The 56,133-nt window shown below is 62.1% G+C and carries 55 protein-coding genes, 2 tRNA genes and 1 other RNA gene (2 of these 58 running past the window's edge); 31 read left to right on the plus strand and 27 right to left on the minus strand.

Annotated elements, in window-relative coordinates; all coding sequences use genetic code 11:
- From GLS_RS07680 to GLS_RS07690, 3 genes are all read right to left on the minus strand, one after another.
- On the minus strand, positions 1–219 hold the 5' portion of the coding sequence (locus GLS_RS07680) for a hypothetical protein (RefSeq protein ID WP_041111781.1). 189 nt of this gene lie to the left of the window's left edge; the window shows 219 of its 408 coding nt (coding positions 1–219); it begins with the start codon at positions 217–219; its stop codon lies off the left edge, out of view.
- Entirely contained in the window at positions 216–1,355 is a 1,140-nt protein-coding gene (locus tag GLS_RS07685; protein WP_405002416.1) for an extracellular solute-binding protein, read from the minus strand. The genes GLS_RS07680 and GLS_RS07685 overlap by 4 nt, the downstream gene beginning before the upstream one ends.
- Before the next feature lie 97 nt (positions 1,356–1,452).
- A complete protein-coding gene (locus GLS_RS07690; RefSeq protein ID WP_041111782.1) occupies positions 1,453–2,613 on the minus strand; it encodes an ABC transporter ATP-binding protein in 1,161 nt (386 codons plus the stop codon).
- Positions 2,614–2,699: 86 nt separating this feature from the next.
- Here GLS_RS07690 and GLS_RS07695 point away from each other — a divergent pair, with 86 nt between their 5' ends.
- From GLS_RS07695 to GLS_RS07735, 11 genes are all read left to right on the plus strand, one after another.
- Positions 2,700–2,978 carry a hypothetical protein gene (locus tag GLS_RS07695; protein ID WP_024717271.1) on the plus strand — a complete coding sequence of 93 codons (279 nt, stop codon included), beginning with the start codon at positions 2,700–2,702 and terminating at the stop codon, positions 2,976–2,978.
- A gap of 77 nt (positions 2,979–3,055) precedes the next feature.
- Entirely contained in the window at positions 3,056–3,490 is a 435-nt protein-coding gene (locus GLS_RS07700; protein WP_041111783.1) for a hypothetical protein, read from the plus strand.
- Between the two features lie 191 nt (positions 3,491–3,681).
- Entirely contained in the window at positions 3,682–3,876 is a 195-nt protein-coding gene (locus tag GLS_RS07705; RefSeq protein ID WP_041111784.1) for a DUF1656 domain-containing protein, read from the plus strand.
- A gap of 12 nt (positions 3,877–3,888) precedes the next feature.
- Positions 3,889–4,800 carry a biotin/lipoyl-binding protein gene (locus GLS_RS07710; RefSeq protein ID WP_011253626.1) on the plus strand — a complete coding sequence of 304 codons (912 nt, stop codon included), beginning with the start codon at positions 3,889–3,891 and terminating at the stop codon, positions 4,798–4,800.
- Between the two features lie 68 nt (positions 4,801–4,868).
- Entirely contained in the window at positions 4,869–6,359 is a 1,491-nt protein-coding gene (locus GLS_RS07715) for an efflux transporter outer membrane subunit (protein WP_052327528.1), read from the plus strand.
- A 36-nt stretch (positions 6,360–6,395) separates the two neighbouring features.
- Positions 6,396–7,343 (plus strand): alpha/beta hydrolase, encoded by a 948-nt coding sequence (locus GLS_RS07720; RefSeq protein ID WP_041111785.1) that lies wholly within the window; start codon positions 6,396–6,398, stop codon positions 7,341–7,343.
- A 47-nt stretch (positions 7,344–7,390) separates the two neighbouring features.
- A complete protein-coding gene (locus GLS_RS13420) occupies positions 7,391–7,549 on the plus strand; it encodes a hypothetical protein (RefSeq protein ID WP_165919964.1) in 159 nt (52 codons plus the stop codon).
- Entirely contained in the window at positions 7,546–8,466 is a 921-nt protein-coding gene (locus tag GLS_RS07725; protein ID WP_041111786.1) for a DnaJ C-terminal domain-containing protein, read from the plus strand. Before GLS_RS13420 ends, GLS_RS07725 begins: the two co-directional genes overlap by 4 nt.
- Before the next feature lie 4 nt (positions 8,467–8,470).
- Positions 8,471–8,620 (plus strand): hypothetical protein, encoded by a 150-nt coding sequence (locus GLS_RS13425; RefSeq protein ID WP_167315814.1) that lies wholly within the window; start codon positions 8,471–8,473, stop codon positions 8,618–8,620.
- Between the two features lie 36 nt (positions 8,621–8,656).
- Positions 8,657–10,156 carry a peptide MFS transporter gene (locus tag GLS_RS07730; protein WP_041111787.1) on the plus strand — a complete coding sequence of 500 codons (1,500 nt, stop codon included), beginning with the start codon at positions 8,657–8,659 and terminating at the stop codon, positions 10,154–10,156.
- Positions 10,157–10,373: 217 nt separating this feature from the next.
- The gene (locus GLS_RS07735; RefSeq protein ID WP_041111788.1) at positions 10,374–11,936 is read left to right on the plus strand and encodes a carbohydrate porin; all 1,563 of its coding nucleotides are present in this window, start codon (positions 10,374–10,376) and stop codon (positions 11,934–11,936) included.
- An 87-nt stretch (positions 11,937–12,023) separates the two neighbouring features.
- Here GLS_RS07735 and GLS_RS07740 read toward each other — a convergent pair whose 3' ends face one another.
- Together GLS_RS07740 and GLS_RS07745 are read right to left on the minus strand one after the other, a co-directional pair.
- Complete coding sequence (locus GLS_RS07740; RefSeq protein ID WP_041111789.1) at positions 12,024–14,273, minus strand: TonB-dependent receptor; 2,250 nt, start codon at positions 14,271–14,273, stop codon at positions 12,024–12,026.
- Between the two features lie 148 nt (positions 14,274–14,421).
- A complete protein-coding gene (locus tag GLS_RS07745; protein WP_041111790.1) occupies positions 14,422–15,981 on the minus strand; it encodes a carbohydrate porin in 1,560 nt (519 codons plus the stop codon).
- 297 nt (positions 15,982–16,278) lie between these two features.
- On the opposite strand from GLS_RS07745, the gene GLS_RS07750 reads away from it, so the two are divergent.
- Positions 16,279–16,905 (plus strand): POTRA domain-containing protein, encoded by a 627-nt coding sequence (locus tag GLS_RS07750; RefSeq protein ID WP_041111791.1) that lies wholly within the window; start codon positions 16,279–16,281, stop codon positions 16,903–16,905.
- Positions 16,906–16,937: 32 nt separating this feature from the next.
- Here the strand turns inward: GLS_RS07750 and GLS_RS07755 are convergent, their stop codons facing one another.
- The 3 genes from GLS_RS07755 to GLS_RS07765 are packed head-to-tail and all read right to left on the minus strand — an operon-like array spanning position 16,938 to position 19,493.
- Positions 16,938–17,525: a DUF1643 domain-containing protein gene (locus GLS_RS07755; RefSeq protein WP_041111792.1), complete on the minus strand. Its 588-nt coding sequence runs from the start codon at positions 17,523–17,525 to the stop codon at positions 16,938–16,940.
- Positions 17,522–18,070, minus strand: a complete 549-nt coding sequence (locus GLS_RS07760) for a peroxiredoxin (protein ID WP_041111793.1) — start codon at positions 18,068–18,070, stop codon at positions 17,522–17,524. Before GLS_RS07760 ends, GLS_RS07755 begins: the two co-directional genes overlap by 4 nt.
- 52 nt (positions 18,071–18,122) lie before the next feature.
- Positions 18,123–19,493: a lytic transglycosylase domain-containing protein gene (locus GLS_RS07765; protein ID WP_052327529.1), complete on the minus strand. Its 1,371-nt coding sequence runs from the start codon at positions 19,491–19,493 to the stop codon at positions 18,123–18,125.
- A gap of 207 nt (positions 19,494–19,700) precedes the next feature.
- Between GLS_RS07765 and GLS_RS07770 the strand changes: the two genes are divergently transcribed.
- The 3 genes from GLS_RS07770 (at position 19,701) to GLS_RS07780 (ending at position 21,684) form a co-directional block, all read left to right on the plus strand.
- On the plus strand, positions 19,701–20,570 hold the full coding sequence (locus GLS_RS07770; protein WP_041111794.1) for an ABC transporter permease: 870 nt from the start codon (positions 19,701–19,703) through the stop codon (positions 20,568–20,570).
- Between the two features lie 4 nt (positions 20,571–20,574).
- Positions 20,575–21,372 carry an ABC transporter ATP-binding protein gene (locus tag GLS_RS07775; RefSeq protein WP_041111795.1) on the plus strand — a complete coding sequence of 266 codons (798 nt, stop codon included), beginning with the start codon at positions 20,575–20,577 and terminating at the stop codon, positions 21,370–21,372.
- 93 nt (positions 21,373–21,465) lie between these two features.
- Complete coding sequence (locus GLS_RS07780; protein WP_011252962.1) at positions 21,466–21,684, plus strand: hypothetical protein; 219 nt, start codon at positions 21,466–21,468, stop codon at positions 21,682–21,684.
- A 34-nt stretch (positions 21,685–21,718) separates the two neighbouring features.
- Here GLS_RS07780 and GLS_RS07785 read toward each other — a convergent pair whose 3' ends face one another.
- From GLS_RS07785 to ssrA, 3 genes are all read right to left on the minus strand, one after another.
- On the minus strand, positions 21,719–22,111 hold the full coding sequence (locus GLS_RS07785) for a VOC family protein (protein WP_041111796.1): 393 nt from the start codon (positions 22,109–22,111) through the stop codon (positions 21,719–21,721).
- 92 nt (positions 22,112–22,203) lie between these two features.
- Entirely contained in the window at positions 22,204–22,779 is a 576-nt protein-coding gene (locus GLS_RS07790; protein WP_041111797.1) for an SspB family protein, read from the minus strand.
- Positions 22,780–22,878: 99 nt separating this feature from the next.
- Positions 22,879–23,203: a transfer-messenger RNA gene (gene ssrA, locus GLS_RS13145) on the minus strand.
- Positions 23,204–23,296: 93 nt separating this feature from the next.
- Between ssrA and thyX the strand changes: the two genes are divergently transcribed.
- Positions 23,297–24,208: an FAD-dependent thymidylate synthase gene (gene thyX, locus GLS_RS07795; protein ID WP_041111798.1), complete on the plus strand. Its 912-nt coding sequence runs from the start codon at positions 23,297–23,299 to the stop codon at positions 24,206–24,208.
- A gap of 639 nt (positions 24,209–24,847) precedes the next feature.
- On the opposite strand, the gene GLS_RS07800 is transcribed toward thyX, so the two are convergent.
- From GLS_RS07800 to GLS_RS07805, 3 genes are all read right to left on the minus strand, one after another.
- A tRNA-Thr gene (locus GLS_RS07800) sits at positions 24,848–24,922 on the minus strand.
- A 79-nt stretch (positions 24,923–25,001) separates the two neighbouring features.
- Positions 25,002–25,157: a hypothetical protein gene (locus tag GLS_RS13430; protein WP_169795779.1), complete on the minus strand. Its 156-nt coding sequence runs from the start codon at positions 25,155–25,157 to the stop codon at positions 25,002–25,004.
- On the minus strand, positions 25,154–26,353 hold the full coding sequence (locus GLS_RS07805) for an Mrp/NBP35 family ATP-binding protein (RefSeq protein ID WP_052327530.1): 1,200 nt from the start codon (positions 26,351–26,353) through the stop codon (positions 25,154–25,156). Before GLS_RS07805 ends, GLS_RS13430 begins: the two co-directional genes overlap by 4 nt.
- Before the next feature lie 124 nt (positions 26,354–26,477).
- On the opposite strand from GLS_RS07805, the gene GLS_RS07810 reads away from it, so the two are divergent.
- From GLS_RS07810 to GLS_RS07820, 3 genes are all read left to right on the plus strand, one after another.
- Positions 26,478–28,058 (plus strand): Do family serine endopeptidase, encoded by a 1,581-nt coding sequence (locus GLS_RS07810; protein WP_041111799.1) that lies wholly within the window; start codon positions 26,478–26,480, stop codon positions 28,056–28,058.
- Between the two features lie 27 nt (positions 28,059–28,085).
- Positions 28,086–29,153 (plus strand): FUSC family protein, encoded by a 1,068-nt coding sequence (locus GLS_RS07815; RefSeq protein ID WP_041111800.1) that lies wholly within the window; start codon positions 28,086–28,088, stop codon positions 29,151–29,153.
- 149 nt (positions 29,154–29,302) lie between these two features.
- Positions 29,303–30,760 carry a mannitol dehydrogenase family protein gene (locus tag GLS_RS07820; protein ID WP_041112780.1) on the plus strand — a complete coding sequence of 486 codons (1,458 nt, stop codon included), beginning with the start codon at positions 29,303–29,305 and terminating at the stop codon, positions 30,758–30,760.
- Between the two features lie 74 nt (positions 30,761–30,834).
- Here the strand turns inward: GLS_RS07820 and GLS_RS13150 are convergent, their stop codons facing one another.
- Positions 30,835–30,987, minus strand: coding sequence for a DUF3309 family protein (locus tag GLS_RS13150; RefSeq protein WP_080504750.1), 153 nt, complete (start codon positions 30,985–30,987; stop codon positions 30,835–30,837).
- Between the two features lie 74 nt (positions 30,988–31,061).
- A complete protein-coding gene (locus GLS_RS07825) occupies positions 31,062–31,892 on the minus strand; it encodes a TerB family tellurite resistance protein (protein ID WP_041111801.1) in 831 nt (276 codons plus the stop codon).
- 233 nt (positions 31,893–32,125) lie between these two features.
- Here GLS_RS07825 and GLS_RS07830 point away from each other — a divergent pair, with 233 nt between their 5' ends.
- Positions 32,126–32,410: a hypothetical protein gene (locus GLS_RS07830; RefSeq protein WP_405002437.1), complete on the plus strand. Its 285-nt coding sequence runs from the start codon at positions 32,126–32,128 to the stop codon at positions 32,408–32,410.
- Here GLS_RS07830 and GLS_RS07835 read toward each other — a convergent pair.
- Positions 32,407–32,637 carry a ribbon-helix-helix domain-containing protein gene (locus GLS_RS07835; RefSeq protein WP_041111802.1) on the minus strand — a complete coding sequence of 77 codons (231 nt, stop codon included), beginning with the start codon at positions 32,635–32,637 and terminating at the stop codon, positions 32,407–32,409. The genes GLS_RS07830 and GLS_RS07835 overlap by 4 nt on opposite strands.
- Positions 32,634–33,692, minus strand: coding sequence for a tRNA epoxyqueuosine(34) reductase QueG (gene queG, locus GLS_RS07840; RefSeq protein ID WP_041112782.1), 1,059 nt, complete (start codon positions 33,690–33,692; stop codon positions 32,634–32,636). Before queG ends, GLS_RS07835 begins: the two co-directional genes overlap by 4 nt.
- A gap of 157 nt (positions 33,693–33,849) precedes the next feature.
- On the opposite strand from queG, the gene GLS_RS07845 reads away from it, so the two are divergent.
- Positions 33,850–35,391, plus strand: a complete 1,542-nt coding sequence (locus GLS_RS07845) for an adenosine deaminase family protein (protein WP_041111803.1) — start codon at positions 33,850–33,852, stop codon at positions 35,389–35,391.
- Positions 35,388–36,464 carry a purine nucleoside permease gene (locus GLS_RS07850; RefSeq protein WP_041111804.1) on the plus strand — a complete coding sequence of 359 codons (1,077 nt, stop codon included), beginning with the start codon at positions 35,388–35,390 and terminating at the stop codon, positions 36,462–36,464. Before GLS_RS07845 ends, GLS_RS07850 begins: the two co-directional genes overlap by 4 nt.
- A 12-nt stretch (positions 36,465–36,476) precedes the next feature.
- Here GLS_RS07850 and GLS_RS07855 read toward each other — a convergent pair whose 3' ends face one another.
- The 6 genes from GLS_RS07855 to mazG all read right to left on the minus strand — a co-directional run bounded on the left by GLS_RS07855 (position 36,477) and on the right by mazG (position 43,552).
- A complete protein-coding gene (locus GLS_RS07855) occupies positions 36,477–37,256 on the minus strand; it encodes an MgtC/SapB family protein (protein ID WP_041111805.1) in 780 nt (259 codons plus the stop codon).
- Between the two features lie 210 nt (positions 37,257–37,466).
- Positions 37,467–38,612: a tRNA guanosine(34) transglycosylase Tgt gene (tgt, locus tag GLS_RS07860; RefSeq protein WP_041112783.1), complete on the minus strand. Its 1,146-nt coding sequence runs from the start codon at positions 38,610–38,612 to the stop codon at positions 37,467–37,469.
- Between the two features lie 29 nt (positions 38,613–38,641).
- Positions 38,642–39,685 carry a tRNA preQ1(34) S-adenosylmethionine ribosyltransferase-isomerase QueA gene (gene queA, locus GLS_RS07865; RefSeq protein ID WP_041111806.1) on the minus strand — a complete coding sequence of 348 codons (1,044 nt, stop codon included), beginning with the start codon at positions 39,683–39,685 and terminating at the stop codon, positions 38,642–38,644.
- Between the two features lie 90 nt (positions 39,686–39,775).
- Positions 39,776–42,196: a glucose/quinate/shikimate family membrane-bound PQQ-dependent dehydrogenase gene (locus GLS_RS07870; RefSeq protein ID WP_041111807.1), complete on the minus strand. Its 2,421-nt coding sequence runs from the start codon at positions 42,194–42,196 to the stop codon at positions 39,776–39,778.
- A 129-nt stretch (positions 42,197–42,325) separates the two neighbouring features.
- Positions 42,326–42,589, minus strand: coding sequence for a hypothetical protein (locus GLS_RS07875; RefSeq protein WP_052327533.1), 264 nt, complete (start codon positions 42,587–42,589; stop codon positions 42,326–42,328).
- A 180-nt stretch (positions 42,590–42,769) separates the two neighbouring features.
- Positions 42,770–43,552 carry a nucleoside triphosphate pyrophosphohydrolase gene (gene mazG, locus GLS_RS07880; protein ID WP_041111808.1) on the minus strand — a complete coding sequence of 261 codons (783 nt, stop codon included), beginning with the start codon at positions 43,550–43,552 and terminating at the stop codon, positions 42,770–42,772.
- A gap of 174 nt (positions 43,553–43,726) precedes the next feature.
- Between mazG and argC the strand changes: the two genes are divergently transcribed.
- From argC to GLS_RS07915, 7 genes are all read left to right on the plus strand, one after another.
- Positions 43,727–44,626 carry an N-acetyl-gamma-glutamyl-phosphate reductase gene (argC, locus tag GLS_RS07885; RefSeq protein ID WP_041111809.1) on the plus strand — a complete coding sequence of 300 codons (900 nt, stop codon included), beginning with the start codon at positions 43,727–43,729 and terminating at the stop codon, positions 44,624–44,626.
- Positions 44,627–44,700: 74 nt separating this feature from the next.
- A tRNA-Leu gene (locus GLS_RS07890) sits at positions 44,701–44,784 on the plus strand.
- Between the two features lie 54 nt (positions 44,785–44,838).
- Positions 44,839–45,996, plus strand: a complete 1,158-nt coding sequence (locus tag GLS_RS07895; protein WP_041111810.1) for a phosphoserine transaminase — start codon at positions 44,839–44,841, stop codon at positions 45,994–45,996.
- Positions 45,993–47,132, plus strand: a complete 1,140-nt coding sequence (locus GLS_RS07900; protein WP_041111811.1) for an ATP phosphoribosyltransferase regulatory subunit — start codon at positions 45,993–45,995, stop codon at positions 47,130–47,132. The genes GLS_RS07895 and GLS_RS07900 overlap by 4 nt, the downstream gene beginning before the upstream one ends.
- Positions 47,133–47,186: 54 nt before the next feature.
- The gene (locus GLS_RS07905; protein WP_041111812.1) at positions 47,187–48,476 is read left to right on the plus strand and encodes an adenylosuccinate synthase; all 1,290 of its coding nucleotides are present in this window, start codon (positions 47,187–47,189) and stop codon (positions 48,474–48,476) included.
- An 88-nt stretch (positions 48,477–48,564) separates the two neighbouring features.
- The gene (locus GLS_RS07910; RefSeq protein ID WP_041111813.1) at positions 48,565–50,535 is read left to right on the plus strand and encodes a serine/threonine-protein kinase; all 1,971 of its coding nucleotides are present in this window, start codon (positions 48,565–48,567) and stop codon (positions 50,533–50,535) included.
- A 9-nt stretch (positions 50,536–50,544) separates the two neighbouring features.
- The gene (locus GLS_RS07915; protein WP_041111814.1) at positions 50,545–51,015 is read left to right on the plus strand and encodes a hypothetical protein; all 471 of its coding nucleotides are present in this window, start codon (positions 50,545–50,547) and stop codon (positions 51,013–51,015) included.
- Positions 51,016–51,040: 25 nt separating this feature from the next.
- On the opposite strand, the gene ftsY is transcribed toward GLS_RS07915, so the two are convergent.
- The 3 genes from ftsY to dapF are packed head-to-tail and all read right to left on the minus strand — an operon-like array spanning position 51,041 to position 54,033.
- Positions 51,041–52,000, minus strand: a complete 960-nt coding sequence (ftsY, locus tag GLS_RS07920) for a signal recognition particle-docking protein FtsY (RefSeq protein WP_041111815.1) — start codon at positions 51,998–52,000, stop codon at positions 51,041–51,043.
- A 60-nt stretch (positions 52,001–52,060) separates the two neighbouring features.
- A complete protein-coding gene (locus GLS_RS07925; RefSeq protein ID WP_041111816.1) occupies positions 52,061–53,263 on the minus strand; it encodes a MiaB/RimO family radical SAM methylthiotransferase in 1,203 nt (400 codons plus the stop codon).
- Positions 53,260–54,033: a diaminopimelate epimerase gene (dapF, locus tag GLS_RS07930; protein WP_041112785.1), complete on the minus strand. Its 774-nt coding sequence runs from the start codon at positions 54,031–54,033 to the stop codon at positions 53,260–53,262. The genes GLS_RS07925 and dapF overlap by 4 nt, the downstream gene beginning before the upstream one ends.
- An 84-nt stretch (positions 54,034–54,117) precedes the next feature.
- On the opposite strand from dapF, the gene GLS_RS07935 reads away from it, so the two are divergent.
- Together GLS_RS07935 and GLS_RS07940 are read left to right on the plus strand one after the other, a co-directional pair.
- Positions 54,118–54,768, plus strand: coding sequence for a class I SAM-dependent methyltransferase (locus GLS_RS07935; protein ID WP_193363801.1), 651 nt, complete (start codon positions 54,118–54,120; stop codon positions 54,766–54,768).
- A 162-nt stretch (positions 54,769–54,930) separates the two neighbouring features.
- Positions 54,931–56,133, plus strand: the 5' portion of a protein-coding gene (locus tag GLS_RS07940; RefSeq protein ID WP_011252991.1) for a DEAD/DEAH box helicase. Its footprint extends 609 nt past the window's final position; 1,203 of the gene's 1,812 nt are visible here — the first part of the coding sequence; it begins with the start codon at positions 54,931–54,933; its stop codon lies beyond the right edge, outside the window.

Consider the following 56,133-nt stretch of genomic DNA (forward strand, 5'->3'; position numbering starts at 1 on the left):
GACTGCCGGCGCAATGAGCATGCCTTCCAGCCAGCCCAGACCGGAATGAATGCTGGCCAGCGCAAGGGCCAGTCCGGGGCCGGGCAGAAGCAGCAGCAATCCAAGACGCCGCACGACCGGGGCGGGCAGCGCACGCATGAGTAGCGCGATCACGGCGCAGGCTCCGAGAAGTCCTGTCAGGATTGCGGGCAGGTTGAGTCGTAATGCGAGTGACATCATGGTGTTTGGGGGGCGAAACGTGCTTCGAACTGCTGTTCGAGCGCTTCACCATGCTGGGACCAGAACGTGTCGCTGACAGTCAGGAACGTCGGCGTGTTTCCCGGCGGAACCGGTCCGGGCATGTCTTCCAGATGGGGAGCGTGCATTCTGAGCTGGGCGAGTGTCCGGTGGGCACTGTCCGCGGGAATATTGGCGGGAATGGCCCAGAAGAGCGGCGTCCGCAGCACGTTCTGGGTGCCGGCAACGAAAAGCGAGCTTGCGGCTCCGGCCTGAACCCGGGAACTGACACTGGTCACTTCCGTACTCGGTGCGCTCAGCATGAGGGCGCTGCTCTGTTCCATGATGCGCGCGGCATCGGCAGCCGTTGTCCACCACACGATATAGGGGCGAAGCAGGTCCAGCTTGCGGAAGGCGCGATCCACACCGGCCTGCGTGGAAAGGGTAGGATAGATGTCCTGTGGTGCGACACCATCGGCCAGCAGGGCGATTTCCAGTGTTGTTCTGGCGCCGAAATGCAGGCCCCGCCGTCCCGGATGGCGTGCCACGTCCCAGAAATCCGGCCAGCCCGGAGCTGTTGCCAGCCGTGAGCGGTCCCAGGTCAGGGCAAGGTCGCTGACACCACCGGGGATGCCGCAGGTGGGGCTGTCGTCCAGTGTGTGGACCCATCCGCCCGCGCAGGCCTGCGCCAGCTGCGTGCCCGTGACGAGAACGGCCATCCATGCGGGTTTCGCGGCATGGGAGCCGGTCTGGAGTGTTGTCGTCTGGCCATCCCATTCCACCAGACGCAGGGTGCTGTCACTGGAGGTGAGGGCGTGCGCTGCGATCGTGCCTTCCGGAACGCCGAAACCGGGTTCAGGGGCAACGGGCGCAGCCGCGTGATGACGGACAGTTCTGCGACGGTGCCGGGCGCGTTCATGCCCATGTGCAGAGGCGGAGCCTGGCATGAAGACGGAGGTGATGCCGTGTCCGACAGACGTGAAAAACGACCCGATGCCGGTGGCATCATGTGACGAACGCGCGGACGCCGCCTGAGCCACAGGCTCCAGGGACGACAGAAGCAGCAGGGCGCAGAGACACAGCTGGCCGGGGCCACTCCTGCGGGGGACCCGACCGGATGTCCGGAAGACATGTCGCAAGGGGAAGGCGGACCGGGTCAGAACGGAAAGATCCTTGGAAGACTGGGTTTGCTGAAAAGGGAACGGTTTACGGGTGTCCGGACAGGACGGGCGCACTTTAATACATCCCGGCGCCGGGCGGAAAGGCTGTCGCATGGGCGGCGGGCCAGGCGAGCTGCACGGCAGTGCCCGGGGCAGGGATCTTCTGGGCCTGGAGCGGCGGGCGGCGCAGCTCGATTTCCGTTCCTTCGGCGCAGCGGACCCGCATGCGGATATGATCCCCGAGATGGGTGCTGTCGGTCAGAACACCGCGGACGGGCGTCTCCCCCTCTTCGTCCATGCCCAGGCCCTGGGCTCCGAAAAACGGCGAAATCCGGTCGGGACGGACACAGACAAGACATTCCTGTCCTTCAGCCAGATTTTCGGCGGCCATCGCGTCCACGATGCCGCCACAGGCCAGATGAACGCGGGCCACGTCGTCGCCAATATCCAGCACCTGACCCGGCAGGATGTTGGTCTCGCCAAAGAGGGCCGCGACCTCAACGCAGTCCGGACGGTCATAAAGACGGGCGGCGTCTGCACATTGCAGGAGCCGGGTGTCATGAAAGACGGCGATCTCGCCGCCCGAACGCAGGGCATCCTCGCGGCGCGAGACGCTCTGGATCACGCTCAGATTCAGGGCGCGGGAGAGAGTGCCCAGCAGGATCGGGATGCGGCGTGCGGCGTGGGGATCGAGCGTATGAAGCGGATCATCCAGCAGCAGTACGTCCGGAGACGTGACAAGGGCGCGGGCCAGCCTAACACGCAGGGACTGTTCCGGGCTCAGCTCCGCAGGGCGCAGGCCGGCGATGCCGTCCAGTCCCAGAAGGGAGATCATCCGTCCGGCGGCCGCACGGGCTTCGGTTCGGCCCTGTCGGCTGGCGCGCAGACTGAAGGCGATGTTGTCTCGAAGGTCCAGATGCGGAAAAAGCGGGTCCCGGGGACTGACGATGCGCATCCGGCGCTCTGCGGGCGGACGGGACGTCACGTTCTCGCCGCTGACCGTGATGGTGCCGCCCAGAGAGGGCAGGAACCCGGCCAGAACATCCAGCAGGCGCGACAGGGCCGCGGGCTGGTTTCCGAATAGGGTCAGGGTCGCGCCGGGCTGGAGCGACAGGTCGACGGGCGGCGCATCAATGGCCGCGCGCAGGCCGGAAACCTCCAGCACGGGCTTCGGGCGGGAGGGGCGGGTGCTCCTCTGCTTGGGAGCCATGCGGGAAACGCCGGACAGGCCTGACATGCAACCTCTGGGAGAATGGATCGTTATAGGCGAAACAAAATCAGGCCAGAACAGATCTGACCGGATATTCAAGAAGGGGTTTGAACATGAGCCGTAAAAGCGTCAAGGATAACATTGAAGTGGCAACCGAGACCACACAGGCTCAGATCGACAGTCTGCGGGACCAGCTGCAGGAACTGCTGAACAACCGCATCAACCCCGCTCTGCTTGATGCGGCTGACCGCACGGACCATGCCGTTGCAAATGCCCGCAAAATCACGGATCATGAAATTGAAAATGTTTCGACGCGTGTGCGGGCGCGTCCGATTGCAGCCGTCCTGATTTCGGCCGTGGTCGGTTTCTTCGCCGGCCGTTTCTCCAAGTAACAGCCCGGTTCTTTCCAGGCGGGGGACGGACGGCATCTCGTCCGGCCCCGTCCTGAAGAAGAGGCAAGCGACTTTCCATGAAGCCTATCGAACTCGGACAGGATGTCCTTTCAGCCCAGGGGCAGATCCTTTCCCGCTCTGCAATGCGAATCGGCCGCAGGGTGGCCTATGGCATCGTCGCGGCAGTCTTTCTGTTCTTTACAGCGATCTCATTTCACGGGTTCCTGTGGGCATTCTTCATTGATGTCGCAGGCCTGAGTTATGTGAAGTCCGCGCTCTGCGTGATCGGCGTGGATCTTCTGTTCGTCGTGATCTTCGGACTTCTGGCCGCCCGTTCCATCCCGGATCCGGTGGAAATCGAGGCCCGTATCCGCCGTGACCGCAAGTTCATCGAGTTCAAGCAGTCTCTGGCCATGGCGGCGCTGACGGGGCTGGTCTTCGGACCGGCCGGCCGTTTCACCATCGCCCGTCTGTTCGCCATTGTGCGGAATTTGTTCGGTCTCAGAAAATAAGACATTTTGTGGCTGATATTGATCAAAGCCATATAGTCAGTCTCCGCGTAATGGCGTAAGCACTTCGCCAGTCCACCGACTGCTGCTTCACTGAGTGGGAGTCGATGTGGCTGAGCGAGGAGCGTTGTGGACGAATTGGCGTACAGTCTGGCGGGTGGCAGTCTGGTGGTTGACGGTGGGGTCGGTCCCTGATGCTGGCTGAAGTTGACCTGTTTGGCGTTTTCGTTGCACCGCTTTCCATTTATGCCGTAGCGGCGGTCTTTGTGACGTTACTGCTTCGAAGCATCCTGTGGCGCACCGGTGCGCTGGGGTGGTTCTGGCACGTCGCCCTCTTTGAAATAGCGCTCTATGTCTGTGTTCTCTGTCTACTCATCCTTTACGTATAGGAGGGGTCGGCAATGAACTGGACCCGCAGCGTGATCCGTGTCCTGCTGACCCTCATCGTCCTGGCCCTGGCCATCGGACTGGGGCGCACGATGTGGGACATCTACGTCCTCGCCCCCTGGACCCGTGACGGCCGCGTGCGCGTTTACGTCGTGGACGCCGCCCCTGAAGTCTCGGGCACGGTGGTTGCCGTGCCGGTCGTGGACAACCAGTTCGTCCACAAGGGCGATCCGCTCTTCGTGCTCGATCCGGTGCGCTTCCGCCTCGACATTGACGCCGCCCGCGCCCGGGTGGCCGGGGCCGAGGAAGACCTCAAGCTCCGCACCTCCGACGCCAAGCGCCGCATGGGCCTGGGCGGCATCGTCTCGGCGGAAGAGCAGGAAGACTTCAACTCCAATGTTGAAACCCAGCGCGCCAAGGTCAACGCGGCCAAGGCCGAGCTGAACACCGCCCTGCTGAACCTGCAGCGCTCGACGGTCTATTCCCCGGTGGACGGCTACATCACCAACCTCAACCTGCGGGTGGGTGATTACGCCCATGCCGGCGTGTCGGGCCTGGCGGTGATCGATGCGCACAGCTACTGGATCAACGGCTATTTCGAAGAAACCAAGATGCACGGCGTGCATGTGGGTGACGAAGCCCGGATCAAGCTGATGGGCTACAAGCAGATCATCATGGCGCATGTCGTCAGCATCGGCCGCGGCATCAACGACCAGAACGGCGTGTCCGACAAGCTGGGCCTGCCGGACGTCAACCCGATCTTCACCTGGGTGCGTCTGGCACAGCGTATTCCGGTGCGTCTGGAGTTCGACAACGTCCCGCCGGAAATCACGCTGGCGGCTGGCATGACGGCCACGGTGACGATCGGACGTGAGACGCCGGGCGCGCGGGGCCGTCTGACCACCTGGCTGCAGAACCACCTCTGACATGTCACGCCACCCCCCTTTCCCGATCGCTGGCGCGGCCCTTTACCCGGGCCGTAGCCCTCCGCAGCGTGGCTCTGGCCCTGAGCACCTGCCTGTCGCTGACGGCGTGCACGGTCGGGCCGAACTTCAAGCCGGACCGGATCAAGGTGCCCGACGCTTTCGTCGAGCAGCCCCGTCCGGCCACCGCCGATGCGCTGGCGCAGTCGGCGGCCGACATGAAGGACTGGTGGGCGCAGTTCCACGATCCCATGCTCAACGAGCTGGTGGAACAGGCGATCAAGGGCAATTACGACCTGCAGATCGCTTCGCAGCACATCATCGCCGAGCGCGCCGTCCGCCGTCAGGCGCAGTCGGCCTGGTATCCGCAGCTCGATGTGGCCGCGGGTGGTGGCGATGACCGCTATTCCATTAACGTGGACAACTGGCCGCTGCGTCCGGGCAACACAGCCAACCGCCCCGAGGCCTCGGTCCTGACCTATGGCGCGCGGGCGAGCTGGGAAGTCGATCTGTTCGGCCACATTGCCCGGCAGGTGGAAGAGCGCAAGCGGATCGTCGAGGAATCGATCGAGAACCGGCGCGCGGTCCTTCTCGCGCTGCTGGCCGAGATGGCCACGGATTACGTGACGCTGCGCTCCGTGCAGGAGCGTCTGACCGTCACCGAACGCGCCATCGACGTGGCCGTGCGCTCGCGCGAACTGACCGAAAAGCTCTACACGCATGGTCTGGGCAACACGCTGGCCGTGGCACAGGCGCAGACGGAAGAGCATCTCGAACGCGCCCGTCTGGCCCCGCTGCACGAGCAGGAAGAGCGGCTGATGCACGCCATCGCCGTGCTTGTCGGCGACATGCCGGGCCAGCTCGAGGAAGAGCTGGAAAAGCGCCGTCCGATCCCGGATCTGCCGCGCTTCCCCGACAGCCTGCCCTCGATCGTGCTCGCCAACCGCCCCGACATCCGCGTGGCCGAGGCCGAATATGCCGCCGATACGGCACGCGTGGGCATTGCGGTGTCGAACCTCTATCCGAAATTCATGATCCCGCTGACGTTCAATCCGAACGCGTCTGCCGCCTATCAGGCGTTCCAGGCGGGTGGCATGGCGTGGAGCTTCATGATGATGGCGACGCTGCCGGTCATTCATGGCGGCCGCTATACCGCCGCGATCGCGCAGGCCCGCGCCGAGGCCGAGGGCAGCCGTCTGACCTACCGCAAGACGGTGCTCAAGGCGTTTGCGGATGTCGAGGACGCGATGGGCGACTGGCGGCACAATGCCGAGCTGGTCGAGGAGCTGAACCAGGCCTCCGTCGATGCCGGCCTGGCCCGCGACCGCGCGCAGAAGCTGTTCACGGCCGGTCTGACCGGATACCTGAACGTGCTGACGACCGAACAGACCGCCCTGTCCGCCGAGGACCAGGCCGTCGTCGGCCGCCTCGCCCGCGTCCGCAACGCCGTCGCGCTGTACATCGCCCTCGGCGCCGGATGGCAGGGTAAAGCCCTCACCGACACAAGACTCCCCGTCGAAGTCAAACAGCAGAACGCTTTCGTCAGAGCCTTCACACGGTAAGGCGGAAGCGTTGGGTACCTGAACAGGAGACGCAGCATGAAGCCGGCAGTGTTTCGTTTCCTCTTGCTCTTGTCGGGCCTTGGTGGACTGTCGTCTCATGCCGTTGCGGCTGAGAGCACGGCCATTGAAGCGCCTGGTCCTCTGGGACCGCTGGCAGGGACCTTCGTGAATGCGGGGGCCGGTACGCCCGTCGTTCTGATGATTCCGGGCTCCGGGCCGACGGATCGGGACGGGAACTCGGCTCTGGGCCCCAAGCCTGCGACACTGCGGCAGATTGCGGATGAGCTGGCGAAACGCGGCATTTCTTCCGTCCGGATCGACAAGCGCGGCATGTTCGGCAGTAAACAGGCTATAGCGGACGGTAATCACGTCACGATTGCGGATTATGCCACCGATGTACGGAACTGGATTGCCGTCATCCGGCGTAAGGCCGGTGTACGCTGTGTCTGGCTCGCAGGACATAGCGAGGGTGGGCTTGTCGCCCTGGCTGCTGCGCAGGGCCAGGCCGATATCTGCGGACTGATCCTTCTGTCCGCCGCCGGTCGACCTCTGGGTGAAGTGCTGCGTAGCCAGCTTCATGCCATGCCTTCTGCGCAGACCGTGCTGCCGCAGATTGACGGGGCAATCAATGCGCTTGAAGCCGGGCATCATGTGGATGTCCAGACGCTGCATCCGGGATTGCGCCAGCTGTTTCATCCAGCCGTTCAGGACTACATGATCGATCTTTTCCATCATGACCCCGTCGCTCTGCTCAGGGCTTATCGTGGGCCGGTTCTGATCATGCAGGGGGCGGCGGATCGTCAGGTCAGCGCAACTGAAGACCTGCCGCTGCTGAAGGCGGCTGATCCGAAGGCGCAGGTTGTTCTGCTGCCGAATGTGATCCATCCGCTGGCGGATCTTGGTGTGGCTCCGGCTGCGGATGGATCACTTCCGCTGGATGGTGCAGTAGTGTCTGATATTGCAGAGTTTGTTCTGAAACATTGACCCCAGCCCCGTGCGATCACACATCTGGGAATAACGGAGGATCAGAAATGGCAGACGACGGACATCCCGCAGAGGATTATCTTCGCCCGAAGCTGCAGGCCCTGATCTCAGACGGTGTGCGGGCCGGGTTCCCGCAGGATGAAGTCATTGCGGTCCTGATTTCCCTGCTGGATGAGGGACCTGAAGAAGACGGGGAGATGACATGAGCGACCCATATTCGGTACTGGGCGTTTCGAAAACGGCGACGGACAAGGAAATCCGCAGCGCGTATCGGAAACTGGCCAAGCAGTACCATCCGGATCACAATCCGGACGACAAGAAGGCTGAAGAGCGCTTCAAGGCGGTCGGGCAGGCCTATAACATCATCGGCGACAAGGAAAAGCGCGCGCGTTTCGATCGCGGCGAGATTGATGCCGACGGTCAGGAACGCGGACCGTTTGGCGGTGGCTTTGGCGGCGGCGGATATGGTCCGGGCGGTCCGCGTGGGGGCGCACAGGGCTTCCAGGGCGGCTTCAGTCAGGAAGATCTGGGCTCTTTCTTTTCGGACATGTTTGGTGGCGGCTTCAGCGGCGATTTTCAGCCGGGCGGTTCGGCCGGGCGTCGTGCGTCCAAGGGGTCCGACCGCCGTTATGCGGTGACGATCTCGTTCCAGCAGGCTGTTCTGGGGACGTCCCTGGATCTGACGCTGGGTGAGGGCGGGCATACCGAGGTCCGTATTCCGCCAGGAGTGGAAGATGGCCAGACCCTGCGCGTGCGCGGCAAGGGCGCGCCCGGTCGTCCGGGAATGGACGGGCAGCCGGGTGTTCCGGGTGACGCGCTTCTGACGATCACGGTCACACCTGACAGCCGGTATGTCCGTGAGGGGCGCAACCTGCGTATCACGCAGGATGTGGATCTCAAGACGGCCATTCTGGGTGGCAAGGTCGCGGTTCCGACGCCAAAGGGCGATGTCTCGGTCAAGATTCCGAAGCATTCCGACAGCGGCAAGGTCCTGCGTCTGTCCGGTCGCGGCATCGGTGCGGATAAAAAGCATCCGGCCGGTGATCTGCTGGTGACGTTGCAGGTTCATATCGGTACTGTCTCCCCCGAGCTGGAGGCCTTCTTCAGCCAGCAGGAGAGCTGAAGACATGGGGATGGTGCGTCGCGTCCGGTCGAGACTGCCGGAATGGCCGTGGAGTGACATCATCGGCGGTATTGTGGCGCTGATCTTCGTGATGGTTCTGGGCATCATCAGTACGCACGCACTGATCCTCGCCGGGGAGTGGCATTTGCCCTAAGATGCGGCCCGTCTTCTGGTTTCTGACGGGTTCTGCATGACCGCTTCCTCTTTTTCTCCAGCCGGGGCTTCTGCTCCGGGACTGCGCCGCAGGGCGTTTACGGTCGTTCTGGCCATCGAACTGTGGGAGCGGTTCGGATATTACGGCATGCAGGCCGTCCTGACGCTGTTCATGGTCGAACAGCTCAGAATGGCAGATGCCGCCGCCAATCTCATGATGGGTGCTTTCGGCGCGCTGACTTACATCACGCCTGTCATCGGCGGCGTTATTGGCGACCGCGTGCTGGGCGCGCGACGGACGATGGTCATGGGGGCGCTCTCCCTGACCTGCGGCTATGCCTTTCTGGCCGCAGCGCTGCAGTCCCACACGCTGCTGCTGGTGGCGATGGCTCTGATTTCCACGGGAAACGGCCTGTTCAAGCCCAATGCCGGCAATCTGGTGCGCCGGATCTACAAGGGTGATGATGCCGCGCTCGATGCGGCTTTCACGCTGTATTACATGTCCGTCAATGTTGGCTCGACCGTCTCCATGCTGCTTACGCCGTGGCTTCAGATCCATTACGGGGCACCGGTCGCCTTTGCGACCTGTGCGGTCGGACTGGGGATCGGGCTGCTCTATTATGTGCTGCGCTCCAGCTGGCTTGAGCCGACGACGCCGGTTTCGGAAAAACAGCCGGTCCCGTTGTCACGGTTCGGAATGGTTGCGGGTGGTCTTGCTCTGCTGACTGCCTTCAATGCCTGGGTTCTGGGCAGTGATACGCTGGCGCGTCTGTGCGTGATTGCGGCGGGGGCGGGACTGGCGGCGATCTGGGTTGCGCTCTATGTGCGGGCGCCTCAGACCGAGCGTCCGGGACTGCGGCTGACCTATCTGCTGTGTCTGCAGGGTACGATCTATCTCGTGTTCTACCAGCAGATGATGACGTCCCTGACGCTGTTTGCCCTGCGTGGGGTTTCCGGTGACTATCGCATCGGGGGCGTGACGCTCTTTCACATGTCAGCCGGGCAGTTTCAGGTGCTCAATTCCGTCTGGATCATGGCTCTCAGTCCGGTTCTGGCGTTCCTGTACAACCGGATGGGCCAGCAGCAGAAACAGACATCCCACGCCCGCAAGATGCTGCTCGGTTATGCGATGGTCTCGATCGGATTTGCGGTCTGGTGGGCGGCGGCCGCTCATGCGGACGGGCTGGTGTCTCCGTGGATCATGGTGGTGGGATACGGCTTCCTGTCTCTGGCGGAACTGCTGACGAATGGTCTGGGACTGGCCATCATCGCGCGCTATTCGCCCGCGCGGTTGAGCGGTTTCATGATGGGCGCGCTCTATCTGCTGTGGGGGATTGCCATGTATGTGGGCAGCATTATCGCCAATCAGGCGGCGCTCCCGCCCGAGGTCGTGGCGGGTGGCGGCGGGGCTGCGCTCTATGCGGGTCTGTTCCGGACGCTGTGTGAAGTGGCGGCTGCCGTCGTGGTGGTTCTGGCGCTTCTGGAGCCTTTGACTCGGCGATGGGATCGGGAACACGTAACTGTGATCGGCGAATAAGCCCCGGAAACTGTAGCGTTAAACTTTTTGTAATCCGGGAGAAATCTCCGGATAAAAATTTGGCGTTCTGCTCCGGGACTGTGTCGCGAAAGGCATATTACGAAAACAGAGGTCTTCCACACTCTATTCTGGACCGTTTCCGGACTGTATGACAGTGCCCAGCAACAGCCTCGGGTGCTGTCGGCTGCAATGGTGTCACAGGGAGACAGTTTGGAAGATGGGGACGTTCGGGCAGGATTGGACGAAAGCGCTGTTGACGGCCTGTGCCATGACAGCGGTGCTTCCTGGCATTACTGCCGTTGGCCATGCACAGACGACACCAGCCGGCGTTGTTGACGGCCGCCAGAAGGCTGCTGCCAGAACCAGCACGGCGACCATGGGCACCCCGCAGATCCGGACGAAATCCATTTCTCCGGTTCCGCTGCTGGTCAAACCGGCTCCGACAAAAACAGGCGTCGAGACCGCAGCGAAAACGTCCGATACGACGGAAAGCCGTTTCTTCCCGGCATCGTTTCATGACTGGCTGACCCAGAGCACCATGACGGGTGACTGGGGTGGCTGGCGTACCTGGCTGACCGACAAGGGCATCAATATCGGCGGACACTATCTTGAGGACAGTGCCGGCAATCCGATGGGCGGCAAGACCAAGGCCGTGCGTTATGCGGATGAGTTCGGCATCAATATCGACTTCAACCTCAAGAAGCTGACCGGCCTGAATCTGGGTATGTTCCATACGCTGATCACGGCGCGTCAGGGTCTGGGTATCGGTGCCACGCTCCCCGCGATGGACAGCCCGCAGCAGATTTTCGGCTCGGGTGAGACGGTTCGTCTGACGCGTCTGTCCTGGGAAATGCCCTGGAACAAATACGTCACGACCGAGGTTGGTGAGATCAACACCGAAAACGATTTCGAGCAGTCTTCGGTCTATTGGGGCATGAGCCAGTATTGCCAGTTCGAATCGAATGCGATCTGCGGCATGCCGCAGTCCATTGCGATGAACTCGGGCTATGGCTGGTATCCGACGGCCCATCCGGGCGCCTGGGTGAAGTTCTATCCGGCCGGAAACGACCATTATCTGGTGCAGTTCGGTGCGTATTCGGTCGATCCGGTGATTTCGAACACGCATAACGGCTGGAAGCTGAACCTTCACGATGCGACCGGCACCTATCTGCCGTTCCAGCTTGGCTGGCATCAGGGCGGCAAGGACGACTACAGCGGCCCACTCCAGACCAACATCAAGATTGGCGGCTACTGGGATACGTCCGAAGTCAGTGACGTCTATTCCAAGCTTGGAAGTTTCGGAGTGCCGGCGCAGTACCTGATTTCGGCCCCGAGCGAAAAGGTCCGCGGCCGGTTTGGTGGCTGGTTCCAGTTCGACCGCATGCTTCAGCGTGATGAGGCCGATCCGAACCGTGGCACGACGCTGTTCACATCCTTTACCTGGGGCGACCCGCGCACGTCCGTCGCACCGTATTTCATCACCTGGGGTGTGACCCGCAAGGGCACGTTCCGCAGCCGTCCGAACGATACGATCAGCATTGGCATGAAGATGCTGTGGGTGAACCCGAAGCTGACGATCTGGGCGCGCCAGATGCAGGCGGCCGGAGCCGAAGGCATCAACAAGCCGTCCGGCGAGCATGCGCTTGAGCTGAACTATGGCTGGCGTCCGACGCCCTGGCTCGTGATCCGCCCGGGTGCGCAGTATATCTGGAGCACGGGCGGCACGAACCGCTACAAGAACCCGCTGCTTCTGGATTTCGAGACGGGTATTACGTTCTGATCTTTGCTGACCGGAAGACCTGATATGAAAAACGCGTCGCTTCTGGAAGGGAGGGCGCGTTTTTCGTTTTCGGCGGTCTGAGGCGGATTACAGATCCGTCGTGAAGGAGAACTTGAAGGTGCGGGGCATGCCCTGCATCAGATAGCCGTTGAATGCCGAGGACCAGTAGCGCGTATTGGCCAGGTTATCGACGCCGAAGCGCAGCGTGACCGGCGTGTGATGCGTCACGAAGGTATAGCGTCCTGCCAGATCGAAGCGTGTCCAGACGGGGATGTGCAGCGTGTTGGCGGTGTTGACCCACTGCTTGCCCGTGTTGACTACGCGGCCCACGACCGTGGCGCCTTTGAGGAACGGCAGATCGTATTCGAGATTGCCGTTGATCGTGTAATTCGGCACGCCGATGGCCGTGTTGCCGTCCTGAAGGCCGCCTGCCGTATGGCGCAGGTCTGCCTGGATCACCGTGCCACCGCCATTGAAGCGCAGGCCGGGCAGGATTTCTCCATTCAGCGTCAGTTCGATACCGCGATTGCGTTGCAGACCGTCTTCGCGAAACGCGAATTCACCCGTATTCCCGACCGCCACAGAATAGGCATTGGGCTGTGAAATCTCATAGACGGCAAGCGCGGCGCTGAAGCGGCCCGTGTCGTATTTTGCGCCGATTTCATACTGGGTGGATTTGTAGGGCGGGAAGATCTCGCCCACGTTCTGAACGTTTCCGGTCGCCGTCGGGCCCTGCGAGAGGCCCTCGATCCGGTTGAAATACAGCGATGTCCGGCGGGTCGGGTGGATGACCAGCCCGACGACCGGCGTGATGGCGTCCTGGTCATAATGGCTGCTCATCGCGCCCTGACCGGTCGTGCTGTAATTATAGCCGTTGATGAGCATGTTCTGGTACCGGAAGCCGCCTGTCAGAGCGACGCGGTCATGGAAGAACGACATCGTGTCCGAGAAGAACAGGCTGTACAGGCGGGTTCGGCTGATCGTCTGCGGATCGTTGACGACGCCACCCGCAAAGGTCTCGGCCGGGGCGGCAAACTGTGGCGTGTTGTAGATGTTGGTCGTACCGGGTGTGAGAGCCATCGCATAGGCGGCGGCGCTGTCTTCCCACAGACCGGAGCCGCCGGCGTTGATCTCGTGGCGGACGGGGCCGGTGCGGAAATGGGCGCGCACACCTGCGCGCGTGCTTTCGTTGGTCTGATCGTACGGCACATACATGGCACCGGCGGTTCCAGAACCGGTGGCCGCGTCGGTGACAGTCGGGTTGGAGTAATTGCCCTTCTCGTTGCTGGTCAGGGCCCCGAAGGCGCCATAGAGCGTGACGTTCTTCGTCAGGTCATGCTCGACGTTCAGCATGCCGAAGACATAGTTCAGGTCGTTATAGGCCCAGCGCTGACCGAAATTGTGCGAGGGCGCAGCAGGGCGCGGAACGGATGTGACGTCGCTGCCCAGGAAGATCGCGGGCCGCCCACCATTCACGCCCTGGTTTTCGTAATCGATATCCATGGTGACGCGCGTGCGGTTGTCGCGGTCATGCCAGTCGAAATCCGCGCCCAGCGTTGTGGAATGGCGGTATTCATCCGTGACGGAATCCTCGCCGCTCTTGCCCGCCACGTTCAGCCGCACACCGAAGGCTTTGTCCTCGCCAAAACGACGGCCGACATCGATGCTGCCACCGCCCATGGCGCTGCTGGTGTAGTCGCCGGTGATGCGGGTGAGGGGGGCGTTCGTCGCATGCTTGAACAGCAGGTTGATGTTGCCGCCAATGGCTGACCCGCTTGGTGCAGCGCCGTTGAGGAATGCGCTGGCCCCGTTGAGAACCTGCACCTGATCATACAGTTCGGGCGAGACGAGCTGGCGGGGGGTGATGCCGTACAGGCCGTTGATCGACACGTCGTCGCCATCCACCGCAAAACCCCGGATGACGAACATTTCCGAGAAATTGCCGTAGCCGAAAGTCGTGCGGACGGACGGATCGTTTTCCAGCACTTCGCCGAGAGTCTGGGACTGCTGGTTCAGGATCAGGCTGGAGTTATAGCTGCGGATGTTGAACGGAACATCCAGACCTTTCTTGTTGCCCAGAGCGCCAAGCTGCCCGCCGCTGCTGACCTGCATCTGGTCCCGCTTTCTGGCCCGGACGATGATTTCCTCGTCCGGCGTGACCTGCTCTGCAGCGCTGGCAGTTTTGGCGGCTGGCTTGGTTTTGGGGGCCGTAGCGGTTGCCGTGGCCGGAACAGGATCGGCTGCGAGAACGGGGAAGGCTGTTCCTGCCAGAAGCAGGCAGGACAGGCGCGCAGCCCGCAATGGGCGTAAGAACGGTGCAGAAAGCGATGCGCGCACGAAAACCTCGGAACAATGAACAGTCTGGCGGGTTATCGGTATAATGCGAGTTATTCGCAACTAAATTGTGATTACCGAAGGTGACCGGATACGAAAAAGCGGGACCCTTCAGGCCCCGCTTCGCAGAAAAACCGCTGTGTTCCGCAAATCAGAGAACGACGGTGAACTGAACGCCCAGAACGGCGGCATCATGGAAGGTCGTCGTGGCACTCGGGCGCTGGATGTACTGGAAGTCCGGCTGAAGCGCCATCGCCCGGGCGATATGGGCGGAATAGAACAGTTCGTACACGTTCTCATGGCTCTGCGGACCGTAGACCGCGCCCCACTGGTTGTCCTGATAGGGCAGGCCAAGCGCCAGGGACGATTCCTGCTGCAGGGCTGCCGTGTGGCTCATGTCGAAATGCTGGTACATCGCGCCGACCGTATCGAGTGGACGACCCCAGGCGGAACCGGTATCGACCAGACCGGCCCATTCATGGTCACGCATCGCGACGGTCTTGCCATCGCTGTACATCGCGCCCGCCATGGCGATCAGACCGTTCGTGTTGCCGGGGCCATTGCGGACCAGCATCTGGTCGAGGATGAGCCAGGCACTGTTGCGGCCTGCCTCGTAGCGACGGGGCTGGCCCGTGAGCTGCCAGGAATTGCCGTGAATGTCCTCGTACAGATTCACGTAACGCGAATTGTCGTAGGAATAGCCGATGACGTAATGGCCCTGAAGCTGGTTGTGGCCGAACTTGGGGGTCCAGCCGATTTCAACAGGCGTGGAGAACTTGCCGAGACCCGACTGCGCCCAGGACCAGCCCGAGATGCCGCCGTTATAGGAATGCGGGCTGACCGCGAAGAGGCCCGCCATGATATAGGTGTCCATGGTCGGCATGGCCCGGACGACGGCGCCCAGATTGCCCGACGGCCAGTCACGGTTGCCTTCCGTATATTTGTTCGGAGCGGGATTGCCGCACATGGCGACGTTCATGAAGTCACAGAACAGCGGGGATGCGGCAAAGAAGCTGCCGACCGGGATCCAGCCCGCGCTGACATCGATGCGGTTATGAACGAAGGACATCTCGCCATACATCGCGACCATGTGCGCCACCACGTTGCCTCGGGCACCGTAGATCTGCTGCACGCCAGCGATGGAGTCGCCGAAATTGCGCGAAACGCTCTGGCCATGGCCGTTGACGATCAGGGTATGCGTCCAGAAGTTCCGCACGCCGGCGAGCTTGTCCCAGTCGATATCCAGTTCGATGCCGAACTGTCCGGCGTCGGAATAGGCACGCTCCTTGCCGCCTGTGAAATTACCGGCAAATTCTTCGTTGATGGCGGCCATCAGGTGAATGCCGCGCTTGAGAAGCCAGGGCTGTACGCCGCCCCAGTCTCCCAGGAAATGCTGCGATCCCATGGGTGCGGAAAAATACGGCCCCGGGTCCCCTTCCGTCTGGGCGAAACCGGAGACGGTGTTCTGCATGATGGGCGTGTTGCTGCCACCATTGGCCGGTGTCTCACTGTTCTGGGGGGCAGGAGACGACAGGGCAGCGGCTCTGGAAACACGGTTGCGGGCGCTGTTGGGGTCGGGATCGGACTGCGCCTGAGCACTGTCGACGGTGGCCGCCAGCATGGAAACGGAAAAAAGCCCCATCAGGACAGACCGCAGGTGTTCGGAACGGATTCGGGAAGAAGTCCGGGCGAAAGAAGCGAGTACAGGCATGAAGCGGGCGGGGCCTTTTCAGTGGAGTTGGTGAAACGGGAGCCTGGTGGTGGTCCAGAGCTGCTGGGAGCGGTGTATCCCTGAAGATCCTGTCAGGGGCAGAATTGGACCCGAGGCGCCAGTATTGGAAGAAAGGCGTCGAAAAGAAGGCGCCACCGGGGTTCGAGGGTACTGAACGCATCGGTCCGGAAGATGTTGCTCCAACCGGGGTTCAGAGGAAGATTTGCCAAAGCAGGGAAGTCCTGTAGCGTAAAAGTCAGAGAATTTCTCATTTTTTTCATTACAGGAGATTGCCAGATGTCCCTTCGCTCCCTGCTGGCCCGGAGTTTTCTTGGCGTTTCGCTTGCCGTGGTCCCTGTTACCGGAATGATTATCACCGAGCAGGCTCACGCCGCCATCCCGGCGCCAACTGTTCCGCTAAAGTTGATGACTGTAGCCGTTCAGGGCAACAGCCGCGTTCCGACGGCGGATATTCTCCAGGCCTTCGGTCATCACGCGGGTGACATGGTCACGCGCGATGAACTGGCCGCTGCGCAGAAGCGCGTGGGCGATCTGTATTCCGCCCGGAAGGTGGGTGTCAGCCTCGGAGAGCAACTGCGGATTTCCGGCAAGGCCGTCTCCGTCAAGCTGGTTATCGAAGAACAGGCTGCAGGCGCAGCGAGCCCGACCGCGCTGGTGCTCGACAAGGTGGAGTTCCAGGGGAACAAGAAGGTTTCGACCGCTGATCTGGAAGCAGCGACGAAGCTACGTGCGGGCGGCCCGGTTACGAACGAGCTTCTGGCCGCAGACATGCAGGCCATTCAGGCCCTGTACAAGAGCAAGAAAGCGTCTGGCTCGATCCAGCCTCAGGCGACCTATCCCAACCATGACCAGCATGTGGTGCTTGTCTGGAGCATTCACGAGCAGGACAAGGCCGGGAACTGACCATCAGGCCTGCGTCCCGCTAGAAACGCCGCTCAGTCCAGCATATCCGGATCGAGCGGCTGCGGGGTGAGGGCTGAAGGCAGATAAAGCGGGTGTTCCGGACGCCCGCTTTTGCTCAGACGCAGGGCTGTCACTTTGATGCCGTGATGAGCCAGCATGCGGGCGACTTCCGTCCCCCGCGCGCGCAGGCCCTTGGCCTGTGGGGAGCCGTAAGCCAGAACCACAAGATCGGCCTGCCGGGCCATGTCCAGCAGATGGGCATCGTTGTCCGGTCCGACAGGATCAGGCACTTCCAGCAGCCGCTTCTGGTCCGTGCAGCGATAGGCAAAGCTGTTGCCTACGAACATGCCGCCATAGCCCCAGGCGCGTGCATAGCGCTGGCACTTGGCGACCGTTCGGTCATCGCCGAACTCGGTCGCGACAGACGGATTCATCATCAGCCACATGATCATGGGACGGCTTTCGTTCCAGACGCGGCGCAGGGTGTAACGGTAACAGTCCTGCGGGCCGCCGTAGATCGCCGTGCTGGTGATGTCCTCAGCAAGTTTAAGCGGTCGTGAATCGCCAACATGATGCTGCCCGAACAGGTCCCGAGTTGTGGACGGAGAACGGGTACTCACGGATGCTGCTTCAGGGCCTTTACCGCGGCCAGGGCGCGCGAAACATGCTCGTCAGGAGACATGGAGGCATAGCTCATGGCGATATGGCCGTCCTGTGCGATGACATAGGACGTGCGGCTTGCCATGTGGAGCAGGGGCATCTTGGCGGCATAGCTGAGGGTGATCTTGCCGGTCGGATCGGCTGCGACCGGGAAAACACTGCGGCACTCACTGACCGAGAAGCGGTTCAGCTTGTCGATCGGATCCATGGAAATGCCGATGACGGTGGCGCCCTGTGCCTTGAAGTCCGGGATGGCATCCGCAAACTCATGGGCTTCGATCGTGCAGCCCTTGGTGAAGGCCGCCGGATAGAAATACAGGACGACGGGTCCGGTCTTGAGCGCATCGGCCAGATGATAGGTGAACTCGTGCCCGCCGAGGCTGGCAGAAGCGGAGAAATCCGGAGCATGGGTGCCGGTTTCAAGGGCAGCCTGCGCCGGAGCGGTGGTCAGGGCGCCGGCGAGGGCGACAGCGCAGAAAGCGGTCGTTGCAAAAAAGCGGCGCATCGGGGTGGTGTATCCCTGTCAGAAAAGCGGGCGAAAAGGCCCGGAAAACGGATCAATATGCGCCGGGCGGAACCACGACGCATGGAGAACCGTGCGACAGACGGCGACAGGCTGCAACTGCATTTTCATGCGTCAGACCGGTCAGGCGGGCGCGATAGAGATGCGAACGGGCCCCCTTCACGCTCTCAACCTGCGATCGGGCCGAAGCCACCACGACGCCACCTTTGCTATGGGCTGCAGACGTGGCGATGCTTGCCTGCTTCGCATTCGCGAAGGCGCCAACCTGAATGGCCCAGTTGCCCGTTGCCGCTTTGGACGATGCGGAGACTGCCGGAAGGGAAATGCGGGGCTGAACCCGGCTGGCCGGCATGACAGCCATGATCGGTTGAGGCTGCAGATGATGCCCGATCGGGATTTCCTGCGCTGTAACCCGGTTGTCCGCGACCTCGTCATCGGGAACGGACGCCTGCCGGACGGCGGGGCGGGCCGGTGTCGGCGTAAAGCCACGCGCGGCCCAGGCTGCGCTGATGCTCGCGGGAGCTTCGGATCCTGCGGCGGAGGCGACCTGAACGGGAGCCGTAACAGGAGCCGTCTGGGGTGTCGCGGCCGGAGTGTCCGAATCTGAATCGTCAGACGACGTGTCGGCGGCTTCCCTGTGGTTCCATGCCGCGCTGACGGCCTGCCGCTCGGAGGCCGAAGTCACCGGAGCTATGTCTGCCGACTGTGTGTTCTGGGCCAGCATAACCTGGGAGTTGGGGTCATGCTGGGCGACCAGAAGATCGGCAGCGGAGCGGTTATGCGGCGTGATGCCAGCGATATGCGGGCCGATGGCAGCCACATAGCGGCGCGTTTCGCGGGGCAGGGCACGGCCCCGGCGGAGATAGCGGTCGAGGCTTCCCGGGCCGTCATTATAGGCTGCGAGAAAGCCGGGAGAGCCGTAGATGTCATACATCTGCCGGAGATAGGCCGTCCCTGCGAGGATGTTGTCGTGCGGATCGTAAGGATCTTCGCCGAGCCCGTATTGCTGGCGCATGTCGTCATAGGTTGGCGGCATGAGCTGAAGAAGTCCCATCGCGCCGGGAACCGACGTGATGAAATTGCCGTTATGATCGAAAAGGTGCCCGCCGGATTCCTGCTGCATGACGGCCCGGATCCAGGCTTCGGGCACATCAAAGCGGTTGGAGGCTTCCTGGATGTACGGCCCCCAGGGATCGCTGGGCGGGCCGGGAGGGGCATAATAGGATTTCGCGTGGGCGCGGTAATTCGCCGCTTCCTGTGAAACCGGAAGCTCCGATCCGCCGCCCATGTCAGCATTGTTGCCGGCGCAGGCGGCGAGCAGTCCGACCAGACCCAAAGCAGCACCCGCACGGATGAGAGACAGGGTGCGGACAGTGGTCCGGAACGGAAAGACGGGTCTGGGCATCGGGTCTGGGCACCTGAGGAAAACTTGTCTCAATGTGACAAGCATACACGGGGATTACGGCGAAACTAGGAAAAAGGGCTCTGCAGAACAGATTTTCTGACAGGGAACGGCTTACGGAAAGGAGTGTAGCGGAGATTCATTTCCTGAATATGAACTTCCCCCGCCCGCCTTCTTGCCGGGGGTGGGGGGATCGGGTAGGCGGACGATATGAGTGTATCTTCTCCAGCTTCAGATGTCGCACGTAACGATGCGCCGCACAGGCAGGTCAGTCGTGACGCTCTGCGGGGTAGTCCTGCGGCCCGCGCCTGGGCTGACTGGAAGGAAACACGGCGTCTGTGGCGGCTGGGTGTCAGGCTGGGCTGGCTCGATATCCGGCTCCGGTACCGCGGGTCCGCGCTTGGGCCGTTCTGGCTGACCATTACCTCTGCCCTGATGGTCGCCTCGATGGGGGTTCTCTACAGCAAGCTGTTTCACATGCAGCTTGCGTCCTATCTGCCGTTCCTGTCGCTGTCGCTTACCCTGTGGAGCGTCGGGTTTTCCAGCCTGATCCAGGAATCCTGCACCTGCTTCCTTGATGCCGAGGACATGGTGCGGTCCGTTCGGCTGCCGTTCCTGCTGTATGCGGTGCGGGTCGTGGTGCGCAACGCGATCGTCTTCGCCCACAACATCGTTGTGCCGCTTGGCGTGTTCGCCCTCTATCATCTCTGGCCTGGGATGGACGCCCTTCTGGCGATCCCCGCGCTTGTTCTGTGGGGTCTGGACGGTTTTGCTGCCTGCATGCTGTTCGGTTCGCTCTGCGCGCGTTTCCGCGATGTTGCGCCGATCATAGGCGCGCTGCTGCAGATCGTGTTCTATGTCACGCCGGTCATCTGGATGCCGCAGCAGCTCGGACGCAGGGCAGCTTACCTGCTGTACAATCCATTTTATCCGCTGCTGGAAATCGTGCGTGAGCCTCTTCTGGGCCATGTGCCGTCCCTGCAGATCTGGGGCATTGCGCTGGCCACCAGTGTGGTATTCTGGCTGATTGCCGTGCGGTCATTCATCCGGGTGCGGTCGCGCCTGGTTTTCTGGATCTGACGCCATGGCTCATATCCGCCTTGAAGACCTGTCCCTGTCTTTCCCCGTACTCCATGGCGGCTCCCGCTCCCTGAAAAAGACCCTGCTGTCCCGTGCCCGGAGCACTGTGGCTGGGAAGACGGAAGCGGTTGGCGGCCGGATGCGGATGAGCGGCAATGCAACCGAGGTCGTGGAAGTCCAGGCTCTCTCCAAAGTCAGCTTTACGATTGGGGAGGGGGAAAGGGTCGGCCTTGTCGGGCATAACGGCGCGGGAAAATCGACGCTGCTGCGTGTTCTGGCCGGGATTTATGAAACGGATGATGGGATCCTGGATATCGAAGGCGATACCCATGCCCTCATCGATCCGAAAGCCGGGATGAACAGCGAGCTCACAGGGCGGGAAAACATCCAGCTCTTCGCCTGCCGGATGGGGCTGAGCCGGGCGGCAACGCAGGAGCTGGAAAAGGATGTGGAGGCGTTCTCCGATCTGGGGGCGTTTTTCGATCTTCCGGTGCGCCTCTATTCCTCGGGCATGTCCATCCGGCTGGGGTTCGCGCTGGCAACGGTGCCGCGTTCGCGCATCCTGCTGATGGACGAATGGTTCATGGCCGGTGACCAGAAGTTCCAGGACAAGGCCAGAGCGCGGCTGGAAGGGATGGTCGATGCGGCTGAGATCCTGGTCGTGACATCCCATGCCCTGACGGTTCTGCGTCAATGGTGCACGCGCATCATCTGGATGGAGAGCGGGGAAGTCCGCATGGATGGTCCGGCTGCGGATGTGCTGGACGCCTATGAGGCGGCGGTGGCGGCAACGCCTGTCTAGGGTGTGCTGCGGCGATGCGGGGGCGGCGGAGTTGGTATCCGATCCCGCGTGGAGTAGGCTGCCTCCCGGTTTTGACATTCAGGGAGACAGTTCATGTCTTATGCCGCCATTGACGCCGCGCGCGTCGCCAAAGCTTCCGAGTCCGCTCTGCAGACCTTATCGACCGTCAAGGAAACGTCCGAGGCTCACCAGCGCAAGACGATCATGATCGAGCGCATTCACGCCCTCGCCAAGGCAGCGGCCGAAACGAAGGACTGCAATGCCATCACGCTGACTTCCGAAGAGTTCTGGCTGATTTCCAAGAACTGGTGACCCGGCGGGCGGTGGGGCGTGCGCTCTGCCGCCCTCAGCCGTTATAGGAGGCGAGTTCGATCAGATTGCCGTCCGGGTCACGGCAATAGACAGACGTGATCGGACCCAGCGCCCCCAGGCGCGCCACCGGGCCTTCGACGATTTCCACCCCCGCATTTTCCAGATGCCGGACGATATGTTCGCTGGCGATGGCTGTCGTAAAGCACAGGTCTGACGTTCCCGGCGCGGCATCGCCCGCCGTTTCCCAGCCTTCCGAACCTTCGGGACGCAGATTGATCTTCTGTCCGCCAAAGCTCAGGGCCACACGGTTGTTGCGGCCGTATTCGTCGATATCCATTCCCAGCACACGCTGATACCAGGACGCAGACAGGGTCCGGTCCCGGACGGTCAGCACGATATGGTCAAGGCGATCGACGGTAAAGCGCATGGGGATCCCTCATGAGAGCGACGTTCCGGCCAGTATAGGCCGGAAAAACACTGTCTGGCCAACCCGTTTTCGAAATCCCGCAGGGCGGATGCTCAGGTTGGCGGCCGCTTGCGGAATGCGGCCAGGCTGACGACTTCCGCGTCTTTCTTCACGTCTTCGGACGAAGCCGTTTCCGGCTGGACTTCAGGATGGTGGGCGGGATCGATATCGTCCGGCTCCACGGCGCCTTCGGGGATCTCGACGTCTTCATCCTCCTCCAGCGGGGAATGGCTGAAGCGCAGCGCCATGCGGATATGGGGATCGGCAAAAGCCGTGATGGCGTTCACCGGGATGCACAGGATGCTGCCAACGCCGCCGAAGGACAGGCCAACGGAAATCACGTTCTTCTCGCGGTCCAGCGCCAGATCCCAGAACTGGTGCTGAAGGACGATGGTCATCTCTTCAGGATACTGCGCCCGCAGACGGGCCGGGATGATGACATCCGGGCGGTTCGTGCGGAACGTCAGATAGAAGTGGTGGGCGCCCGGCAGGCCTTCAGCCGCGACATGCTCGATCGCACGCAGCATGACTTCACGATAGGCGTCTTCCACCCAGTCATCATAAGGGAGAAGGCTCTCGGGAAGCTCGTGCTCGAAGCCGTCCTGGCCGTTGTGATCGTCGTCGCTCATGGTCGCAAGCCTGATGTTTCGGTCAACTTGCTCAGGGATGCGACAGACGGGCGCGGATGGCAAGCCGTCTTTGCTGTGAATGTCGGGGACATGATGAGGTGGGAGGGCTTCTGTTGCCCGGTGCCCTCCCGAACCGCGCTTATCGCTTATGCAGCGACAGCGAGCACCTCTGAGTTATCGTTGGCACTTGTAAGTTTAGCCCGATGACGGTGGTACAATGCCGGGCAAAAGATAAGTCTTTACCATGCGTGTCGAGCCTGTTTCGTCCCCACAGACCCCTTTTGCGAGGGGTTGTTTTTGGTGGAGACGCCGGGCACTGCCCCCGGGTCCACAACACTTATTTCACTTACCGTTTATCGCCATAGCCGGGGACGAACCCCTTGCATTGCTGAACATAGGAGTGCGCGTGTCCCGTCGCAAGGGAAAAGCGGGCTGGAAAAAAAATAAGCCGCAGGAATCGTGTCAACCGGATTCATGCGGATGACGCCGGGCAAAAGCCCATGCTAAAGCCGCCGCCATGGCACTGACATCCGAACAGCGCGCTGAAATCGAAGCGCAACGCAGCGAACCCCAGCTGACCTCCCGTCCGACCGTGGCGGCGATGGAAAACCTGCTTTTCACACCTTTCGAGGTGCTGGATCATGGCTTCCTGCGCGTTGTCGACTATATGGGCGATGATGGTGCGGTCGTTCAGGCGGCGCGGGTGTCCTATGGCCGCGGGACGAAGAAGGTGTCCGAGGATGCGGGGCTGATCCGTTATCTGATGCGTCATCGTCATTCGACGCCCTTCGAGATGTGCGAGATCAAGTTCCATGTGAAGCTGCCCGTGTTCGTGGCGCGTCAGTGGATCCGTCATCGCATGGCGAGCGTGAATGAGTATTCCGCGCGCTATTCCATTCTGGACCGCGAGTTCTATCTGCCGGCGATGGACCAGGTCGCCGCACAGAGCAGTTCGAACCGGCAGGGGCGGAGTGACGCCCTGGATGCCGATACGGCCCATCAGGTTCTGAAGATCCTGCGTCGGGATGCCAGCCAGTGCTATGATGACTACGAAAGCCTTCTGAATCCGGAAGGCACGGGTCTGGCGCGTGAACTCGCGCGGATCAACCTGACCCTGAACACCTATACGCAGTGGTACTGGAAGATCGATCTGCATAATCTGATGCACTTCCTTGCCCTGCGGGCCGATCCGCACGCGCAGTACGAAATCCGCGTCTATGCGGAAAAGATGATCGAGATTCTCAAGGCGTGGGTTCCGGCAACGGCAGCGGCCTTCGAGGAATATCGTCTCGGAGCTTTCACGCTTTCTGCCGGTATGCTGAAGGTGGTGCGCCGCCGTCTGGCTGGTGAAACGGTCACGCAGGAAAATTCCGGCCTGACCAAGCGCGAGTGGTCGGAAATGGTGGCGGTTCTGGATGGCGCATCCTGATCCCGCTCCGGGACCTGCCGGAAACGATCTCGAACGCCTGATGCTCGCCGCAAGAGAAGCACAGGCGGCCAATCCAGTCGAAGATGTATCAGAAAGAGCGCCAAATCTATTTCTATGGACGGCAATAGCTATTGCTCTTGTTCTGGCTTCTCTGGCCATTCATTTTTTCTGGCCTGCGTCGTAAAATATTCATGACTGTAAACGTCAGGTAAAAGCAGATTTTCTTGTCTGTTTTTATTTGCGTGGGTTTTTTGAAAGATTCAGGCCGAATTCGTGTGACTCTCATCACATCGGCTGCGGATTTTTTTACGAACAGAGTTATCCACAGGCTTGGAGTCTCTCTTTGAGGTGGTTCGATTCGGGCTGATTCTCGGGGCTCTGTTTCTAAGCCTCTGATTTGGTTTGATAATTTTATCTACGAATCGTGGGTGCAATCCGATTCTCAGCACAAAGCTGTCAAGAGGATTCTGGGAATACCCACATTCCACCCTCTGCGATTACGATACTTGTGCATTACTGATTTTCAGGGGGTGTTTCTGGAGTCCATGGCCCTGGAGAGGCTGGAGTTTCAGCCTGCAAGTCCCGGTTTGAACAACATTTTCCAGTCGCCCGGGGTATTGGCCGCTTTTTGGAAAAAGCTGGTGCCGGGTGAGGGATTTGAACCCCCGGCCTTCGGTTTACAAAACCGCTGCACTACCACTGTGCTAACCCGGCATCAGCAGTGCGGCTTTTTCCATGCCGGGGCGTATCAGGTCAAGCTTCGGAGAACGATTCTCTGGGCCTGCGCAGGATTTTAGTGCGGGATGGGCGTCATCAGGTCAGCGGGTGGCGGCAGATGCTGAGAGTCTTGCGTGAAGCCGTAACCATCGGAAGACAGGCCACGATGCGTGACCGTCTGGGAGCAGGCCCCCAGTGTCAGGCAGGCGCCGATGAGAAGAAGACGGATCATGACCGTTCTTTCGTGCTGTGTTCTGAAGACAGGGAGCGGGCCACAGCCTGCGCGAGCCTCGTATAGGCCTGTGCGGCTTCGCTCTGTGGGGCGGAAAGGATAATCGGGGTTCCCTCATCGCCACTCGCCCGGATATCGGCCAGCAGCGGGATTTCCGCCAGGAACGGGACCCCCATTTTCTCGGCTTCGGCCTTGGCCCCCCCATGCCCGAACAGTTCCGTACGGTGGTTGCAGTTCGGGCAGCAGAAATAGGACATGTTTTCGACAACGCCGAGGATCGGGGTTTCCATCCGCTCGAACATGGCCACGCCGCGCCGTGCATCCAGCAGCGCGATATCCTGAGGTGTGGACACGATGACCGCCCCACCGGCAGCAAGCTTGGGGCCGAGCTTCTGGGCCAGGGTCAGCTGGGCGTCTCCGGTGCCGGGCGGCATGTCGATCACGAGGACGTCCAGTTCGCCCCATTCGACTTCACCCAGAAACTGCGTCAGGGCGCCCATGACCATCGGGCCGCGCCAGATCATGGCCTGGTTCTCGTCCACCAGATAGCCGATGGACATGCTTTTCAGGCCCCACGCTTCGATCGGCAGGATCGTTCCGTCCACGACTTCCGGGCGGGCGTTGCGTCCCAGCATGCGGGGCAGGGACGGGCCATAGATGTCTGCGTCGAGAAGGCCGGTTTTCAGGCCCTGCTGGGCCAGCCCGACCGCGAGGTTGACGGCCGTGGTGGACTTGCCGACGCCGCCCTTGCCCGATGCGACCGCAATGACGGCCTTGACGCCGGGCAGCAGCGTTTCAGGCGCATGCCGGCTCGCGGCATTGCGGCGTTTGTCGCCTAGATTGAAAGGGCGGTGGCCGCCGCCCAGAGCCGGGGCATTGGCAGCGGCTGGCGTTGCGGGACGATGGGACGTGAAGGACAGCGTGGCGCCTGTGATGCCCGGCAGGCTCGCAATCGCGGCTTCGACGCGCGGCCGCAGTGGCTCCACGCGCGAGGCGTTGTCTCGCGACGTCGCCAGCGAGACATGGGCATGACCGTTGCGGACCGACACACTCTCCAGAGCGGCAAAGGATAGGACGTTCGAGCCCTGGGCGTCCTGCTCGCTTTTCAGGATGTCTGTAATGCGGGTCTCGGCGCTGGGAAGATTGGTCTCGGAGGAGCCGGGCGGCATGTCGTTGGGGGGCGTGGTGTCAGTCATGCCGGGCTCTCATCAGGGGAATATCGTATCGGAAAGGACTCTGACCCTAGCATGACCGGGCCGAAAACGCATCCTGAACGGCGGGATGGTGACGAAGGACCACGTTCTGCGTTAGCGTGCAGGTATGAAAAACCTGCTCGCCCGTTCCGGCGCCCGTCGTGCTGCCTGTCTTGCTGTTTCCGGTCTGGCCCTGTCCCTTGCGGGGGGCTGGAACGTGAGCCCTGCCTTTGCCCAGAGCGCGCCGCCGACCTCAAGCCAGCCGTCTTCGGTGCCGACCCCCGCGCCGCGTTCCGTGCCGTCGAGCTTCGCGGATCTGGCGAACAGGCTGCTTCCCTCGGTCGTGAACGTCTCGACATCCGCGGTTCTCAAGCCGTCAAAGAATGACGACAAGGGCCCGGATTCCAGCGATCCGGACGGCCCCCAGGTGCCTCCTTTCCAGCCGGGCTCCCCGCTGGAAAAGTTCTTCCATGATTACCTGAAGCACAAACCGGCCCCGAACCAGCCGCCGCGCCGGCAGCAGGCTCTGGGCTCGGGCTTCATCATCGATGCGTCCGGTATCATCGTGACGAACAACCACGTCATCGAAGGGGCGGATCAGGTCAGCGTGACGCTTCAGGACGGGACGGAAATGCCGGCGCGGATCGTGGGGCGCGACAGTCAGGTCGATCTGGCTGTGCTCGAGGTCAAGCCGAAGCATCCGCTCCCGACTGTTCCGCTCGGGCAGAGCGACAAGGCGCGGATCGGGGACTGGGTTCTGGCGATCGGCAATCCGTTCGGCCTGAACGGAACCGTGACGGCGGGCATCATTTCCTCGCGTGGACGAAACGTCGAACACGGGCTGTATGACGATTACATCCAGACGGACGCGGCCATCAATCGCGGCAATTCTGGTGGTCCGCTGTTCAACCTGTCCGGCGAAGTCATCGGCATCAACACACTGATTTATGGTGGTGCGGGCGGCGATTCCATTGGCATCGGCTTTGCCATTCCGGCTGATGATGCGCGCGGGATTATCGACCAGCTGCGTCGTACGGGGCATGTCTCCCGTGGCTGGATGGGGCTGAAGTTCCAGGATGTGACGAACGACATCGCCGAGACGCTCGATTTCCACAAGCCGGACGGTTCCAACGGCAAGGGGACGCTGATTTCGGAAATCGATCCGAAAGGCCCTGCTGCGAAGGCCGGTCTTGAGGTTGGCGACATCATCACCCGCGTGGGCGATCAGGACGTGACCGGCCAGACCATGCCGCGCATCATCGCGTCCATCCTGCCCGGTGCGAAGGCGCAGCTGACGGTCTGGCACAAGGGTGCGCTCAAGACGCTGCCGATTACGCTGGGACAGTCGCCCACGCCGCCGGACATGCCGCCTTCAGACACGCATCAGCCCGAACATCGTCATGCGGCACTGGGCGAGCTGGGCGTGACGGTGAGTTCGATCGATGCGGATGCCCGCACGCAGTATGCCCTGACCGACGATCAGCGCGGCGTTCTCGTCTCGCGTGTCGAGGCCGGAAGCCCCGCCGCGTCTCGCGGGATTGCGGAAGGGAATGTCATCACGCAGGTCGGCCAGGACCAGATCAACACGCCGGATGATTTCGCCAAGGCCGTGCAGCGTCTGCATGAGCGCAAGAAGACGGAAGTGCTGCTGCTGGTTCAGGACGATGACGGACTGCGCTGGGTGCCGGTGCCCTTCCTCGGGAACTGACGTCGTTTCTCTGCGCTGAAAGCTGCCATGAACCTTCTGACACGTCTGAGCCGGAAATGGCTGTCCGTGCCGCCCCGACACAGCAGATGGCGCGAAGTGATGCGCCCCGCGACGCGCCAGACCATCCGCGTTCTGGTGTCGGTCGTGGTGGCCTGGATCATGGGTTCGCTCATGCATCTGCAGGAGACGATCTGGGCGCTCGTGACAGCGCTGATCGTCACGCAGTCCAGCATCAGCCAGACCATGACGACGGCCCGGGACCAGATCAGCGGCACGCTGATCGGGGCGCTGGCAGGTGTATGCGCGGTCGTGCTGGAGATCACGACGGGACTGCGCTGGATCCCGTTCTGGATCATGCTGGCCCCGCTGGTGTTTCTGAGCGCCATCCAGCCGACGCTGCGTTTTGCCTGCATTACGCTGATGATCGTGTATCTTTTCCCGAGCCAGGGCAGCCCCTTCCTGCCCATGATCACGCGGCTTCTGGCCATCGTGGTGGGCGTTGCGGTTTCGATCGTGGTGTCGTTCTTCATCCTGCACAGCAGCGCGCGCAAACAGGCCTTCCATACGGCCGCGCGCCTGTTGCGTCGCATGGACCAGCTTCTCAAGAGCGCGCTCGACCAGAATACGGGCTGGGCGGCGATCGAGCGCCAGAATGACGATTGCGTGGCTCTGCTGACGGAACTGGAAGACGCCGTGACCGAGGCACGGCGCGAGCGCTGGAAGGAACTGGAAAAGCGCGATCCGGTTCTGGCGTCACTTCCCAGACTGATGCGGCGGCTTCTGAACGACACGATGCTGGTGGCACGCGCCATTGCAACGGGGCGTGCGGCAGGGAACACAGGTCTGCTGCCCCTCTACAAGGGGCTGAGTCACGCGCTGCGGGCGCTGGCACATAGTTGTGAAGAGCAGTTGCGCGCAAAGCGGAACCAGCACGAACAGCAGTCCGAAGACGAGGAAATCCTCGACCTCCTGCCACGGCTGGAAGAACAGACCCGTCCGGAGATGCGCTTTGTGATGTCCCTGTTCCGCGAGGATCTCGAACGGGCCGTCGGGGTGGTCATGCGCTCCGATGCGAGCGCCGCAAAAGGCCTCTGAACAGGCCGCCCCCCAGATGGCAGCCAGGGGGGCGGAATGGCTCCTGTTGAAACCGTCATTCGGTTTTTACGTTGTTCCGGGGCTATGATGGCACATGCCCGGCCTTGTCGGTCCCCGTCAGCGACCGGCCCGAAACCACGGAGAATTCCATGATTACGCGCGAAACCCTCAAGTCTCTTCCTGCCAATGTCCAGGCTCCCCCCTATGACATCGACGGGATCAAGCCGGGGATCGTGCATTTCGGCGTGGGTAACTTCTTCCGGGCCCATGAGGCGTTCTACGTCGAGCAGATCCTTGAGCATGCGCCGGACTGGGCGATTGTTGGTGTTGGCCTGACGGGCAGTGACCGCTCGAAGAAAAAGGCTGAGGAATTCAAGGCTCAGGATTGCCTGTATTCCCTGACCGAGACGGCCCCGTCCGGCAAGAGTACGGTGCGTGTCATGGGCGCATTGCGTGACTACCTGCTCGCCCCGGCCGATCCGGAAGCCGTGCTGAAGCATCTCGTTGATCCGGCCATTCGTATTGTCTCCATGACCATCACGGAAGGCGGCTACAACATCAACGAGACGACCGGTGCGTTCGATCTGGAGAATGCGGCAGTAAAGGCCGATCTCCAGAACCCGGAAAAGCCGTCCACTGTCTTCGGTTACGTCGTCGAGGCCCTGCGCCGTCGGCGGGACGCGGGGAGCAAGGCGTTTACGGTCATGTCCTGCGATAACCTGCGTCATAACGGCAATGTCGCCCGCAAGGCCTTCCTCGGCTATGCGAAGGCGCGCGATCCGGAACTGGCGAAGTGGATTGAGGAAAACGCGACCTTCCCGAACGGCATGGTCGATCGCATCACCCCGACCGTCTCGGCGGAAATCGCAAAGAAGCTGAATGCGGCCAGCGGGCTGGACGATGATCTGCCGCTGGTGGCCGAGGATTTCCATCAGTGGGTGCTGGAAGACCAGTTTGCCAATGGCCGTCCCCCGCTGGAAAAGGCAGGCGTGCAGTTCGTCAATGACGTGACGGACTGGGAACACGTCAAGATCCGGATGCTCAATGCCGGTCACATCACACTCTGCTTCCCGGGTATTCTTGTCGGATACGAGAATGTGGATGACGCGATCGAGGACAAGGATCTGCGCGGCAACCTTGAGAACTACCTCAACAAGGACGTCATCCCGACCCTGAAGGCACCGCCGGGCATGACGCTTGAGGGTTACCGGGACAGCGTCATCAGCCGCTTTTCGAACAAGGCCATGTCCGACCAGACGCTGCGGATCGCGAGTGACGGCTGCTCCAAGATCCAGGTGTTCTGGACGGAAACCGTGCGCCGGGCCATCGAAGGCAAGCGCGACCTGTCGCGGATTGCGTTCGGGATTGCATCCTATCTCGAGATGCTCCGCGGTCGTGACGAGAAGGGCGGGACGTATGAATCGTCCGAGCCGACTTATGGCGAGGCCCAGAAGAAGCTGGCCAAGGCCGACGATTTTGAAAGTGCTCTCAAGCTGCCGGCGTTCGACGGCTGGCGCGATCTGGACACGTCCGAGCTGGACCAGAAGGTCATCGCTCTGCGCAAGGTTATCCGCGAGAAAGGTGTGAAGGCCGCCATCCCGGCCTGATCCTCTTCTTCAGGGTATAAAAAAACCGCGCTCCGTGAGGGGCGCGGTTTTTTTTGTGGAGAGATTTTTTGGGGTCAGATCTGTCCCATCAGGACAAGGATCACGACGATGACCACGATCAGGCCGAGGCCGCCGGAAGGGTAGTAGCCCCATTTCGAACTGTACGGCCATGACGGCAGCGCACCGATCAGCAGGAGGATCAGGATTACAAGCAGAATCAGTCCCATGGCACGTCTCTCTTGCCGGTTGAGACTGGTCTACGCTTCCGGGTGACTGAAAGTTTCCGCAGGATTGCGAAAGATCAAAGCTGCCGGTCGCGCTTGATGCGGTCCCAGGCGGCATTGATGCGGGCCACCCGGTCCTGAGCACGCCGGCGCTCTGCTTCCGACATGGGCTTCTGCGCCAAGACGTCCGGATGGTGCTCGCGGATGAGGGTGCGCCAGCGCACGCGGATTTCCGTATCGGTTGCGCTGCGGGTGATGCCGAGAATGCGATAGGCGTCCGGCTCGTTCCCGCTGGCGGCGCGGCTGTTGCCGCTTTCCGCCCGGTCCCACGCACCTGGCGGCAGGCCGAATGCCCGGTGCACGCGCTGCAGGAAATCGATTTCCTTCGGGTGAAGTTCGCGGCTGGGGCCGGCATCGGCACGGGCGATGCGGAACAGCGCCGTCATGAGGTTCTCAAGGGGCGCCGTGTTATCGGCATAGGCCTTGCCCATTTCGCGGGCATACATCTCGAAATCGTCCGTCCGGTCGCGGGCGCGATCGAACAGCATGCCGACTTCCTTGACGTTATCGGGCGGGAACTGGAAGCAGGTCTTGAAAGCGTTGATTTCGTGCCGGTTCACCGGTCCGTCGATCTTCGCCAGCTTCGCGCACAGGGCGACAAGCCCGATGGCGTAAAGCTGATCGCGCTTGCCCAGCGCCGCAGCGATCTTGGCGGCGCCGAAAAAGGCCGCACTGTTGGGATCGGGACGGCCATTCGCGGGAAAACGCTCGCTCCACCCGCCCGTCGAGGGCTTGAGTAGCGAACCGTTATCGGCCGCATGCCCCAGCGCTGCGCCCATCAGTGCTCCGAAAGGACCACCAACCGCGAAGCCCGCGACACCACCGAACATCTTGCCCCAGATAGCCATGGCATCAATCTAGCACGCCCGCTCACAGCGGCAAATGACAGATCGCAGGCAGGGGGGCTCCGGATAGGCCAACCGTCCGGACCCGCGGTGTGGTATAAGGTGGGAATTACGAACTTATCGCCGTCTCATGCTTTTGAGACGCAGGTTCTTCTGCTCGTTTCATGACGGATATTTTCATGCCCACCCCGATTCAGACTGCCCCTTCGACCCCTTTCCGCTCTGATGACGAACTGATGGATCTTCTGATCCAGCGTCTGCCCGAGCGGCTGCAGAAAGTGCTGAACTGGCTGCGGGAGCCGGATCACAAATGGGTCCGGATTCCGGCGGGCGTGCTGTTCATGCTGGGCGGCGTTCTGTCCATCCTGCCAGTTCTGGGTCTGTGGATGCTGCCGGTCGGCGTGATGCTGCTTTCGCAGGACATTCCGCTCTTCCGCCGCCTTCAGGGCCGCGTCCTGCGCTGGATCGAACGCAAACATCCGGACTGGCTGGGCCTCCCGTCGGACAGCGCCGGGAGCTAACCGGTCGTCTGAATGCTTTTCTGAAGATGCATCAGCGCTGCAACCCGCAGGGCCGAGGCCAGCGGGCGTTCAGGTGGTCGCGCGGCATCGAGAGAGGCGACCAGAGACGCAAAGCTCTGCTGGCGGACTGCCGCCATCGCATCCAGTACCGTCCAGAATTCGGGTTCCAGAGCCACGGATGTCCGGTGTCCTGACAGAGACAGGCTGCGTTTGACGAGATCACTCATGCCGGTTGCTCCTCAAGGCGGCTCAAAGCCCATTGCGCGGTTTCGGAAACATCAGGGTCCGGATCACTCAGCAGATCCCGCGCAGAAGATACGAGCGACGGATCGGCGGAGTTGCCGATCGCGATCAGGACATTGCGCACGAAGCGGTTGCGTCCGATCCGCTTGACCGGAGAGCCGGAAAAGAATGTCCGGAACGTCGCATCATCCAATCGGACCAGCTCGTCGAGTTTTGGCGCGATCAGCTCCGGCCGGGCCTGAAGCTTGATGTGCCGCGCGCTTTCCGCAAAGTGGTTCCAGGGACAGACGGCCAGGCAGTCATCGCAGCCATAAATGTGATTGCCGATTTTTGGCCGCAGCTCATGCGGGATCGGGCCTTTATGCTCGATCGTCAGATACGAGATGCATCGCCGCGCATCCATCTTTCCCGGGCCGGTGAAGGCCTCTGTCGGGCAGGCGGTCAGGCAGCGCGTGCAGGAGCCGCAGCTTCCGCCCGTGGGCTCGGACGGCTCCAGCTCCAGCGTGGTGTAGATCTCGCCCAGCAGCAGCCATGACCCATGCTCACGCGAGACGAGACAGGTGTGCTTTCCCGTCCAGCCAAGATGCGCTTTTTCCGCCAGTGCACGTTCCGAGACGGGGGCTGTATCAACGAAAACCTTCACCTGCGTCTCCGGGCCGCCCAGCTTCACGACGAACTGCGCCAGATGCTTGAGCATGCCCTTGATGACGTCGTGATAGTCCCGGTTGCGGGCATAGACGGAAATATTGCCGCATTCGGGATCGGTCGTCGGTCCTTCGGCAGGGGCATAGGACAGACCGAGCGAAATCACACTCCGGACTTCGGGCCACAGAGCCTGCGGATGGGCACGTTCCTCGATCCGCGTTTCCATCCACTCCATCGTGCCATGATGACCCTGCGCGACGAACTCCCGCAGGTTCCGAGCCACGTCCGGCCCGAGTTCCGCCTTGCAGAACCCGACCGCATCGAAACCCAGATGACGGGCATGCGCCGCAATCCGGGCTTCAGGCCCTGTATCGGGTTTCGGGGAAGCAGGCATGGAAGGGACAGGTCTCGCCGGTGAACGGGGAGCCGTTATGCCATCAGGGAGGCAGACGGACCAGCTTTTCTGCTGTTCGGAACGGCTGAGGCAGACAGGATTTGTCACGATCTGAAAATGGCTTGCCACGTCGGGGACGGGGCGGCATCGTCGCGCCATGCGACATCCTTTCTTTCGTATTCTGCCTGCCGTTTTTCTGGGTATGACTTCTGCTCTGACGATGATTCCGGCTGTACATGCAGCTCCGCAGTCTGTTGCACAGGTTTATGACCGCATCCGGAACGATCCGGTCCGGCTGAACATGTTTCTCCGTGCCTTTCCGAAAGGGGCGGACCTGCACAACCATCTGGTTGGTGCGGTCTACGCCGAAAACATGCTGAACTGGGCCGCGCGCGATGGTCTGTGTGTGTCGCTGAAGGAGAAACGCATCCTCGACCATGCCTGCACGCATCCGGGAGAGGGTGAGCTTCCTGCCGCCGAACTGTCGCATCACGCGGAATCGGAAAATGTCCTGATCGATGCGCTGTCCATGCGGGACTTCGTGCCCGCTCCCGGCGATGCCTCCGGGCATGACCATTTCTTCGCGACATTCTCCCGCTTTGGTTCCATCGATGATGCGCATTCGGGCGACATGCTGGCTGAAGCGCGGGACCGGGCGGCCCGCGACCATGTAACCTATCTGGAGCTGATGATTTCGCCCGGGATTGGCGGGATGATTGGCGCCGGGTTTCATCATCCGCTGAAAGATGATGATCTGCCCGCCGCACATCAGGCGCTCGCCCCCGAAATCCCGGCCCTCGTGCAGAAAGCCCGGGCTGCGACGGACCAGATGGAAGCGCAGGCTCGGGATGTTCTGAAATGCGGAACTCCGCAGGCCCACCCGGGATGCGCCGCGACGGTGCGCTATCTTTTCCAGACCCTGCGCACATTACCGCCGCAGGCGGTCTATGCGCAGCTTGATGCCGGCTATGCGACTGTGAAAGCCGATCCGCGGTTTGTCGGGCTGAACATTGTGGCCCCTGAAGACGATCCAACGGCCATGCGCGATTATGACCTGCACATGCGGATGTTCCATTTCCTGAACGGCGTTTATCCGGGCGTGAAGCTGAGCCTGCATGCCGGTGAGCTGACAACCGGTCTCGTCCCCACGGACGGTCTGCGACACCACATACGAGCAGCCATTGACGTGGCAGGAGCCAGCCGGATCGGGCATGGCGTGGACGTAGCACTTGAGGACGATCCAGCGTCACTTCTGGCTGAAATGGCGCGACGTCATGTGATGGTGGAAGTCAACCTGACCAGCAATGACGAGATCCTTGGCATCAAAGGCGCGGCTCATCCGTTCCCGCTCTATCGCCGGGCTGGCGTGCCCGTCGCGCTGTCCACGGACGACGAGGGCGTCTCACGTGGCGACCTGACGCAGGAATATGTCCGCGCGGCCCAGACCTATGATCTGTCCTATGCCGATCTGAAAACCCTGTCCCGCACCGGACTGGAATATGCCTTCGTGCCGGGCGAAAGCCTGTGGGCCGATCATCAGCCGGGGTTGTTCGTGTCCGCCTGCCGGACGTTGCCCGTCATATCCGCTTCCTGCACGACTTTCCTGAAATCCAGCGAGAAAGCCCGTCTGCAATGGGCGCTCGAACAGCGGTTCGGCACGTTTGAAGCCACTGTCACACATGAGGGACTCTACCAGTGAAATCTGTCTCAACCGTTTTCGGGGCCGCGCTCCTGTCCCTCTGTGCCCTTGGTTCGGCCTCGGCTCATGCGCCGATCCCCGTGCGTGTTGTTGTCGTCACAACCTTCGAGATCGGCAAGGATACGGGAGACACGGCGGGCGAATACCAGAACTGGATCGAAAAACTGCCGCTGCAGAAGACGATTCCGGCACCCGGCACCGATCATGACGTGATGCATTACAATCCGGACCTGCATGTTCTGGGGATCGCAAGCGGCGAGGGGCCGGAGCACATGGCATCCGCCATCACCGCCCTCGTGCTCGACCCGCGTTTTGATCTGCGGCACGCCTATTTCGTGCTGGCGGGGATTGGCGGGATCGATCCGAATTTCGGGACTATCGGCTCGGCCGTCTGGGCGCCGCGCGTCATTAATGGCGGTCTGTCCCATCTGATCGATCCGCGCGAAATCCCTGCGTCCTGGCCGGATGGGTTCACGCCCGTGCAGGGCAGCACGCCGGATGAAAAACCTCGTCCCGCCTTGCATTCCGGCATGGGGGACATGGAATACACGCTCGATCCGGCGCTGGTGCAGTGGGCTTATGGGCTGACGAAGGATATCACCCTGCCGGATAATGACGGTCTGAAGGCGTCGCGGCTGCGCTATACCGGTTTTGCCGCAGCCCAGAAGCCGCCTTCCGTCCAGCTTGGTGACACGATTTCTGGCGAGACCTTCTGGGTTGGTGCGAAAATGAACCAGTGGGCCGAGCGCTGGGTAAAATATTGGACGGACGGGCAGGGTGTGATGGCAACGACTGCCGAAGAGGACGTCGCGTTCTGTCAGGCTCTGGCGCTTCAGGGGAAGGCGGGGCGCGTTGATCCGAAGCGCGCGCTGATTCTGCGGACGGCCAGCAATTTCGACATGCAGCCCCCGGGACAGAGCGCCGCGCAGCTTCTGTCGGACGAAGCGCATGAGACTGGTTTCTCCGGATTTCAGGCCTCGGTTGATGCCGCCTATACAGTGGGCAGTGTGGTCGTGAAGGAACTGGCGACGCACTGGGACCGGTATGAAAAGGCGCTGCCGACGGCCCGGTAAACACGATGGTGTTCAGTCATGGTCAGGGTCGATCTTCCTGACTTCATGAACACCATCAATCGCGCCCAGTCCTGTAATGAGATGGGAGACGGGCCGCTTGCCATGGACCAGCATGGTGAGCGTCACAAGGCGCGGACGCGAAGCCGCTGGGGCTGTTCCTTCGCGATCCGCTTCGTCCAGAAGCTGTTCAGTGCTCCGGTTATCTTCTTCGAGGCGTACGCCATCAATGGCAAAGCGCAGTTCTGTGCAGCTCACCAGAATGGTCCGGAGCAGACCGCGGCTGTCTTCATAGGAAATCGTCAGCTCGGTTGACTGTTCTCCCGAGCGGGGAAGCTGTTTCAGCAGTTTTGGAAACAGCACCATGACGATGAAATGGGCAACTGTCGTGGCAATGGCGAGAATGGGCAGTCCTGCACCGCAGGCCATTCCCAGAGCCGCCGTGAACCAGATGGCCGCGGCCGTTGTCAGGCCCCGCACGGCATCGCGGCGCATGAAAATCACGCCGCCCCCGATGAAGCCGATCCCCGAGACGATCTGCGCGGCCACGCGGGAAGGATCCAGCACGATCCGCCCGGCATCAATGACGTCCATGAAGCCGTATTTGGAAATCAGCATGAACAAGGCGGCGGAAACACCGACCAGCGTATGCGTCCGCAGGCCAGCACTCTTCTGCCGGATTTCACGTTCCAGCCCTACAAGGGAGGATAGAACGAATGCGAGCGCCAGCTCTTCAAGCTGAAGCCTCCCTTCGCCCACCAGTCCCTGAGCCGTCAGCGTGATGAGATTGTGCATGCCGTGTCTGCTCCTTCTGCGAGGTTAACGCAGAGCGGCATGGGAATGTTGTGACAGTTTGTCGGGATCAGGCCGTAGTGCGGAGCTTGATGTGTCGTATTGCAGGGCTCTGCCCTGCACCCGGAAGGGGTCTGGACCCCTTCACCCCGCTTTATGAATCGGGATCAAAGGGACCGCGTCCCTTTGTGGGGTCTGGGGCAAAGCCCCGGATTACAGGGCCAGATCCGGCATCGGCCATTCGTCTTCGGTCCAGTCGCCCTTCGCCCAGTCTTCCCGCAGTTTCACAGCCAGGGCGTCGAGCGTGCCGTCCACGATGGCGGCACGGATCTGGCGCATCAGGCGCTGGTAATAGGCCAGGTTGTGCCAGGTCAGCAGCATCGGGCCGAGCATCTCGTTGGCGCGGAAAAGATGGTGCAGATAGGCCCGGCTGTAACGCCCGGCGATCGGGGTGTCGTCATGCGGCGTCAGCGGGCGGGTGTCGTCGGCGAAACGGGCGTTGCGCAGGTTGATCGTGCCGCGCTCGGTATAGGCGCGGGCGGTGCGGCCGGCGCGTGAGGGCATCACGCAGTCGAACATGTCCACGCCGCGCATGACCGCGCCCAGCAGATCGTCCGGCGTGCCGACGCCCATCAGATAGCGTGCCTTGTCCTGCGGCAGCATCGGCGTGGTGAAGTCCAATGTCGAGAACATCAGTTCCTGACCTTCGCCCACGGCCAGACCGCCGATCGCATAACCTTCAAAGCCAATATCGGTCAGCGCCTTGATGGAATATTCGCGTAAGTCCCGCTCGGTTCCGCCTTGTACGATGCCGAACTGCCCGTATCCCTCCCGTGCCACGAAAGCCTCGCGGGAGCGGGCGGCCCAGCGCATCGACATTTCCATGGATTTCCGCAGCACTTCCGGCGTGGCGGGCAGCGCTGGGCACTCGTCGAATGCCATGGTGATGGTTGCGTCGAGCTTGAACTGGATGTCGGTCGAGATTTCCGGCGTCAGGCGGTGCTTGCTGCCGTCGATATGCGAACGGAACGTCACGCCGTCTTCGTCGAGCTTGCGCAGCGCACCAAGGGACATGACCTGAAACCCGCCAGAATCGGTCAGGATCGGGCCGGACCAGTCCATCATTCTGTGCAGGCCGCCCAGCTTCTGCACGCGGTCCGCCGTGGGGCGCAGCATGAGATGATAGGTATTGCCCAGAACGATGCCAGCACCCGTGGACCGCACGGCATCCATCGTCATGCCCTTGACCGTACCCACTGTGCCAACCGGCATGAAGGTCGGGGTCGGGACCGTGCCGTGGCGGGTGTGCAGATGGCCTGCGCGCGCCATGCCGCAGCTTGCTTCGGGCACCCAGGTCATCTTGGTGGCGTGATCGGTCTTGTGATCGCTCATGGCGCGCGCTCCAGCAGGCAGGCATCGCCATACGAATAGAACCGTAATCCGTTGGCGATGGCGTAGGCATAGGCCTCACGCATGGTCTCGGTGCCGCTGAACGCGCAGACGAGCATGAACAGCGTCGAACGCGGCAGGTGGAAGTTGGTCATCAGCACGTCCACCGCCTTGAAGCGGTATCCGGGTTTGATGAAAATGGAAGTCTCGCCGCGCCATGGGGCCACGGTGCCGTCCTCGCGGGCGGCGCTTTCCAGCAGGCGCAGGGACGTAGTGCCCACGGCCACGACCCGGCCGCCACGCACACGGGTCTCGTTGATGGCGGCGGCGGTTTCGGCGTCGATTTCGCCCCATTCCGCGTGCATCTTGTGTTCGGCGATGGTGGAGCGGACGGGTAGGAAGGTGCCCGCGCCGACATGAAGCGTCAGTGTCCGGCGCTGGATGCCCTTTGCATCCAGAGCTGCGAGCACTTCAGGCGTGAAATGCAGGCCGGCCGTGGGGGCGGCCACGGCACCGCGATACTGCGAGAAAATGGTGCGGTAATCCGCATCGTCCTGCTTTGTCGGGCCGAAAGGGCGCTCGATATACGGGGGCAGAGCCAGCGCGCCGACCCGTTCGAGAAAGGCGTCGAACGCGTCTCCTTCGACCGAGAAGCGGATACTGACCGCGCCGTCACCTTCGTTCTCGATCACGGTGGCCGTGACCGGATCGTCACCGAAATGCAGGATGTCCTGTGGCTTCAGCTTGCGGGAATTGCGCGCCAAGGCATGCCAGCTTCCATCCGCCAGAATACGGTCGAGCGTCAGGCCGATCTTTGCCTCGCCGCGTGTGGCCGCGAGCTGGGCGCGGATGACGGCCGTGTTGTTGGCAATCAGCAGATCCCCTTCACGCAGGAAATCCGGCAGCTCGCGGATCACATGCGGATCGGGCGGCAGACCGGGGCGGACATGCAGCAGCGTTGCACTGTCACGCGGGCGGGCAGGCTCTGTCGCGATGTGGTCGCGCGGGAGTTCGAAGTCGAATGGGGCGAGATCATCCGTCATGGGGATGCTCTCTAGCAGGTTCAGCCCACATGAAAACGCCGGACCCGCAGGCCCGGCGCATCTTTTTGGATGAAAAACGCCTTTTCGGGCTTATTTCGGCAACGCGAAGGCCACGACCTCGTCGCTGTTGCGTGTTTTCAGCCCGCCATGTCCGCCCACGGCCAGCACGACATACTGCCTGCCGTCCTCGCCCATATAGGTCATGGGCGTGGCGTTGCCGCCTGCATCAAGCTCGGTTCTGAACAGGGTGTGCCCGTCATGCCCGTCCAGCACATGGAAGCTCTGGTCCGCCAGCGCGCCCATGAAAACGAGGCCATTGGGCGTCGTCACGCTGCCGCCCATGGAGAAAATGCTGGTGGGCAGGCCAACAGGCATCCGCAGCATGTTCGTCGGCCCGACATTCTTCGTGGTGCCCAGTGCGCGCTCCCAGATGACCCGGCGATGTACAAGGTCGATGGCCTGCATTTTGCCCCAGGGCGGCGCAAGGCATGGAGCCCCAAACAGTCCAAGCCAGGGCTTGATGACAGCGGCATAGGGCAGGCCATGCTGTGGGTTGTTGGTGAAGACCGGCTCCGGATAGGGCTGGTTCCAGCCATGCCAGGGTTTGAACAGCCCTTCCTGCACGGCCCTGTCATGCGGCACGAGCGTCATAAGGAACGGGATGAACGTCGTGTTGATATACATGACGCCATGCGTCGGATCGATCGTTCCGCCATACCAGTCCGCCACGCCATCGAAGGCGGGGAAGCCGATCGTGCCCTGTTCGCTGGGGGGAGTGTAGAGGCCCTTGAAGCGCATGGAATGAAAGGCAATCCGGCAGGCGAGCTGATCGAACGGTGTGGCGCCCCACAGATCATCTTCCGTCAGGTCGGGGCGACGCAGGTTCGGCATGTCCACCGAATAGGGCTGGGTCGGGGAATAGCGTTCGTTGGGGATGTCCCCACCCGGAACAGGTTTTTCCTGCACGCGGTAGAACGGCTGGCCCGTCCGCCGATCCAGAACGAAGAGTTCACCCTGCTTCGTGGTCTGGACGAGGGCCGGGGTGAGCGTGCCGCTGGCATCCGGCAGATCGACCAGAGACGGGCCGACGGGAAGATCGAAATCCCACAGATCATGATGCACCGCCTGAAAATGCCAGCGTTCTTCGCCAGTCGTCAGGTCCAGTGCGACGAGTGATGTGTCATATTTCTCATCGAACGGACGCCGCTTGACGCCATAATAGTCCGGCGTGGCAATGCCGAGCGGCACATAAACCATGTTCAGCCCGGCATCAGCCGTATAGACGCCCCAGCCATTCGGTGTTCCGCGCGTGAAGGTCTCATTGGGGCCGAGCGGGCTGTTGGCCGGAACGCGGCCCATGTCCCAGGCCCAGGCGAGTTGTCCGGTCGTGGCATCGAAGGCGCGGATGACGCCAGAGGGCTCATCAACGGACTGGTCATCATAGACCCAGCCGCTCGTGACGATCCGGTTATGCAGGACCATCGGCGGGGAGGTGATGAAATGGAAGCCCGGCGGAATGGTGCCCATACCGTCGCGGAGGTCGATTTTCCCATCATGCCCGAAGCTGTGACAGAGCTGCCCGGTCTCGGCATCAAGCGCGAAAAGCGTTGGCGGGGAGCCGGAATCCGTTGAGATGATGCGATGGGTGCAGTCCGTGGCCCCCGGAATATCGGCGTATGAGACACCGCGACAGGCCTGATAGATGTTTGCGCCAAATTCGCCGCCGGGCCGGTAGTGCCAGACCTCCTTGCCGGTCGTGGCATCCAGCGCCACGACGTCACGGTGCGGCGTGCAGAAGAACAGACGGTTGCCGATCTTGATGGGGGTGGCTTCGAAACTGAACTCGCGGCCGCGGGAGTTCTCGCCGGGTCGGGGAAGATCGCCACTATGATAGACCCAGGCGACCTTCAGGTTATGGGCGTTCTGTGCGTTGATCTGCGTCGGGGCTGCAAAACGGTCTCCGGCCGGTGTGCCCCCATGGAACTGCCAGTCATTGGTGGCCATCTGGTCACTTCCGGACAGGCTGGCTCCCGTTGATCTGGGGAAGGGATTGAACGGCTGGTAGCGCTGGCCTGTGATGTACCAGCCACAGGCGAACATGAAGACGAACAGCGCCAGACAGCCTCCCATGCCCCCCAGCACGGTACTGTTGATCCGGACACGATTCCGGCCGTCCATCAGCCTCCCGCCGACCCAAGGACCGAACACCCACAAACCGATCCCGGCGGGAAGGGCGAGGGGCGGAATGAGCCGCCAGCCATCCAGCCCGACACGCCACAGTGCCCAGATCAGGGTGTAAACCAGAAGGGCGCCATAGAGTGCCAGACCGGAACGCCGCCCCATGGTCAGCATGATACCGGACAGGATCATGAGCAGACCGGCTACTGCATAATAAAATGAACCACCCAGTGCGATGAGCCGCAGCCCCGGCAGGAAGAGGGCCAGTCCTAGTATGGCGAGACCAATACCGGTCAGGGTCTGCAATAACGGCCGGGCGGAAGACGGCGCCATGGATGTTTTTCCTTCGGAATGGATCTGAAGGATCTAAAGCGCAGCGTCAGAATGCAGTTTCTTTAAAATATAAAGTGCAGGGGACGGGTTGGGCAGCCTTGAACGTCACCGGCTGCCCGCGGTCTGGAATTAAGCGGAGACGCTGAGCAGGTGGCTCGTGTCGCTGCTGGAACCGGAGTTCGAGGAGCCGCCGGACGTCGTCTCGGAGATGATGTTGCCCTGGGCGTCTTCGACGATGGTCGTCGTGGAGCCATCGGCGTTCAGCTTGGTCGTAGTGGTTTCCTGCGTGGAGGACGTGCCGCTGGACGACGAGGACGAACTGGAAGAGGACGCACTGCTGGTGCTGTAAAGGCTGCTCATGGCGGACGAACCGATGGAGGAAATGCTTGTCATGGGGAAAAGACTCCGTGGGAAAGGAACGAAGTCATTTTCGGATCAGAAGGTTAATAAAGGATAAGGACCCATGTAACCGAGTGATACGGATTGTATGGGGGCATGAACCGTGCGGCTGTTACATTGAGGATTGAGCGTCTGTTACATTCAGAATAGACGCCCGCACCGAAAATCCGGGCCTCATTTCATGCCGGGCAGCTTCTTCGCGGCCTGCCAGAGTGCTTCCATCGTTGGGAGATCCTGTTCGGCCATGGTCTGTCCCTTTTCGGCCAGCATGGCTTCCATGGCTTCGAAGCGACGGGTGAACTTGTCGTTGCTGCGACGCAGGGCGGCTTCAGGGTCAATATCCAGCTTGCGGGCAAGGCTTGCGACCGTGAAGAGAACATCGCCCAGTTCATCCTCGATGCGGTCACGATTTCCGCCAATTTCGGCTTTCAGTTCGTCGATCTCTTCATGAACCTTGTCGAGAATACCGCTGGCATCGTCCCAGTCGAAGCCCACGCGGGCCGCGCGACGCGTCAGCTTGGCGGCGCGCATGAGGGCGGGAAGAGGCAGGGCGACACCTGCCAGCGTGCCATATTCCGCCTTGCGCTGGCGCTCGGCTTCTTTTTCCCGCTCCCATGTGTCGTCATCCAGCGCTGCATCACCAAAAACATGCGGGTGACGGCGCACGAGCTTGTCAGCGATCGTGCCCGCGACGGTCTCAAAGTCGAAACGCCCGGCTTCTGAAGCCATCTGGGCCTGAAAGACGACCTGAAGCAGCAGGTCGCCCAGTTCGTCAGGGATGGCCTCGCGGTCGTCACGGGCGATGGCATCCATGACTTCATAGGCTTCCTCGATCGCGAAAGGTGCAATCGTGGCCGGGGTCTGCTCTACGTCCCAGGGGCAACCGGTCTCGGGGTCGCGCAGGCGCTTCATGACATCCAGCAGGCGGTCGATCTGCCGGGGGGAGGGCTGGGTCATGGAAACATCCTGCTGTTATCGTGCTGCAAGGTTCATACCCGCGTGGCTTCATGGATGAAAGCACTGGGTAAGGTGGCAGCGGGTGACAGTCCGCCATTCCCGACGTAAAACGACTGCCGGACGTTTCAGGCATCTGCCGGGGCGGAACGGATTTGCAGACAGGGTGGATGGCGCATGGCACGCATTTTCATTGACGGGGAAGCAGGCACAACAGGTCTGGGCATCCGCCAGCGGATCGAGGCGCTGCCCGCGTCTTACGGTCTGGAAATCCTGTCCATCGACCATGCGCAGCGCAAGGATACTGCGGCACGTCGCTCCATGCTTGAGCAGGCCGATGTCGCCATCCTGTGCCTGCCGGACGATGCGGCCCGGGAGACGGTGGCGCTGGCGGAAGGGCTGGACGTCCGGATTCTGGATGCCAGCACGGCACACCGGATCGCAGATGGCTGGGTCTATGGTTTCCCGGAACTGGACGCGGAACAGGCGGCTGCCATCAAGGGCGCGCGGTTTGTCGCCAATCCCGGCTGCTACCCGACGGGCGCCATTGCCCTGATGCGGCCTTTGGTCCGGGCAGGGCTGCTTCCGGCCGATCACCCCGTCTCGATCAACGCCGTCTCCGGCTACAGCGGAGCAGGGCGTGTGGCGATCGAGGAGCATGAAAAGAACGGCGGTCCGGCTTTCTTCCTGTACGGGCTGAACCTCAAGCACAAACATCTGCCTGAAATCCGACACTATTCGGGCCTGACGCGCCGGCCGCTGTTCGTGCCGTCGGTCGGGCATTTCCCGCAGGGCATGATCGTCTCCATCCCGCTGCACCTGAAGGAGCTGCCGGGGCAGCCTTCGGCCGCGGAACTGGAAGCCGTGCTTCAGGACGCCTATGCGGGATGTGAACATGTGCGGGTTCTTCCTGCCGAGACGCAGCTTGTGGCCGACACCCTGACCAATACCGACGACATGGAACTGCGCATTCATCATAATGGCGAGCAGGTCGTCCTGACGGCGCGGCTGGACAATCTGGGCAAGGGAGCCTCGGGCGCCGCGATCCAGAACCTGCTTCTGATGCTGGGGCTTTAAAGTCTGCATTCTGCGCCTCAGATTTTGCAGTCTGGCACTTTCGCCGGGAATGCATTAGGGTTCGAGCCGCCCGCGCGAGAGTGGCGGAACGGTAGACGCAGTCGGCTCAAAATCGACCGCCGAAAGGCATAGGGGTTCGAATCCCCTCTCTCGCACCATGAGCGGTCATTTCCTGCCGGAATGACCTCAGGACCGATCAGCCCGGAACGAGCATGTCCAAGCCGACTGTCAGACCCTCCCGCCCGTTCTTCTCCTCAGGTCCCTGCGCCAAGCGCCCCGGATGGTCGTTGTCCGGTCTGGACCAGGCCCTGCTGGGCCGTTCGCACCGTGCGCCGGAAGGCCGCGCGCGTCTCAGGGAAGTCATCACGCGCTCGAAAGACGTGCTCGGCATTCCGTCGGACTGGCGCGTCGGCATTGTCCCGGCTTCCGATACGGGGGCCGTGGAAATGATCCTGTGGGCACTCGCGGGTGAGCGCGGGATTGATGTCCTGTCTTTCGAAAGCTTTTCCGGAACCTGGGCGCAGGATCTGCGCGACGTTCTGAAAATCGAGGATCTGCGCGTTCTGGACGCGCCCTATGGTGAGCTGCCGGACCTGACGAAAGTGGACTGGACCCGCGATGTCGTTCTGACATGGAACGGCACGACCTCGGGCGTCTGCATCCCGGATGCCAGCGCCATTCCGACTGAGCACGAAGGCCTCGTCATCTGCGATGCTACGTCGGCGGCCTTTGCAATGGATCTGCCCTGGGATCGGCTCGATATCGTGACCTGGTCCTGGCAGAAGGCGCTTGGTGGCGAGGCCGCGCATGGCATGGTGGCGCTGAGCCCGCGTGCCGCCTCCCGTCTGGCCCAACCATCGCCGCGTCCGCTGCCCAAGATTTTCCGTCTGGCCAACAAGAAGGGTTTGATCGAAGCCATCTTCGAAGGCGATACGATCAACACGCCGTCCATGCTCTGCGTTGAGGACGCGCTGGACGGTTTGCGCTGGGCTGAACAGATTGGCGGCCTTCCGGCTCTGAAAACTCGTTCGCAGCAGAATCTGGCTGCCGTGACGAAGTGGATTGCGACGGCGGACTGGGTGTCCTTCCTGTCTGCAAAGGAAGAGACGCGCTCCAGCACGTCGATCTGCCTGAAAATCACGGCTCCCTGGTTTGAAAGCCTGTCTGCCGAAGCAAAAGGCAAGGCCGTCAAGCATCTGACGGGCCTCGTGGCGAAGGAAGGTGCGGGTTACGATCTCGCGTCCTATCGTGATGCCCCGGCCGGCCTGCGGATCTGGGGTGGCGCCACGGTCGAGACGGCCGATATCGAAGCGTTGCTGCCCTGGCTGGACTGGGCGCATGAGCAGACCCGTGCGGAGTTTTCGGCATGAGCCTGTATTCCGAGACCCCGAGCGCCGCGCTCCTGCCGTCCGGATTTGCCGATCTTCTTCCCGGTGAAGCCGAAGCGGAAGCCCGTGGCATCGCGAGCGTGATGGAAGCCTTTTCCCGTCACGGCTATCAGCGCGTCCGTCCGCCCCTGCTGGAATTCGAGACATCGCTTCTTGGTGGATCGGGGGAATCCCTCGCACCTCAGACCTTCCGTCTGATGGACCCGAATTCGCATCGCATGATGGCGCTGCGTCCGGACATGACCACGCAGATCGCCCGGATTGCGAGCATCCGCCTTCAGGACGCACCGCGTCCGCTGCGCCTGTCCTATTCGGGTAGCTGCATTGTGGTCGGAACGCCGGGCCGCGAAGCAGACCGCCAGATTTCTCAGGCCGGGATCGAACTGATTGGTCCCGACAGCGCCCAGGCAGATGCGGAAGTCATTGCCCTCGGAGCCAAGGCTCTCGCGGAACTCGGAATTGAAGGCGTGTCCTTCGACCTGTCCATGCCAGCTCTGGCTCTGGGTTTGATCGAGGGCGTCATTCCCGAAGCCGACCGTGAACCGCTGCTGCATGCGCTGGACCGCAAGGATGCCAGCGCCGTAGCCGAGTTGGGTGGCCCGATTGCCGGGATGCTGGCAGTCATGCTGCGCGCTGCCGGGCCTGCCGACCGTGCGCTGGATCTGCTGGCTTCGCTGGATTATCCCAAGGACGTCGTCGGGCATTTCGAACGTCTGGCGGCATCTGTAGCTGCAATCCGCGAGCGTAGCCCGGATCTGCGTCTGACGATCGATCCCGTCGATTTCCGTGGGTGGCGCTATCATACCGGACTGTGTGTGACGGTGTTCTCCACCAGTTCGCGTGAGGAACTGGGACGTGGCGGTCGCTATCTGGCCGGGCAGGAGCCTGCCTGTGGTCTGACGCTTCGTCCGCAGGCCCTTCTGCGCGCAGCTCCGGTCTCCGCGTCCCGTCCGCGCTGCTATGTTCCGGTTGATCTCGATGCGGCCAGCCTTTCCGGTCTGCATAAGGCCGGTTACGCCACGGTCTCTGCATTGTCGCACGACGAAGATGCGGCCGCTCAGGCACGGCATCTGCGCTGCACCCATGTTTGGAAGGATGGTGCGGCCCAGCTGCTCTGATCCATCGTTCCCTTTCGTTTTTCCCCAGTCTCGTCAGTTCTAGGAAGTCAGCTCATGTCCAACGTCACCGTGATCGGAACCCAGTGGGGGGACGAGGGTAAAGGCAAGATCGTCGACTGGCTCGCCAGCCGCGCCGATATCGTTGTCCGCTTTCAGGGTGGTCACAACGCCGGTCACACGCTGGTCGTGGGCGATCAGGTCTACAAACTTTCCCTGCTGCCGTCTGGTCTGGTTCGTGGCAAGATCGGCGTGATCGGCAATGGTGTCGTCGTGGACCCGAAGGCCCTGATGACCGAGATCGACCGCGTGACGGCGCAGGGTCTGGTTGTCACGCCCGAGACGCTGTGGATCGCCGAGAACGCGCCGCTGATCCTACCGGTCCACGGTGCGCTCGACCGTGCGCGTGAAGCCGCTCGCGGCGACCACAAGATTGGTACGACCGGTCGCGGTATCGGTCCGGCCTACGAAGATAAGGTGGCCCGTCGCGCCATCCGCATCTGCGATCTCGCCGAGCCCGAGACGCTGGACTGGAAGCTGGACGAACTGCTCCTGCATCACAACACGCTGCTCGCCGGTCTGGGTGCCGAGACGTTCACCAAAGAGCAGCTCAAGGACTTCCTGGCTGAGATCACGCCGCGCCTGCTGCCGTTCTCCTGCCAGGTCTGGGATCGTCTCGACGAAGGCCGCCGTGCCGGTCGCCGCATCCTGTTCGAAGGTGCGCAGGCCGTCATGCTGGACGTCGATCACGGCACCTATCCGTTCGTCACGAGCTCCAATACGGTTGCGGCCGTGGCAGCGTCGGGCAGTGGTGTGAGCCCGTCTTCCGTTGGCTTCGTGCTTGGGATCGCCAAGGCCTACACCACCCGCGTGGGTGAGGGGCCGTTCCCGACCGAACTTCATGACCAGACCGGCCGCACCCTTGGCGAGCGTGGCCATGAGTTCGGCACCGTCACCGGTCGTCCGCGTCGCTGCGGCTGGTTCGACGCGGTTCTGATCCGTCGTGCTGTCCGCGTCGGTGGCGTCAGCGGCATTGCCCTGACGAAGCTGGACGTGCTGGATGGTCTGGACGAAATTTCCATTTGCGTTGGCTATGAACTGGACGGTCAGAAGATCGAGACCTTCCCGTCGGCTCCAGGTGCACAGGCCCGCGTCAAGCCAGTGTACGAGACGATGCCGGGCTGGAAGGAAACGACCGCGGGTGCCCGTTCCTGGGCCGAGTTGCCGGCACAGGCCATCAAGTACGTCCGTCGTATCGAGGAACTGATCGAAGCACCGGTGACGCTGCTCTCCACCAGCCCGGAACGCGATGACACCATCCTGATGCGTGATCCGTTCGAGGACTGAGTCTTCAACTCCGGAATCGGTCCTGCATTAACGAAGTCTCAATCCCTGTCCGGCACAAAAGACCGGATAGGGAAACAACGGGACTTCAATGGCCGACACACAGGCAGATAACAGCCAGGAACTGCTCATCGCCGAGCGGTATCTGATCAGCCTGGACCGCAAACAGCCCGATCTCGGCGGCTGTGCGACCTATAGTGCCCAGGACGTAACGGCATCTGGGGCCTCCTATCTGGCCCTGGCTCCCTTTGCGCCTTCCCCCCGGCTTACGGAAATCATGTTCTTTCGTCATGAGAGCGTGATTCCGATTCAGACCCATGAATACTCTCAGGGCGCCTTATGGCTGCTCTGTCCCCATCCCCCCGGCCCCTCGCTTGCGGAAGGGCTGGGGCTGTGGACCGAGAGCCAGTTGATCGACGGCGTCATCCGTCCGATGGCGTCGCTCCTTCAGCGGCTGGAGGCTGAAAAGCTGACATGCCGCAGCATCCGTCCCGACAACCTGTTCGTCGGGCAGGGGCTGCACAAGGTCGTGCTTGGGCCTCTGGGAGTGGCAGCACCGGGCGAAAAACAGCCAGTTCTTTTCGAACCCCTGTCTTCAGCGGTCTGTCGCCCCTCCGCCCGCGGCGAGGGGACGACGGACTGCGATGTTTTTTCGCTGGGGGTCGTCATTCTTGCGCTCGCTATCGGAAAGCTTCCTCTTGAAGGGCTTTCCGATACGGATATTCTCAAACGGCGTTTTGAAGTCGGCACGCCCACTGCCTACATGGATGGCCAGAACGTGCCGGTCGGGCTGCGCTCGCTTCTGACGGCGATGCTTTCCGATGATCCTGTCAGCCGTCCCTCGCCGCGCGATCTTGTGACGATCGCGCCCAGCAAGGTGTTTACGGTCCGTCCGGTCATTCCCGCGCGTATCCCCCTCATGATCGGTGGGAATGCCGTCTATACACCGCAGGCCCTCGCCTGGTATGCGGGGCGGCATCCTGCGGAATTTTCCGCATTGCTTCAGAGGAAAGTCGTCAGCAACTGGCTGGGCCGCGAGCTTGAACTCTCCGTCATGGCGGGGCTGATCGAACAGGCGAGTGCCTCATTTCTTCCGGCCGGTGGCAGCAAGGCGGTTGATCCTGCCACGATGGTCATCACGCATGCGATTTCCGTCCTCGACCCTGCCGCGCCCATGTTCTGGGGTGGCACCTGGTTCTGGCCCGAGGCGCTTCCCCAGATGGTGGTTCAGGCCACGGTTCAGCCGTCCACGCCGGATGAAGAGCGGACGGTCCGGAATATCCTGAGTTTCATGGCGGCCAATCCCGATGCCTTCATGTCCGCCCATCTGCCTCAGCGGCAGAGCCATCAGATTACCGCCCTGTCCGTGGCAGCACGACGTATCGGAACCAGAGGGGCGGATCTGGTTAGGCGTTTCCCCTATGAGCTGAACAGATTCCTGCCCTGCCTTTCAAAGAGATGTCTGGAGGCCCGGATCTCCCTGCCGGAAGGGCTGTTGCAATGGCTGAACCGGCATGTGGGAATTGAGGACCTGCCGGACGAGGCTCTGGGACGGAGCGGCTTTCTGGATGATCAGATGCGTTCCTTTCTTGAAGCGAACTGCGCGCGTCAGGGGATTATTCCGCTCTCCCAGTCTCAGAAAGCAGGATTGCCGGGCTGGCTCGCCGATCTGACCGTGCTCGCGGCTGTACAGAGGAAATTCGACAGAACACCGCTCAGCTTCCTGGCGCAGCGGGCCTTGCCGCTTCTGGAAACGGAACTGCGTCAGTGGCGGAGCAAGACATCGCGTGCCCGACGGCGCGTGCGCCTTGGCAAGGCAGCGGAAGACGGAAATCTCGGTACGTTCCTGGCGATCGTCAATGATCCGACGGGCCTTCGGCTGGATCAGCGCCAGGCGCAGGAAGCCGAAGCGGAAATCAGCAATCTGATGCGTGTTCTCGATGAAGCGCCCGAGCGCAGGGCGGCCAATGATCGTGAAGCACGCAATTCGGGAGAATTCTTTTCACTTCTGACGGGCATCGCCGTGGCAATGGTGAGTATCTGGCTGGAGTTCTGTCAGTGAGGAAGACCCATGGCGTCCGTTAGACAGGCAGACCCGGGATCGCTCCGGGCCCCGGGATTCCGGTGGTGGCACGGGATCATCATCGGGCTGCTGCTTTCCTATGTTCCCGGAAGCCTGCTGGTTGCAGGCGTTCTGCTGCTTCCGCTGGTCGCCCTGAAGCTCGTTGACCCCAATGCTGACGGTCAGCGGATCATGATCGTGCTGTTCTATGTCGGCGCTGCCATGGTGCATCCTCTGCATGAGGCCTGGGCCGCAAACGGAGACTGGGAGACGTGTATCGCGCAGATCACGCAGCCCGTGACGCTTGCGCTGGACTGGCTTGCGGCTGGGGCAGCCTGGCTCGTGTCGGAAGCATCGGCCATTAGCGGCCGGCTTTGGAACGCGGAAATCGCGCGACGCGAGCGTAAATCCATTGAAAAACGCATCGCGTATCTTCAGGAAGAATGGATGTCTTCGGACGAGGATGCGCCTGCGACCTGATCTGCAGGCCGCAGGATTTGGAACCTTACGCGGAAGGCGTTTCGTCGGTTGAGGTTTCCATCAGTCTGGCTGCCAGATCGTTGGAGCCACCGACCAGACCTTTTGCGTATTCCTGAGCCGAGAAAGGACGCAGATCCTCGGCCTGTTCTCCGACACCGACCATGTGAACCGGCAGTTTGAACTGCTCCGCTAGCGCCACGACGATGCCTCCACGGGCGGATCCGTCCAGCTTGGTCACGATCAAACCTGTCACATTGACCAGTTCACGGAAGACACGGACCTGTTCGATGGCGTTCTGACCGGTCGTTGCGTCCAGAACCAGCAGGACGGAGTGGGGGGCCGTCTCATCGAACTTCCGCATGACGCGGATGATCTTGGCCAGCTCCTCCATCAGCGCGCCCTTGTTGTGCAGGCGCCCGGCAGTGTCGATCAGGAGCAGGTCGGTTCCGGCTTCGGTTGCGCGCTTGAGGCCGTCATAGGCCAGACCCGCCGCATCGGCGCCATGTTTGCCGGCGATGACAGGCACGTTGGCGCGCTTGCCCCAGACTTCAAGCTGTTCGACGGCGGCGGCACGGAACGTGTCTCCGGCCACCAGCATCACGGATTTGCCTTCTTCCGTGTAATGGCGGGCCATCTTGCCGATGGTCGTGGTCTTGCCGACGCCATTGACGCCGACAACCAGCACGACATGGGGTTTCTTCTTCGGGTCGGGCTCGAAGGGGATGGCTACGGGTTCGAGGACGCGGGCGATTTCGGTCGCGAGGGTCTCGCGGATTTCGTCGCTGGTGACGTCCTTGCCAAAGCGCGTGCTGCGGAAGTTCTCGATGACGCGCTCGGCCACGGCCGGTCCGAGATCGGCTGCGATCAGCTCGTCCTCGAGCTCTTCAAGAGCTGTTTCATCCAGCTTGCGATGCGTGAAGACGGCGCCGAGACGCGAGCTCGACCGCGAAAGACCCTGTTTGAGTCGTGAGAAAAATCCAGCCATGCATGGGAGTTCGGACAGGTCGGGCCGAACGTCAAGGGCATAGGAAGATCTGAGCGCGTTTCAGCTGCGGATTTCGGCCAGAAGTGTCCCGTTTTCCAGCCCGGTGGCGCGAACGGGCACGAAACTGCCCCGGACTGGCGCAGGCGCGGTTCCGGTCAGGCGGACAGCGGCAAACTCCGGCGAGTGTCCGCGATCTGGCGTCTCGGCGAGAATATCGAACTCGGTGCCGATGAGGCGCTGCAGGAAACGGTCACGGTTTGCCTCGCCGATGTCGCGCAGACAGGCCGCACGTTTCTGGCGCTCGGCATTGGGGACGGCTGGCATGCGGGCGGCGGGCGTTCCGGGGCGTTCGCTGTAAGGGAAGACATGGAGGAAGGGGATCTGCTGCTCTTCGATAAAGGCGCGGGTTTCCTCAAAGAGAGCATCGGTTTCCGTGGGAAAGCCTGCGATCAGATCGGCACCCACGCCTGTTTCCGGGCGTATGGAGCGGACGCGGCGCAGTGTTGCCGCGACCCGGGCCGTATCGTGACGGCGCTTCATGCGCTTGAGAATGAGATCTGATCCAGCCTGCAGGGACAGGTGCAGATGCGGCATCAGGCGGGGCTCGTTTTCCAGAAGCCACCATAAATCCGCGTCTCCCGTTGTTGCATCGAGAAGAACAGGATCAATGGAAGACAGACGCAGTCGCCGCACGCCTTCCACGCGGCGCAGCAGTTCGCGACATAACGCGCCCAGTCCCTTGCCTTCGCCCCCCTGCCATGAAGCGATGTCCACGCCGGTCAGAACGATTTCCTGATGCCCGGCTTCGACAAGCGCTTCGGCGCGCGCGATGGCGTCCTCAATGGGGGTAGAGCGGGAGTCTCCGCGGCCATACGGGATGATGCAGAAGGTGCAGCGGTGATCGCAGCCCTGCTGGACCTGAAGAAGCGCGCGCGCGTGACGGGATGGCGGCAGGCCTGCGCTGGTGTCACCCCAGATGGCTGGTTTGAGTTTGTCTTCGTTGGGCACCACACGAACAACGCCCGGCAGCTCGGCCCAGCGGTTAGGGGCGATATCGGAGGCGCAGCCTGTCACGACGATCTTTGCGTCCGGATTCTCACGATGCGCGCGGCGGATGGCCTGCCGGGCCTGTCGTTCGGCTGTGGTCGTCACGGCGCAGGTGTTGACGATGATCGTGTCATCCTGCCCACGCGCATGATGGGCTATGCCGTCGCTCTCATGGGCATTGAGGCGGCAGCCGAATGTCAGGACAGAAGCAGTCACGCGGTCGTGCCGTGAAAGACCGTGACGGCGGGGCCTGTCATGAGGACATGGCCGTCTTCACGCCATGTGATGCACAGGTCTCCACCATCCATCGTGACCGTGCATGTCCGTTCCGTCAGGCCGCGGCGGACGGCATTTACGACCGCCGCACAGGCTCCCGACCCGCAGGCAAGCGTCAGTCCCGCGCCACGCTCCCACACCCGCAAACGCATGTGTGTGGGGGAGAGGATCTGCGCGAAACCGATATTGGCGCGTTCCGGGAACAGAGGGTCCCGTTCGAGGTCCGGTCCCAGCGTTTCCGCGCGGGCGGCGTCACCGAACAGCGTGGCGTGTGGATTTCCCATCGAGCAGGCTGCCGCATCATGCAGTGGCAGATGCAGGGAGTCACAGGCCCGGGACATCGGCACGTCCTGCCAGTCCAGCCGGGGCATGCCCATATCGACTGTGAAGAGATCGCCATCCTGTGCCGTGGGAAGAAGGCCGGCGGCCGTCTGGAGCGTCGGAGCGCCACCGACGAACTTCGCCACGCAGCGCGATGCATTGCCGCAGGCCCCGGCTTCCGAACCGTCCGGGTTGAAGAAACGGACATGCACGTCTGCCCCTGCCAGCGTCGGCGGCGTCAACAGGACAAGCTGGTCGCAGCCGATTCCGAAGCGCCGGTCGCACAGATGGCGGATCGTCGCGGTATCAAGGGTGGGATCGTTCTGGCGGCTGTCGATCACGACGAAATCGTTGCCCAGACCGTGCATTTTCGTGAAGGAGAGGGTCATGATGGTGCTTCTCATAAAGCATCCTGCGGGTTGACGCACGGGGAACATGCCCTCATTTCGGCTGCTGGATCAGAAGGAGTGGACATGAGCGGCCCGGAACAGCTTGAAGGAATGCACGCAGCGGCGTTCACGCGCGCCAACAGCGAGCCCGACACGATTTTCTATGCCCAGCGCGTGCCGGATTCGCTGATGGATATGGGCGCGCGAACGGCCGTGACGGCCCTGTATCAGACGGCCCTGCCGGTCGGTGGCGCCGTGCTGGATCTGATGGCGGGCGCGCTCAGCCATTATCCCGAGGAAGCGACGTTCCAGCGCGTGGTCGGGCTCGGGATCTCCAAAGGCGCTCTGGATTCCAATCCCGTTCTGGGCGAGCGTGTGGTGCAGGATCTCAACGAAGTCACGACGCTGCCGTTCGACGATGACAGCTTTGATGCCGTGACGCTGTGCGACGGGCTGGCCTATCTGACGCAGCCGTTGGCCGTGCTGACGGAAGTGGTGCGTGTCCTTAAGCCCGGCGCCCCGCTGATCCTGACGTTTTCCGACCAGTTCCATGCGGTGAAGGCCGTGGCGATCTGGCAGGCGCTTGAGCCGGTGGATCGGGTGCGTCTGGCCAGTGTGCTGATGTCCCGCGCCGGGCTGGCCGAGCTGGATACGGGCGAGGTCGTGCCGCCCGAGGATCTCACTGCATGGCGCGATACGGTGCATGCGGTGATCGGGCGCAAGCCGCGGAACTGAACAGGGCAGGGACTGCGTTGCGGGTGCCGGACGGAGCGGGAAGAACAAGATAAAGCCTTCCATACGTTCTTTCTGGCATTTTCGGCTGGAAGTCTTTATGCAGCGGCATTCCAGCCGCCGCATCCTGTCGTCGGCGTGACGTTTGCCGAGTGTTCATAAAATATGCCTTTTCCCGATACCCATCCTGCCCTTAAGCGCGCCCTTGAGGCACGTGGCTACGAACAGCTGACTCCTGTTCAGGAAGCAGTTCTGCAGCCGGGGCTGGACGAGCGCGACCTGCTGGTTTCCGCGCAGACGGGGTCGGGCAAGACCGTCGCCTTCGGCCTGGCCATCGCTCCGACCCTGCTCGGAGACGCCGATCGCCTTCCGCCGTCCCCTCAGCCTATGGCGCTTGTGATTGCGCCGACGCGTGAGCTGGCGCTTCAGGTCCAGTCCGAACTCAAATGGCTTTATGCCGAAACCGGCGCCCGCATCGCGAGCTGCATTGGCGGCACCGATGCCCGCAGTGAAGCCCGTGAGCTGAACCGCGGCGCCCATATCGTGGTCGGAACTCCCGGCCGTCTGTGCGATCACCTCTCGCGTGGCTCGCTTGACCTGTCCGCCCTGCGCTGCGTCGTGCTCGATGAAGCCGACGAAATGCTGGACATGGGCTTCCGCGAGGAGCTGGAGCAGCTTCTCGATGCCGCCCCGGCCGAGCGCCGTACGCTGCTGTTCTCTGCGACGATCGCCCGTGAGATCGCCTCACTGGCGCGCCGTTACCAGAAGAATGCCGAGCGCATCGACACGGTCTCGGGTGCTAAGCAGCATTCCGACATCACCTATCGCTGCGTCATCACGCAGCCGCAGGAAATCGAGCGCTCGCTCGTCAACGTGCTTCGTTTCTACGAGAGCCCGACGGCCATGGTGTTCTGCAACACCCGCATGATGGTCAACCAGGTCCAGGCGGCTCTTCTGGAGCGCGGTTTCGCCTCCGTCGCCATTTCCGGCGAGATGGGCCAGAACGAGCGTAGCCGTGCGATCGAGAGCCTGCGCTCCGGTCAGGCCCGTGTCTGCGTTGCGACTGACGTTGCAGCCCGTGGCATTGACGTGCCGGCGCTGAGCCTCGTGATCCATGCGAGCATCCCGACGGCTGCTGAAACCCTGCTGCATCGTTCGGGCCGTACGGGGCGTGCGGGCCGCAAGGGCACCAGCGTGCTGATGGTTCCGCTGAACCAGCGTCGCCGGGCCGAGCGCCTGCTTCAGATGGCGAAGATCCAGGCCGAATGGGAAGCCGTTCCTACGGCCGATGCCATTGCCGAGCAGGACAAGACGCGCCTGATGCACGATCCGATCCTGACGAACGCCGTGGACGACATGTCCGATGAG

Origin of the sequence: Gluconobacter oxydans DSM 3504 (genome assembly GCF_000583855.1) — a bacterium.
GTDB classification, from domain to species: domain Bacteria; phylum Pseudomonadota; class Alphaproteobacteria; order Acetobacterales; family Acetobacteraceae; genus Gluconobacter; species Gluconobacter oxydans.

Bases quoted from the DNA above. Each gene is read 5' to 3' on its own strand.
- argC (WP_041111809.1), top strand. From the start codon at position 43,727: ATGGCACGCATTTTCATTGACGGGGAAGCAGGCACAACAGGTCTGGGC.
- GLS_RS07780 (WP_011252962.1), top strand. From the start codon at position 21,466: ATGTCTTATGCCGCCATTGACGCCGCGCGCGTCGCCAAAGCTTCCGAG.
- GLS_RS07910 (WP_041111813.1), top strand. From the start codon at position 48,565: ATGGCCGACACACAGGCAGATAACAGCCAGGAACTGCTCATCGCCGAG.
- GLS_RS07735 (WP_041111788.1), top strand. From the start codon at position 10,374: ATGGGGACGTTCGGGCAGGATTGGACGAAAGCGCTGTTGACGGCCTGT.
- GLS_RS07825 (WP_041111801.1), bottom strand. From the start codon at position 31,892: ATGGCTATCTGGGGCAAGATGTTCGGTGGTGTCGCGGGCTTCGCGGTT.
- GLS_RS07710 (WP_011253626.1), top strand. From the start codon at position 3,889: ATGAACTGGACCCGCAGCGTGATCCGTGTCCTGCTGACCCTCATCGTC.
- GLS_RS07820 (WP_041112780.1), top strand. From the start codon at position 29,303: ATGATTACGCGCGAAACCCTCAAGTCTCTTCCTGCCAATGTCCAGGCT.
- GLS_RS07690 (WP_041111782.1), bottom strand. From the start codon at position 2,613: ATGTCAGGCCTGTCCGGCGTTTCCCGCATGGCTCCCAAGCAGAGGAGC.
- GLS_RS07785 (WP_041111796.1), bottom strand. From the start codon at position 22,111: ATGCGCTTTACCGTCGATCGCCTTGACCATATCGTGCTGACCGTCCGG.
- GLS_RS07805 (WP_052327530.1), bottom strand. From the start codon at position 26,353: ATGACTGACACCACGCCCCCCAACGACATGCCGCCCGGCTCCTCCGAG.
- GLS_RS07830 (WP_405002437.1), top strand. From the start codon at position 32,126: ATGGATCTTCTGATCCAGCGTCTGCCCGAGCGGCTGCAGAAAGTGCTG.
- GLS_RS07745 (WP_041111790.1), bottom strand. From the start codon at position 15,981: ATGCCTGTACTCGCTTCTTTCGCCCGGACTTCTTCCCGAATCCGTTCC.
- tgt (WP_041112783.1), bottom strand. From the start codon at position 38,612: ATGACCTGGGTGCCCGAAGCAAGCTGCGGCATGGCGCGCGCAGGCCAT.
- GLS_RS07765 (WP_052327529.1), bottom strand. From the start codon at position 19,493: ATGCCCAGACCCGTCTTTCCGTTCCGGACCACTGTCCGCACCCTGTCT.
- GLS_RS07790 (WP_041111797.1), bottom strand. From the start codon at position 22,779: ATGAGCGACGACGATCACAACGGCCAGGACGGCTTCGAGCACGAGCTT.
- GLS_RS07695 (WP_024717271.1), top strand. From the start codon at position 2,700: ATGAGCCGTAAAAGCGTCAAGGATAACATTGAAGTGGCAACCGAGACC.
- GLS_RS07815 (WP_041111800.1), top strand. From the start codon at position 28,086: ATGAACCTTCTGACACGTCTGAGCCGGAAATGGCTGTCCGTGCCGCCC.
- GLS_RS13430 (WP_169795779.1), bottom strand. From the start codon at position 25,157: ATGATCCGTCTTCTTCTCATCGGCGCCTGCCTGACACTGGGGGCCTGC.
- GLS_RS07810 (WP_041111799.1), top strand. From the start codon at position 26,478: ATGAAAAACCTGCTCGCCCGTTCCGGCGCCCGTCGTGCTGCCTGTCTT.
- GLS_RS07875 (WP_052327533.1), bottom strand. From the start codon at position 42,589: ATGACAAGCATTTCCTCCATCGGTTCGTCCGCCATGAGCAGCCTTTAC.
- GLS_RS13150 (WP_080504750.1), bottom strand. From the start codon at position 30,987: ATGGGACTGATTCTGCTTGTAATCCTGATCCTCCTGCTGATCGGTGCG.
- GLS_RS07730 (WP_041111787.1), top strand. From the start codon at position 8,657: ATGACCGCTTCCTCTTTTTCTCCAGCCGGGGCTTCTGCTCCGGGACTG.
- GLS_RS13420 (WP_165919964.1), top strand. From the start codon at position 7,391: ATGGCAGACGACGGACATCCCGCAGAGGATTATCTTCGCCCGAAGCTG.
- GLS_RS07895 (WP_041111810.1), top strand. From the start codon at position 44,839: ATGTCCAAGCCGACTGTCAGACCCTCCCGCCCGTTCTTCTCCTCAGGT.
- mazG (WP_041111808.1), bottom strand. From the start codon at position 43,552: ATGACCCAGCCCTCCCCCCGGCAGATCGACCGCCTGCTGGATGTCATG.
- GLS_RS07700 (WP_041111783.1), top strand. From the start codon at position 3,056: ATGAAGCCTATCGAACTCGGACAGGATGTCCTTTCAGCCCAGGGGCAG.
- GLS_RS07905 (WP_041111812.1), top strand. From the start codon at position 47,187: ATGTCCAACGTCACCGTGATCGGAACCCAGTGGGGGGACGAGGGTAAA.
- GLS_RS07915 (WP_041111814.1), top strand. From the start codon at position 50,545: ATGGCGTCCGTTAGACAGGCAGACCCGGGATCGCTCCGGGCCCCGGGA.
- GLS_RS07845 (WP_041111803.1), top strand. From the start codon at position 33,850: ATGCGACATCCTTTCTTTCGTATTCTGCCTGCCGTTTTTCTGGGTATG.
- dapF (WP_041112785.1), bottom strand. From the start codon at position 54,033: ATGACCCTCTCCTTCACGAAAATGCACGGTCTGGGCAACGATTTCGTC.
- GLS_RS07900 (WP_041111811.1), top strand. From the start codon at position 45,993: ATGAGCCTGTATTCCGAGACCCCGAGCGCCGCGCTCCTGCCGTCCGGA.
- thyX (WP_041111798.1), top strand. From the start codon at position 23,297: ATGGCACTGACATCCGAACAGCGCGCTGAAATCGAAGCGCAACGCAGC.
- queG (WP_041112782.1), bottom strand. From the start codon at position 33,692: ATGCCTGCTTCCCCGAAACCCGATACAGGGCCTGAAGCCCGGATTGCG.
- GLS_RS13425 (WP_167315814.1), top strand. From the start codon at position 8,471: ATGGGGATGGTGCGTCGCGTCCGGTCGAGACTGCCGGAATGGCCGTGG.
- GLS_RS07720 (WP_041111785.1), top strand. From the start codon at position 6,396: ATGAAGCCGGCAGTGTTTCGTTTCCTCTTGCTCTTGTCGGGCCTTGGT.
- ftsY (WP_041111815.1), bottom strand. From the start codon at position 52,000: ATGGCTGGATTTTTCTCACGACTCAAACAGGGTCTTTCGCGGTCGAGC.
- GLS_RS07760 (WP_041111793.1), bottom strand. From the start codon at position 18,070: ATGCGCCGCTTTTTTGCAACGACCGCTTTCTGCGCTGTCGCCCTCGCC.
- GLS_RS07870 (WP_041111807.1), bottom strand. From the start codon at position 42,196: ATGGCGCCGTCTTCCGCCCGGCCGTTATTGCAGACCCTGACCGGTATT.
- GLS_RS07835 (WP_041111802.1), bottom strand. From the start codon at position 32,637: ATGAGTGATCTCGTCAAACGCAGCCTGTCTCTGTCAGGACACCGGACA.
- queA (WP_041111806.1), bottom strand. From the start codon at position 39,685: ATGACGGATGATCTCGCCCCATTCGACTTCGAACTCCCGCGCGACCAC.
- GLS_RS07750 (WP_041111791.1), top strand. From the start codon at position 16,279: ATGTCCCTTCGCTCCCTGCTGGCCCGGAGTTTTCTTGGCGTTTCGCTT.
- GLS_RS07775 (WP_041111795.1), top strand. From the start codon at position 20,575: ATGGCTCATATCCGCCTTGAAGACCTGTCCCTGTCTTTCCCCGTACTC.
- GLS_RS07770 (WP_041111794.1), top strand. From the start codon at position 19,701: ATGAGTGTATCTTCTCCAGCTTCAGATGTCGCACGTAACGATGCGCCG.
- GLS_RS07705 (WP_041111784.1), top strand. From the start codon at position 3,682: ATGCTGGCTGAAGTTGACCTGTTTGGCGTTTTCGTTGCACCGCTTTCC.
- GLS_RS07725 (WP_041111786.1), top strand. From the start codon at position 7,546: ATGAGCGACCCATATTCGGTACTGGGCGTTTCGAAAACGGCGACGGAC.
- GLS_RS07935 (WP_193363801.1), top strand. From the start codon at position 54,118: ATGAGCGGCCCGGAACAGCTTGAAGGAATGCACGCAGCGGCGTTCACG.
- GLS_RS07855 (WP_041111805.1), bottom strand. From the start codon at position 37,256: ATGCACAATCTCATCACGCTGACGGCTCAGGGACTGGTGGGCGAAGGG.